This window comes from Acidimicrobiales bacterium (assembly GCA_035533095.1).
Lineage (GTDB): Bacteria > Actinomycetota > Acidimicrobiia > Acidimicrobiales > Palsa-688 > DATLUM01.
On record DATLUM010000106.1, the window covers coordinates 57,672 to 115,342 of the forward strand.

A 57,671-nucleotide genomic window follows, 5' to 3' on the forward strand; every position below is an offset into this window, starting at 1 on the left:
GAGTTGGAGCGGCACGCATGCTCAGCGGCCTCGCCTCCGCGATCGAACCGTCGCAGATCACGGCCGTGGTCAACACGGGCGACGACACGATCATGCACGGTCTGCACGTCAGCCCCGACCTCGACACAGTCACCTACACACTTGCCGGCATGATCAATCCCGAGACCGGCTGGGGGCTCTCCGGCGAGACCTGGTCGGCAATGGAGCAGCTACGCGCCTACAGCGGAAACCGGCTCGGATGGTTCAACCTCGGCGACAAGGACCTGGGCACCCACCTGTACCGGACCACGCGACTGGCGGAGGGCGCGTCGCTGTCGCAGGTCACGGCGGAGGTCGCCCGGAGGTGGGGCGTCCGGGTGAGGCTGCTGCCCATGTCGGACAGCAGGGTCGAAACCCGGGTGCTCGTCAAGGACGAACAGGGCACGACCGAGGACATCGCCTTCCAGGAGTACTTCGTCGCGCGCCGGCACAGCGTCGAAGTGGCCGGGGTGCGATTCGCGGGCGTCGAGGAGGCAACGGCCGCGCCGGGAGTCATCGAGGTGATCGAGCAAGCCGATGAGATCGTCATCTGCCCTTCGAATCCGATCGTCTCTATCGGACCGGTGCTGAGCACCGGGGGGATCGGCGAGGCCGTCGCCTCCCGGCGCGACGACTGCGTGGCCGTGTCGCCGATCATCGCCGGGCGGGCGCTCAAAGGACCCGCGGACAGGATGCTCGCCGAGCTCGGGCACGAGCCGTCGGTCATCGGCGTCGCGCGCATGTGGGCACCGTACGCTTCGACGCTCGTGATCGACGAGGCAGACCGCGCCCTCGCCGACCAGGTCGAGGCGTCGGGTATGCGCCCGGTGGTGGCTCCCACCGTGATGAGCGGTACCGCCGAATCGACAGCCCTCGCGATGATCGTGCTGCAAGCGGCGAGGCGATGACGGGCGCCGGCCCGCTTTCGATAATCCCCGTGAGGGGGATGCCAGAGGTGCGGCCGGGCGATGAGCTGTCGGAGTTGATCGCCGCCGCGGTGGAGCTCGCCGAAGGCGACGTCGTCGTGGTCACGCAGAAGGTCGTGTCCAAGGCGGAGGGTCGCCTCGTCGAGGTGGACCCGGACGACCCGTTGTCGCACAAGGAACTCGTCCGGCGCGAAGCGGTCCGGGTCCTGCGCCAACGCGGCGATCTGCTGGTGACCGAGACGCGTCACGGTTTCGTGTGTGCCAACTCCGGGGTCGATCTGTCGAACGTGGAGCGAGGGTGGGCGGCATTGCTGCCTATCGACGCGGACCGATCGGCACGCAGGATCCGTGACGGGCTGAGAGCACGTACCGGGGTCGGGATCGGCGTCGTCGTCTCCGACACTTTCGGCAGGACCTGGCGCAGGGGACTGACCGACGTCGCGATAGGGACTGCGGGTGTCGCCGCGGTAGTCGATCTGCGGGGGACTGCGGACGCGCTGGGCCGCGAGCTTGCCGTGACCGAGGTCTGCGTCGCCGACGAGCTTGCGGCAGCCGCCGAGCTGGTGATGGGGAAATCATCAGGTGTCCCGGTCGCCGTGGTACGCGGCGTCGATCCGTCGTGGCTGCGGGAGTCCTCGGTGCGCACCGAGATCGTGAGACCCTACGGCGAGGACCTGTTCAGGTAGGACGGGACTGCGGGGATCAGGAGCGTTTCGAGCGGAACCATTCGATGACGGCCGCTGCGCCGTCCTCGAGGGTGGTCCAGGGCTGCCAGCCGAGGTGGATGCGCGCCCGAGCCGGGTCGAGGCACGAGCGATGCAGCTCGCCTGCACGCGGGGGCGCCGTTACCGCCGGCTGGTCGACTCCGGCTTTGTCGGCCATGGTCCGGTAGAGGTCGTAAACGCTTGTCTCTGCCCCGGTCCCGATGTTCAACACGAGCCCGCCGCCGCGTTCGGCCGATCTGGCGAACGCGTCGACGACGTCATCGACGTAGACGAAGTCCCTGGTCTGCGAACCGTCACCGTAGATGGTGCACGGCTGCCCCGACAGGAGGCGGCCGGCGAAGATGGCGACGACGCCCGCTTCCCCGTGAGGGTCTTGGCGCGGTCCGTACACGTTGGCGAGTGCGAGCGAGGTGAACTCCAGGTTGTGCAGTTCGCGATATGCGTTGAGGTAGTCGCTGACGACCTTCTTCGCGACCCCGTACGGCGACAAGGGGGCCTGCGGGTGCGACTCCTTGACGGGTAGGTCCGCTGGGTCGGGGTCGCCGTAGATGGTGCCGCCGCTCGAGGCGAACACCACCTTCTGGGCACCACTGGACCTCGCTCCTTCGAGCACGCGCAGCGATCCCATGACGTTCACGTCCGCGTCGAAGAGCGGATCAGCGACCGACACTCGAACATCCGCCTGAGCCGCCAGATGGAACACCACCTCGGGGCGGCACCTGTTCATCAACTCCGCGAGATCGGGCGACCTGATGTCGAGTTGATGAAAGGACAGGCGTCCCTCCTTGCTGCGCCGGGCATCAGCCAGGTTGGCGAGCGATCCTGTCGAGAGGTTGTCGACGACGTCGACCGAGCTCCCCTCGGCGAGAAGGCGGTCCACCAGCGTCGAGCCGATGAAACCGGCTCCGCCGGTTACCAGCGCCTTCACTCGCCCTCCGGCAACTTCGCGCCCCTGAGAACCCGACCCGCAGCGACGATTTCACCGTCACCGAGCACCGTGAGATCGGCCACGTCAGCACCTTCCTCCACCTCGGCGCCGCGCCCGACTATCGACGACCGCACGTTCGCACCCGGCCCGATGACGACGTCGTCGAAGAGCACGGAGTCGATGACCTTGGCTCCGTCTCCGACCCGGACTCCCTCGCCCAGGACGCTCGACTCAACCGTCGCCCCGGCCGAGACCTCGCAGGACTCGGGGGGCGCCACCACGTATCGGAGATTGGCTGCAAGGTAGGTGGACGGGGTACCGGCGTCGACCCAGTCGGCGTCGGAGGCGAGAGCGAACAGACGGGCTGCCGCGGCGACCGCCGGGAAGATCTCCCTTTCGATCGACACCTTCCGGCCGGTGGGGATGCGGTCGACGACCGAGGGCTCGAGCACGTAGGTTCCGGCGTTGATCAGGTTCGTCGGGGCTTCCCCCGGCGGCTTCTCGATGAACGCGAGCACTCGGCCTTCGTCGTCGGTCGGCACGACACCGAACCTCGATGGGTCTTCGACCGGGGTCAGAGCGATGGTGGCCTCCGCGTCGTGCTCGCGGTGGAAACGGATAAGCGCGCTCACGTCGAGGTCCGTCAAGACGTCGCCGTTGGCGACGACGAACGTGTCTTGCAGCCGTGCGTGGCGGGCGGCGAAGGCAATGGCACCGGCGGTGTCGAGCGGCTCCGGCTCGACGGCGTAATGCAGACGGACGCCGGCGCACCGCCCGTCGGGGTACGCCTCCAGGAAAGCGTCGGGACGATACCCGAGCGAGAGGACCACCTCGTCGATTCCGTGCCTCGCGAGACCTGCGAGCACCCTCTCGATCATCGGGAGCCCGCCTACTGGGAGCATCTGCTTGGGTGTGGTGAAAGTGAGCGGGCGCAAGCGTGTGCCCTCGCCGCCGACGAGGACTATGGCCTTCATTTCTTGGTCGTGGTAGACGTCGCTGGAGCGGTGGTCGTCGGCGGGGTGGCCGGGGATGGGGTGGTCGTCGAAGTGGACGACGACGTCGCCAGATTTCCGAGGCTCGTGCTCACCTGTGCCGGCGGGGGCGGGATCTTCGACGCATCGGACGACGGCACGAAGGCGATGGTCAGGAGCGCCTGATCCTGGAGGGGGATCTCCCGCGGGTCGAGCTTTGGCAGCTGCCCCTTCGCGCCGTTGTACAGCCGGCCGACCGTGTCACCGACGAACGCGAACTCCTTCACGTAGACGTGCCCGGGTTTGCCACTGCACTTGTTGCCGTCCTGGTAGAGAGTGCCGCCGGGCAGCTGCATCTCGGCAGCGTTGAGGGTCATGCCGACCGCAGAGGCGAACTTGCCGAGGGTTGCGTTCTTGCCGGCGGCCGCCTTGACCTTCGGCTGTATCAGGATGATTCCCGGCGTGCTCGTGGTGATCCCTTGGGGGTTCTTGGCATGCTGGATGAAGGGCAGGAACTTCCCGCAGGCGTATACCGCGTAACCCTCGTGCCACGTGGTCCCGACCGTGGGGGCGGTGCTGCCCTGATTGTTGATCTGGGAGAGTCGCCGGTCCCGGCTGGTCACCGTACCCACTATCCCGAGCACGAAGATCAGGACTATTACCCCGAAATATGGCCAGGGAGTCCGTCCCCTGTACGTGCGACCACCACCGGTGCCTGCCGCGCGCGCAACCTTCTTGTTAGACGAGGCCTTCCCCATAGCGTTCGGTCAGGGTAGCGGCCGCGAGCGGTGGGCACCGGTCGCCGGTTCCGCCATCCGGGATGCGCCGGCGGGAGCGAACCGGTGCCAGGCGGCGGCCGCGATCAGCCTGGCCGCCAACCCGACTGCGACCAGTGGCAGGGCTGCACGCTTCGGCCCGGCGGTCGTCCGAGCTGCGAATCGCCACATGGAACGGTGGTGCGCGGCGAGCATCCTGTACGGGTGGCGGTCCGCCGACACCCCCTGCACGTGCACCACCTCGGCGCACGGCTCGTATGCGACCTCCCATCCTGCTCGCCGCGCCCGCCAGCAGAGATCCACGTCCTCCATGTACATGAAATACGACGGGTCGAAACCTCCGAGAAGGTCCCACACGTCGCGCCTGATCAAGAAGCAGGCGCCGGACACCCAGTCGACCCTCGCCGGAAGGTCGTGGTCGGCGTCGAGCAGCCGGTACCTGCGGGTGAACCGGTTGCGGGGCATGACCATCCCGAGCAGCCCGTGCCCGATCGCGTCGACCAGGTTCGGGAAGGTTCGTACCGACGGGTAGACGGAGCCGTCGGGGTTCAGGATCCTCGGTCCGACGATCCCCAGGCGGGAATCGGATTCGAGGGCGGCGACCAAACCGGCGACCGCACCGGGACACACCTCGACGTCGGGGTTGGCTATCAACAGCATGGGCTCGCTCTCGGCGGCGGGCGTCCCGGCTCCGAGGTTCGCTGCCCGGCCGTAACCCAGGTTCGCGCCGGTCTGCACCCAATGCGCGGAGCTGCGAGCAACCACGTCGCGTGAGCCGTCGGTGGAACCGTTGTCCACGACGACCGCCGTCTTTATCCCCTCGATCTCCAGCGTCGACAAGCAACGCTCGAGGTGGTCTGCAGCGTTGTAGTTGACGACAACCGCCGCCACGCTTGCCCCGAGCCGGCCGCTCACCTCGCCGCAGTCGCTCTGAACCACTCGACGGTTCGCGCCAAACCGTCGCGCAGCGGCGTCACCGGCTCCCATCCGAGCTTCGTGCGCGCGATCGTCAGGTCGGGCCGGCGCTGCGTGGGGTCGTCCGCCGGCAGCGGAAGATGCGCCATCTCGGACTTCGAGCCCGCCAGCTCGATGATCAGCGAGGCGATCTCGGCGATCGTCCGTTCGTCGTCGTTGCCGATGTTCACCGGCGTGGACACGTCCGATTCCAGTAGCGCGAGCAGGCCGGTCACTTCATCCTCGACGAAGCACAGGCTGCGTGTCTGGGTCCCGTCCCCGTACACCGTGAGCGGTTCGCCTCGGAGCGCCTGCGTGGCGAAGTTGGACACCACCCGCCCGTCGTCGTGACGCATGCCCGGGCCGTACGTGTTGAAGATCCGCGCAATCCGCACCTCGACGCCGTGGCGCCGCTGGTACGCCATCGTCAGCGCCTCGCCGAACCGCTTTGCCTCGTCGTAGACGGACCGCAGCCCGACCGGGTTGACGTTGCCCCAGTAGCTCTCGGGTTGGGGATGCACCTGCGGGTCGCCGTACACCTCGCTCGTCGACGCCTGTAGGAATCGAGCACCGGTGCGGACACACAGCTCGAGAAGGTTCACCACGCCCCGGCTCCCGGTCTCCAGGATCTCGAGCGACAGGGGCACGAAATCGGCAGGTGACGCCGGGCAGGCCAGGTTGACGACCGCGTCGAGCGGGCCGGCGTCGAACTCCGCCAGCGAGGCGATGTCGGCCTCGACGAACGTGTACCCGGGTTCGTCTTGGAAGTCCTTGACGTTGCCGACGGTCCCGGTCACGAGGTTGTCGACGCAGATCACCTCGTCGCCGCGATCGAGGAGTCGGCTGCACATGCAGCGGCCGATGAAGCCGGCGCCGCCGGCCACGAGTATGCGCACCTACGACCTGCCCATACCGGCGTACTCGCATCCGGCCGAGCGGGCCGACGCCGGATCCAGCATATTTCGGGTGTCGACGATCGAAGGGTGCTCCATCGTCGCCGCGACCTTCTTGAGGTCGAGGCTGCAGAACTCGGGCCACTCCGTCAGCACCACCAGAGCGTGCGCCCCTTCCACCGCCGTGTACGGGTCGTCACACACCTCGAGTTCCAGACCCGCGAGGCAGGAATGGTCGGGGGTCGGGAGCGTCGGGTCGAAGGCCTTCACCTTCGCTCCCCGGGAAACCAACTGTCGCAGAACCGCAATGGCCGGTGACTCCCTGAGATCGTCCGTCGCAGCCTTGAAAGTCAGGCCCCACGCGGCGACCGTCGCGCCTTCGAGCGGGCGGCCGGCGGCGGCGGCAACCTGGTCGGTGACGTGCTCGAACTGACGCTCGTTCGCGGCGATCACCTCCCGTAAGAGGGAGAAGTCGTAACCGTGCTCGTCGGCAATGCGCAGCAGCGCGCTGGTGTCCTTGGGGAAGCAGGAGCCTCCCCACCCTGGGCCCGGCGCGAGGTGATCGGCGCCGATACGCCTGTCGTAGCTCATGCCGCGGATCACGTCCATGGAATCGGCGCCCACGACCTGGCACAGGTTGGCTATCGCGTTGACAAACGACACCTTGGCAGCGAGGAACGCGTTACACGCGTACTTGATCGTCTCCGACGAGGCCGGGTCGGTTATGAGGATCGGAGCGCCCAGCGGCTCGTACAGGGCTGCCAGCTTCTCGCCTGCCGCCCGGTCGTCTGCGCCGATCACGACCCTGTCGGGATGAAGCCAGTCGGAGACCGCCTTGCCCTCGCGCAGGAACTCCGGGTTCGACACGACGGAGGTGTCGGGCCGGTTGAGGGCCGTGACGACGAGGGCCGCCGATCCCACCGGCACCGTCGACTTGGTCACCACGACAGCGCCCGGTGTCAGGTGCGGCGCGATCTGGGACGCGGCCTGCTGCACGTAACTCAGGTCTGCCGCGCCGTCCGCTCCTTGGGGCGTCGGGACGCACAAGAAGACGAAGCCGGCGCCGGCAGCGGCAGCGGAGGGGTCGGACGAGAAGGTCAGCCTGCCCGACGAGATGCCCTCTTCGAGCAGCTTCGGCAGGCCCTCTTCGAGGATCGTCGGTTCGCCGCGGTTCAGCGTCTCCACCTTGGCCTCGTCGACGTCGACGGCGACGACCGAGTTGCCAAGATGGGCCAGGCACACGGCCGTCGTGAGGCCGACGTAGCCGGCGCCGATTACGGCTATCGTCGCCGGCTGGTTCCCTGCGTTGTTTGTCATGGATTGATCCGAATGAACCTTTGTTGGGGGTGGCCTTTGTCAGGGTGCGAGGAGCGCCTTTACGGTGCGCTCCAGAGGTTCGTGGTAGTCCGGAAGGAGGGGAATGCCCCCAAGACGCAGGGCGGAGTTGTCGAGTACCGAGTTGGCGGGCCTGGGTGCGGGTCGCGGCGGATGCAGATCTTTCGTCCTGATCGGTTCGACCCTGGATGAGTCGAGTCCTGCCGCTTCGAGGACCGCCTGCGCGAAGCCGAACCAACTGGTCGGGCCCTGGTTGGTGACGTGGAAGAGCCCTCCGCGCCGGCTGAGCCCGAGCCGGAGAAGCACGCCTGCGAGGTCTTCGGTGAACGTCGGGCAGCCCCGCTGGTCGTCGACGAACTTCATGGCACCGTCACCGGAAGCGAGGCGGAGGATGGTCTTGACCATGTTGGCGCCGTTGACGCCGCACACCCAGGACGTGCGGACGATGGTCGCTCCCGGGAGGCACGCCCGGATCTCCTCTTCGCCGCCGAGCTTCGATCGGCCGTAGACGCCGAGAGGGTTCGGTCGGTCCCACTCGTGATACGGATCGGACGAGGTGCCGTCGAACACGTAGTCGGTGGACACCGCCACGAGGTGCGAACCCGCCTGCCCAGCTGCCTCCGCGACATACCGGCACCCGAGCGCGTTGATCTTCCAGGCCCGGTCGGGATCGGATTCGCACGCGTCCACCGCTGTCCATGCCGCGGCATGGATCACCATGGCAGGTTTGATCGACGTGATCGCCGACATCACCTCGTCGCGATCACCCACGTCCAGCTGTTCGTGGCCCGCAGCGATGACCTCGTGGTGGCGCTCGCGGCTCGTCAAGCGCACCACATCGGTGCCGAGCTGTCCATGCGCACCGGTGACGAGTATCCGCAACTGCCTAGCCTCGTGCCTTGAGCGGTTCCCACCACCACCGGTTGTCGCGGTACCACCCGAACGTGTGCTCCAGCGCGTCGTCGAACTTGCGCGACGGCTCCCATCCGAGGGCACGGACCTTCGACGAATCGATGGCGTAACGGCGGTCGTGGCCGAGGCGGTCCTCGACGTACTGGATCGAGTCGTCGCCGGCGCCGGCGAGCGCGAGAAGGCGTTCGGTCAGCTCCCGGTTGGCCAGCTCGTTTCCACCGCCGATGTTGTAGATCTCGCCGAGCTTCCCCTCGCGCAGGACCAGGTCGATGGCGGAGCAGTTGTCCTCGACGTAGAGCCAGTCCCGCTTGTTGAGGCCGTCGCCGTACAGAGGCACCCGCTTGCGGTCCAGCAGGTTGGTCACGAACAGGGGAATGACCTTCTCGGGGTACTGCCAGGGGCCGAAGTTGTTGGACGAGCGGGTGACCACGACGGGCAGCCCATAGGTCGAGTAGTACGACCGCGCGATGAGGTCAGAACCGGCCTTGGAAGCGCTGTACGGAGACCTCGGGTCGAGAGGGTCCGACTCCGTGCTCTCGCCGCTGTCCACAGAGCCATAGACCTCGTCGGTGGAGACGTGCACGACCCGTTCGATTTCGAGGGTGCGGCACGCGTGCATGACTGCGTTGGTACCCACGCAGTTCGTCACCACGAAGTCCTCTGGTCCGGCGATCGAGCGGTCCACGTGGCTCTCCGCAGCGAAGTGCAGGACCGCGTCATGGCCCCTCGCCGAGTCGGTGAAGGACCTGAGGTCGCAGATGTTGGCGTGGACGAACCGGAATCGCGAGGGGTACGCCGACTCCACGTCCTCCAGGGTCGAGCGGTTGCCTGCGTAGGTAAGAGCGTCGTAGACGGTCACCTCGTCGTCGGTGTGCTCCAGAACCCACCGGACGTAGTTGGAGCCGATGAAACCGGCGCCGCCCGTGACCAGAAGCTTCATCTTACGAGGATAACAGGGGGCTTCGAAGCGACCCCTGGCAGTCGGCTCTTGTGGCTGCGGCGTTGCGGGTCTTCAACCGAGGTCGATGCTGCCGTGGTCACCGACCATGAGACGGGTCGCCCTCGGCCGCCGGTCGCTGCGGGTGACCTCCACCTGTTGGCCCAGCAACGAATCCTCCAGGCGCCCGGCCCGGATGACCCTGCAGTTCTCGAGCACCACCGAATGCTCGATCTCGCTGCCTTCGATCTCGCAATCCCGGCCGATGGCTGTGAAGGGGCCGATGAAGCTGTCGACGATCGTCGTGCCGGCGGCTATGGCGACCGGGCCCCGGACACGGCTCCGAACGATCCGGGCACCCGCCTCGACCACCACCCTGCCGTCGATCTCGGAGTCGTCGTCCACGTCACCCTCCACCCTCCGCTCGACGGTCTCGAGCATGAGGCGGTTGGCTTCGAGCAGCGGAGTGAGCTTGCCGGTGTCGATCCACCACCCTTCGAGGATCTGGGTCCGCACCCTGTAGCCGCTGTCGACCAACCACTGGATTGCGTCGGTGATCTCCAGCTCTCCACGCGCTGACGGCTTGATCGACGCGACCGCCTCGTGCACCCGTCGGTCGAACAGGTAGACACCGACGAGTGCGAGATTCGAGGGCGGATGCTCCGGCTTCTCGAGGAGCCTGACCACGGTGCCGTCGGGGTTCAGCTCCGCGACCCCGAAGCGGTGCGGGTCGGGGACCTCTTTCAGCAGGATCTGCGCGCATGGTGCGTCTCCGGCGTCGTCGAGCGTCGGTGCCATGAAGCGCCGGCGGTCCTCTTCGAAGCGCTCCACGAACTCGCGGAGGCTCTGCTTCAAGAGGTTGTCCCCCAGGTACATGACGAAGTCGTCGTCGCCGAGGAAGTCTCGGGCGATGAGCACCGCATGGGCGAGCCCCAGCGGCGCTTCCTGGGGTATGTAGGTCACCGAGATCCCCCACGCGGAGCCGTTTCCTACCGCGCCCTTGACCTCATCAGCGGTGTCGCCGACCACGATGCCGACCTCTTTGATTCCCGCCTCGGCGATCTCCTCCAAGCCGTAGAAGAGGATCGGCTTGTTCGCCACAGGCACCAGCTGCTTGGCCCTCGTGTGGGTGATGGGCCGCAGGCGCGTCCCCGCACCGCCGGCCAGGATCAACGCCCTCACCCGTGCTCCTGAAGTCGCCCGCGGACGGGATCTGCTTCTGAAGCTCCGCATGGCCGTCCGGGCACGAGGACCCCTCCCCTGGGAGAGATCACATCCGCTGGCGGCTTGTGGAGCACCGCGACGACGTTACCAAGCGTGCTGCGGACCGCCACCGGGGCGCACGTGCACGACGTCGCCGGCGGAAACCGCTACCGGCTCAGAAGCCTCTCCCGCGTCAGGACGTACGACCAGCCTGCCGTCGTCGTCGATCGCCTCGGCGAAGCCGGTGATCGCCTGCCCGTGCTGCTCGACCAGCACATGCCTGCCCACCGTGGCGCACTCGGTCCGGTACCGCTCGGCAACGTCGTCCCAGTGATCCAGCAGAGCGTCGAGGTGGCGCAACCAGGATGGCAGCAGCACCCCACGGCTCACCCTGCGTCCCGCCGCCTCGTCCAGGTACGCGGCGCCCGGGGGGCACGAGTGCACGTTGAGCCCCATGCCGGCAACGAGGGCCCCCGCGGTGGATTCGGCCAGCACCCCGGCGAGCTTGCGCCCCTGCCAGAGGAGGTCGTTGGGCCACTTCAGATCTGCCGCCACCCCTGCGACGTCCGCGCACGCGTCCTTCGCCGCCAGCCCTGCAGCGGCGGTGACCAGGTGCCATCGCTGCATCGGAAGCCCATCGGGTCTGAGGAGCAGCGATACCAGCAGGCCCGCACCGGGCTCAGCCTCCCAGGTGCGGTCGAGGCGTCCACGCCCCGCCGTTTGGAGGTCGGTCGCTATGACGATCCCCTCGTCGCCGCCCGCCTGGGCGAGCTCGGCGACGACGCGGTTGGTCGAGTCGGTCACCTCCAGCAGACGGATATCCCAGAAGCGCGTGGAGGCCGCCAGGTCTTCGCGGACTCGCTCCTCGATCATCACGCTGCCAGAATGCCTCTTCGTGCTGAGCAAGGTCTTGATAGCCAACCGGGGCGAGATCGCTGTCCGGGTAATCCGCACCTGCCAGGAGCTCGGGATAGCCACGGTCGCGGTGTATTCGGACCTCGACCGCGAAGCACTGCACGTCCGGCTCGCCGACGAGGCATACGCCCTGGGCGGCCAGACTGCCGCCGAGAGCTACCTGGACACGCAGAAGATCCTCGATGTGATCAGCCGCTCGGGTGCCGACGGTGTGCACCCGGGCTACGGGTTCTTCTCCGAGAACGCGGACTTCGCCAGGGCGATCACCGACGCAGGGGTCGCCTGGATCGGACCGCCGCCCGAGGCGATCGAGGTGATGGGCGACAAGATCAGCTCCCGTCTCGCGGCGGAGCGAGCGAAGGTGGCCGGGGTGCCCGGAACGACCGAGGTCCTCACATCTCCTGACGAGGTCGTCGCGTTCGGCGAGGCACACGGGTGGCCTGTGGCGATCAAGGCCGCGTACGGCGGTGGTGGTCGCGGGATGCGCGTCGTGCGCGAGGCCCAGGAGGCCGCCGGCGCGCTCGAATCCGCGCAACGAGAGGCGGAGAAGGCCTTCGGCCGGCCGGAGAGCTATCTCGAGCGGTACCTGACCTGGCCCCGGCACGTCGAAGTGCAGGTCTTCGCCGACACCCACGGGAACGCCGTGTACCTCGGCACCCGTGACTGCTCGGCCCAGCGCCGGCACCAGAAGCTGATCGAAGAGGCCCCTGCGCCCGGGATCCCCGAGTCCACGCTGGCTGCGATGGGCGAGGCCGCGGTAAAGGTGGCCAAGGCATGCGGTTACGTCAACGCCGGAACCGTCGAGTTCATCTACGAGGACGGAGACTTCTATTTCCTCGAGATGAACACACGGCTGCAGGTGGAGCATCCCGCGACCGAAGCCGTCGTGAGCATGGACCTCGTGGCGCTCCAGCTGCGAATCGCCGCCGGTGAACCACTCGGATTCACGCAGGACGACGTCAGGATCCATGGTCACGCGATCGAGGTGCGGATCAACGCCGAGGATCCCGCCGGCGGCAGGTTCCTCCCCTCGCCCGGGACGATCACCAAGTTCCGGCGACCCGACGGGTTCGGCGTGCGTACCGACGCCGGTTACGAAGAGGGCGACACGGTGAGCCAGTTCTACGACAACCTCATCGCGAAGGTGATCGCCTGGGGAACCGACCGCGAAGACGCCCGCCGCCGGATCCTCCGCGCCCTGCGCGAGATGGAAGTCGAGGGCCCGGCGACGACGATCCCGGCCGATATCGCGATCCTGGAGCACGAGGACTTCGTCAACATCGAGCACTCCACCAACTGGGTGGAGCAGAAGCTGGACCTGAGCGGGATTGCCGCCAGGCCGGCGGCAGCCCCGGCTGCGGGTGAGGGGCCGGAGGCGAAGGTCCAGCGCGACGTGGACGTGGAGATCGACGGCCGGCGTTACCAGGTGAAGGTCTGGGTGCCGAATGCCGCGCCAGTCGTCGCTGCCGGCGCCTCTGTCACCGGCTCGCGGCCCGCACGGCCCCGGCCCGGCAGCGCGCACGGATCGGGCCAAGGCGTGGGCGGCACCGGTGAGGTCGCCGTGCCCATGCAAGGGACCATCGTCAAGGTGCTGGTGGCGGTGGGCGATAGCGTCGAGGTGGGCCAAGCGGTGACCGTGCTGGAGGCCATGAAGATGGAGAACAACATCACCGCCGAAGCGTCCGGCACCGTGAAGGAGATCCGGGTCAAGCCCGGCGACGCGGTCGGAGCCGGAGACGTGGTAGTCGTAGTCGGGTGAACGACGCCACCGGCCCCGCCGCCGGGCGCGGCGACGAGGCGGTGGTGATCGGGCGGGCAGGGCTGACGATCGAACAGGTCGTGAGGGTGGCGCGCCAGCGTGCGCCCGTCTCCGTTGGCGGCGACGCCCGAGAGTCCTTGGAGCGATCTCACCGGGTCGCGCTCGACCTCGTCGGCGGCGAGCGCGCCGTCTACGGTCTGTCGACGGGCTTCGGGGCGCTGGCCGACCGCTACATCGAGCCCGGCAGGAGGCAGGACCTTCAGACCGGGCTGGTCCGGTCGCACGCCGCGACGGTGGGCGACGAGGTCGAGCCAGAGATCGTGCGGGCGATGATGGTCCTGCGCACCGCGACGCTCGCGAAGGGGTTCTCAGGGGTCCGGCCGCTGCTGGTTGAAGCGATCGTCGGGTTGCTCAACCACAGGATCACACCGGTGGTCAGGGAGCACGGCTCCCTCGGGTGCAGTGGCGACCTCGCCCCCCTCGCGCACGCGGCGCTGGCGCTGATAGGCGAGGGCGATGTCGACGTCGAGGGGGTCGGCCGGATGGGCGCCGGCGAGGCCCTGCGCCTGGCTGGCCTCGAACCATCGGCATTGCAGGCCAAAGAGGGACTGGCGCTGACGAACGGGACCGACGGCATGCTCGGGATCCTCTGCCTCGCGTGCGAGGACCTGCGCATGCTCCTTCGCACCGCCGACGTGGCCGCGGCGATGTCCGTGGAGGCACTGCTGGGGACGGACCAGGCGTTCATGCCGGAACTCGCGGCCCTACGCCCCCACCCCGGCCAGGCCGCCTCCGCCGCCAACATCTTCACGGTCTTGTCGGGGTCGGCGATCGTCGAGTCGCACAAGCAGGGCGACTCGCGCGTGCAGGACGCGTACTCGCTGCGCTGCGCGCCGCAGGTCCTTGGCGCGTGCAGGGACACACTCGACCACGCGGAGCAGGTCTTGAGACGAGAGTTGGCGTCCGCGATAGACAACCCCGTCGTGCTCCCGGACGGGCGGGTTGCATCGTGCGGCAACTTCCACGGCGCACCACTGGCGTACGTGGCGGACTTCCTGGCGGTGGTGGTCGCCGACGCCGCATCGATCTCGGAACGCCGGATCGACCGCCACCTCGACCCGGCAAGGTCGCACGGTCTGCCGCCCTTCCTCGCGGCCGATCCCGGTGTCGATTCGGGACTGATGCTCGCCCAGTACAGCGCGGCTGCTCTCGTTGCCGATTGCCGGCGGCTCGCTGTTCCGGCGAGTACCGACAACGTCCCGACGTCGGCCATGCAGGAAGATCACGTGTCCATGGGGTGGGCCGCTGCGCTGAAGCTCCGCCGGTCGGTGGTCAACCTTGCCCGCGTCACGGGCATCGAGGTGATGACGGCCGCTCGCGCGATCGAGATGCGATCCCCGCTGCGGCCGGCGCCGGCAACCGCCACTGTGGTGCAGGGGCTTCGCCGGCGCGTGCCGGGGTTGGGGCCCGACCGCTACATGGCGCCCGAGATCGACGCCGCTACCGAAGCCGTCCGGTCAGGCGAGGTGCTGGGCTGGGCCGAGGCGGTGACGGGCCCGTTGCGGTAGGCGGCCGGCGGCCGGCGGTTCTTGAGGGACATTCGTTTTTTGCGGGACGTCGCCGTCGCCAGATGACGTCTGTGTCCCGCAAAACGCCGTCGTCCCGCAAAAACCGTCCGGCGTGATGCTGTTGTGCGCTGCGTGATGCGCTGCGTGGTGCGCTGCTGCCCCCCGCCGGCGCCCCGCCGCCCGGGGGGCTCCGAGGGCGGTAGCGTCTGGCGCGATGCCCAGCGCGCGGGTGGTCAGGGCCGCGAGAGGACCGGAGCTGCACTGCCGCTCCTGGCCTCAGGAGGCGGCGTGGCGGATGCTCCACAACAACCTCGACCCCGACGTCGCAGAGCGCCCCGAGGATCTCGTCGTCTACGGCGGCGGGGGCAAGGCTGCGAGGGACTGGGCGAGCTTCGAGGCGATCTCACGGACGCTTCTCGAGCTAGGCGACGACGAGACCCTGCTCGTCCAGTCGGGCCGGCCGGTCGGGGTCTTGCGGACTCACGAATGGGCACCGCGTGTGCTCATCGCCAACTCAAACCTTGTGGGCGAATGGGACAACTGGGACGAGTTCCGGCGCCTCGAGAAGCTCGGCCTCACGATGTACGGGCAGATGACCGCCGGCTCGTGGATCTACATCGGGACGCAGGGAATCCTGCAGGGAACCTACGAAACCTTCGCCGCGGTGGCGGCCAAGCGTTTCGGCGGGTCGCTCGCCGGCACCCTCACGCTGACCGCCGGCGCCGGCGGGATGGGTGGAGCGCAGCCGCTGGCGGTGACAATGAACGGAGGCGTCGTCGTCTGCGCGGACGTCGACCGGACCCGACTTCAGCGCCGGCTCGATACTCGCTACCTCGATGTGGTCGCCTCGGACGTGGACGACGCAATGCTGCAGGCGCGGGAAGCCCAGAAGGAGGGCATGGCTCTGTCGGTCGGCGTCGAGGCCAACGCCGTCGATCTGTTGGAGACGATCGTCCGGCGCGACGAGCCGGTCGACGTCGTCACGGACCAGACACCGGCACACGACCCGCTGATGTACGTCCCTTCGGGCTTCACGCCGGCGGAGGCCGATGACCTGCGACGCTCGGATCCGGACGACTACCTGATGCGAGCCCGCGAGACCATCGCACGCCACGTCACCGCGATGGTCACCTTGATGGACCGCGGCGCCGAGGTGTTCGACTATGGGAACAGCTTGCGTGCAGAGGCACGTCTCGCCGGCGTCGAGCGGGCGTTCGACTACCCCGGTTTCGTGCCGGCGTACATACGGCCGTTGTTCTGCGAGGGCAAAGGCCCGTTCCGCTGGGCCGCGCTTTCGGGCGACCCGGCTGACATCGGGGTGACCGATCAGGCCGTGCTCCAAGAGTTCCCGGACAACGACCCGCTCGCCCGCTGGATACGCCTCGCCTCCGACAAGGTCGCGTACCAGGGCCTGCCCGCTCGCATCTGCTGGCTCGGGCTCGGTGAGCGCGCACGTATGGGTGAGAGGTTCAACGAACTGGTTGCGTCCGGGCGCATCAAGGCCCCGATCGTCATCGGGCGGGACCACCTCGACTGCGGCTCCGTCGCGTCGCCTTACCGGGAGACGGAAGCCATGGCAGACGGTTCCGACGCGATCGCCGATTGGCCGCTGCTGAACGCGATGGTGAACGTCGCTTCGGGCGCGTCCTGGGTGAGCATCCACGACGGCGGCGGCGTGGGTATCGGTCGGTCCGTCCACGCGGGCCAGGTGACGGTCGCCGACGGCACGCCGCTCGCCGCCGAGAAACTTCAGCGCGTGCTCACGAATGATCCGGCCACGGGTGTCATCCGCCACGTCGACGCCGGCTACCCCGAGGCGCGCAAGGTCGCCCGGGCTCGCGGTGTGAACATCCCGCAACGGGGGACGGACCCGTGACGGTCCGCCACGTGGCGACTATCGGTCACCCGGTGCTGCGCGAGTGGGCGGTTCCGGTCGATCCGGCTTCGCTCGATGATCCCGCCACCCAGGCCTTCATCGACGATCTGATCGAGACCATGCGCTACTGCAACGGTGCCGGCCTCGCCGCCCCCCAGGTGTTCGACTCGCGCCGCATCGTGGCGATCGAGGTCAGCTCCAACCCGCGCTATCCCTACAAGCCCGACATCCCTCTCACGGTGCTCGTCAACCCAGAGATCGAACCCTTGAGCGACGAGACATTCGACAACAACGAGGGCTGCCTTTCGGTCCCGAACCTCCGCGGCGTCACCCAGCGGTTCGTGGAGATCGCTGTCAAGGCCCTCGATCGCCACGGCGGACCGTGGGAGAAGGAGGTACGCGGGCTGTCGGCGGTCACGTTCCAGCACGAGGTGGACCACCTAAACGGCAAACTCTTCCTCGATCGAGTGATGGACCCGACGACGCTGACGACGTGGGAACAGTACGAGCGCTTCGGAAAGCAGGAGTTCACGAGCCGGGCGGCCGCGCTCGTGGCGAGGTTCGGTTCCTGAAGGTGCACGGCAACGGAACCTGGTGGGCGGAGCACGCCTGGCTCGGCGGTGAACGCAACGCCGGAGGAGTTCTTATCGGGGTGAAAGACGGGACCTTCTCGTCTGTCACCCCCGGGGTACCGGTCCCGCCGCCCGGTGCAACGACGCTAAGGGGCATCACGATGCCCGGCCTGGTCAACGCGCACTCACACGCATTTCACCGGGCATTGCGCGGACGGACCCACGACGCACGCGGAACGTTCTGGTCATGGCGCGACACGATGTACAGGGCGGCCGAGGCTCTGGACCCGGACCTCTACCTGAGACTGGCGCGTGCGGTGTTCGCCGAGATGGTCCTCGCCGGGTACACGACCGTCGGCGAGTTCCATTACCTGCACCACGACCCGCTCGGTCGCCCGTACTCGGACCCCAACCAGATGGGCTCGGCCCTTCTCGGGGCCGCATCCGAAGCCGGTATCCGCATCACCCTTATCGACGCGTGCTACTTGAGCGGAGGGTTCGGCGAAACCGCCCTCGAGGGGGTGCAGAGGCGGTTCAGCGACACAGACGTTTCGTGCTGGGCTGAGCGCGTCGCCTCGTTGAAGACCGGTGACGGCCAACGCATGGCCGCGGCCGTCCACTCCGTGCGAGCCGTGCCGCCGGGGGCCATCAAGCACCTTGCGGCGTACGCAGCGCAGAGCGGGTGGCCGCTTCACGCGCACGTCTCCGAACAGCGCGCGGAAGTCGACGACTGCATGGCGGCGACCGGTCTCAGCCCGTTCCAGCTGCTGGAAACCGCGGGAGCACTCGACTGTGACTTCACCGCGGTGCACGCCACGCACGCCGGTCCGCACGACGTGGTCGTGCTCGGAGACTCCCGAGCCCACGTCTGCGCCTGCCCGACCACCGAGCGGGATCTCGGCGACGGCATCGGTCCCTTCGCTCGGATGCGGGACGTCGGCGTTCAGCTGTGCCTGGGAAGCGATTCGCACGCTGTCATCGACGGCTTCGAAGAAGCACGGGCCCTGGAGATGGATTCGCGCCTCGTGAGCGAGCAGCGCGTCCTCTTCTCCTCCTCGGAGCTCATCCGCGCCGCGACATCAGCGGGGTTGGAGTCGCTCGGATGGTCCGCGGGAGGGCTCGCGCCGGGCCAGCCTGCTGACTTCGTGTCCATCCGGACGGACACCCCCAGGACCGCCGGCTGCGACCCGGAGCTTGCCGCGTCGACGATCTTCGGCGCGTCCGCGGCCGACGTCGACACGGTGGTCGTGGGCGGCGACACGATCGTCGACGGAGGCGAGCACACACGCATCGAGAACCCGGCGGCCGCGATCGCAGCAGCCGTCGACGAGGTCTGGGCATGGCATCGATAGCCCTGACCGCGATCGCGGAACTCGTCACCTGCGACCCCGCGATCGGCCGCGGCGAGCTCGGGATTGTCGACGACGGCGTCCTCGTGGCGGATGAGGGGACGGTGGTTTACGCCGGGCCGCGACGCGGCGCTCCGTCGGGTGTGGAGATGCAGGTCGAGCTGCACGGACACTGCGTCGTTCCGGGTTTCGTCGACTCGCACACGCACCTCGTCTTCGCGGGCGACCGTGCCGGCGAGTTCACCCGGCGGATGGCGGGCCAGCCTTACCAACCGGGGGGGATCCTGGAGACGGTCGCGGCGACCAGGGCCGCCGGCCGGCCGGCGCTCGAAGCCCACGCCGGCCGGTTGGCGCGCGAGGCGATGAGCTACGGCACGACGACACTCGAGGTCAAGACCGGATACGGGCTGACGCCGCGGCACGAGGCGATCCTCCTCGACGTGGCCAGAGGGGTCACGTCCGAAGCCACCTTCCTCGGAGCGCACATCGTGCCGGCCGAATACGAGCACGACAGGGCGGGATACATCGCGTTGCTCACGGAGGTCATGCTGCCGGCCGCCGAGGGGGTCGCCAGGTGGTGTGACGTCTTCTGCGAAGCCGGCGCCTTCGACGTCGACGAGTCGCGAGCTGTACTGCAGGCCGCACGCGACCGCGGTCTGGGGCTGCGGGTCCACGCCAACCAGCTCTCCGCCGGAGGCGGAGTGGCTCTTGCCTGCGAGATGGGCGCCGCGTCCGCCGACCACTGCACCCATCTCACACCCGGCGACGTCAGCGCGCTCGCGGATTCGGACACTGTCGCAACGATCCTTCCGATAAGCGACTTCTGCACCCGCCAGCCGTACGCGGACGGCAGGCGGCTCATCGACGCAGGCGCGACGGTGGCGTTGGCCAGCAACTGCAACCCGGGCTCGAGTTACTCCGTTTCGGTGCCACTGGCCATGGCGCTCGCGGTGCGCGAGTGCGGGCTGTCCGCCGGTGAGGCCCTGTGGGCCGCTACGGCCGGCGGGGCTCGTGCGCTACGGAGAAGCGACGTCGGCAGGCTGGCGCCCGGCTGCCGCGCCGACGCCCTGGTGATCGCAGCCCCGTCCCACGAGCACCTCGTGTACCGGATGGGTTCGAACCTCGTGTCGGCTGTCCTGAAGGATGGGAAGTGGGCCCGGGGCCATTTATCGTGACCGGTCGGTAGCCCAATAACCTGGACGGCATGCCCCCCGCCGACGAGCGCCGCACCGACTCCGGGATCGAGATAAGGCCGGTCTACTCGACCGCAGACCTCGAGGGCTGGGACCCCGCCAAGCAGCTCGGATCCCCCGGCGCCTACCCCTACACGCGCGGCATCTACCCCACCATGTACCGCGGGCGGCCGTGGACCATCCGGCAGTACTCGGGCTTCGGCACCGCGGAGTCGACCAACGAGCGCTGGCGCCTGTTGCTCGCCGGAGGCGGCACGGGACTCTCGTGCGCGTTCGACCTCCCGACGCAGATGGGCTACGACTCCGATCACCCCCGCGCCGAGGGGGAGGTCGGCAAGGTCGGGGTCGCCATCGACTCGATCGACGACATGCGGATCCTCCTCGGAGGATTGCCCCTGGACAAGGTCACGACGTCGATGACGATCAACGCGACCGCCGCGATCCTCCTTCTCCTCTACCAGCTCGTCGCCGAGGAGCAGGGCGTCTCGGGCGACAAGCTCGGCGGCACCATCCAAAACGACATCCTCAAGGAATACGTCGCCCGCGGCACCTACATCTACCCGCCACGCCAGTCGATGAGGCTGATCACCGACATCTTCGCATACTGCCGCGAGAACCTGCCCAGCTGGAACACCATCTCAATCTCCGGGTACCACATCCGCGAGGCCGGCTCGACTGCGGTCCAGGAGATCGCGTTCACGATCACGAACGGGATCGCGTACGTTCAAGCCGCCATCGACGCGGGCCTACCGGTCGACGAGTTCGCACCCCGGCTGAGCTTCTTCTGGAACGCACACAACAACTTCTTCGAGGAGGTCGCAAAGTTCCGCGCGGCCAGGCGCATGTGGGCGCGGATCATGACCGAGCGTTTCGGCGCCAAGGACGAGAAGAGCAAGCTGCTCCGCTTCCACACCCAGACCGGTGGCTCGACGCTCACCGCGCAGCAGCCGGAGAACAACATCGTTCGCGTCACCGTTCAGAGTCTCGCTGCCGTCCTCGGCGGGACACAGAGCCTGCACGCCAACGGTTACGACGAGGCGCTCGGGCTGCCAACCACCAAGGCCGCGACGATCGCTCTCCGCACCCAGCAGATCGTCGCCAGCGAGTCGGGCGTCGTCGACACGGCGGACCCCCTGGCGGGCTCGTACTTCGTCGAGTCGCTCACCGACGCGATCGAGACCGAAGCGTGGGCGTACCTCGAGAAGATCGACGGCATGGGCGGGTCGGTCCCGGCGATCGAGGCCGGCTACATGCAAGAGGAGATCGAGCAGGCCGCATACCAGTACGCCAAGGCAGTCGACACAGGTGAGAAGGTCATCATCGGTGTCAACAAGTACGTCGACGACCAACCCGAGCCGGCGGAGGTGTTCCCCATCGACCCCGCTCTCGAGGAGCACCAGGTCGAGAGGGTCCGCCGTACCCGAGCCGAGCGCGACCAACCCGCGGTCGACGCCGCCCTGGCCGATGTTGCATCAGCTGCCCGCGGCACGCAGAATCTCCTACCGCCGATGAAGGAGGCGCTGCGCCGGCGGGCGACGTTGGGCGAGGTCAGCGACATCCTTCGCGCCGAGTTCGGCGTGTACCAGCCGAGCCGGTAGGAGCAGCGAGTGCCCGTGCGTTTCGTGATCGTCGGCGGGGGCCCCGGGGGGAACACCGCGGCCACGTACGCGGCACGCCTCGGAGCCGAGGTCACCTTGATCGAGCGCGACGTCATCGGCGGCGCCGCCCATCTTTGGGACTGCATCCCCTCGAAAACGATGATCGCTACGGGGGGCGCGATGAGCTTCAGCCGGCGCGTGGAGGGGATGGGCCTCGAGCACCAGGACCCGCACCTGGATCTGGCGGCGCAGCGCCGGCGGGTGGAAGGGATAGAGGGCCACCTCCGCGATCAGGTGACCACGCTCCTCGAGAGCCAGGGAGTGCGCATTCTGCGTGGAACCGGCCGGGTCAAGGGCCCTCACGAGGTCGTGGCCGAAACGGAGGCCGGTCTCGAGGAGATAGATGCCGACGCCGTGCTGATCTCCACCGGGAGCAGGCCACGAATCCCGTCGTGGGCGGACCCGGACGGCGAGCGGGTTCTCACCACCCGGCAGGCCTATCCCCCGCCGCAGATGCCGGAGCACATAGTCGTGATCGGATCGGGCGTGACGGGCGTCGAGTTCGTGCACATGTTCAGCTCGTTCGGCTCGAAGGTGACCCTCATCGTGAGCCGCCAGCAGGTCCTGCCGAGCAAGGACCCCGAAGTCGCCGCGGCGCTCGAGGACGAGCTGCTCCGCCGCGGCGTGAAGCTGCTGAAGGGCGCACGCGCGGAAGGCATCGACATGCGTCCCGACGGGGTCTCGGTCAGGTGCGACGACGGTCGCGTCGCCGCCGGCAGCCACGCCCTGCTCGCCATCGGGTCGATCCCCAACAGCGACGGCCTCGGTCTGGAGTCAGCCGGCGTCGAGATCGACCGCGGGGGTTACATCTCGGTCAACCACCACTGCCAGTCGAACGTCCCGCACATCTACGCGGCGGGCGACGTCTCGGGAAAGCTTCCGCTCTCGTCGGTGGCTGCGATGCAGGGGCGCAAGATCGCGGAGCACGTGATGGGGATCCACACCCGCGAGCACCGGCACATCGACTACGAGAAGGCCGCCTCGGCGATCTTCACCGAACCGGAGATCGCCGACGTCGGGCTCGCCGAGGCTGAGGCTTTCGCGTCCGGCCGCAAGATCCGGGTCACCAAGGTCCCCTACGCCGCTGCAGCGAAGGCGCTGATCAACGACGACCCGACAGGCTTCGTCAAGATTCTCTCCGACCCGGCAACCGGTGTGGTGCTGGGAGGGTCGATCGTCGGCCGCCATGCCGCTGAGCTGATCTCGGTTATCGCTCTGGCGGTCACAGCCAACCTCAAGGTCAGCGACATCGTCGAGAGCTGCCTGGCACACCCGACCCTGTCAGAGGCTCTCGCCGACGCTGCCGAATGACCTGAAGAGGTTCGTCAGAACCTCTTCAGGTGGCGATGGGGCTGCCTGGGCGGATGTAGCTTTCGAGGCTGGTGATCGGGAAGGAAACGGTCCCCGCAGGGAACGCCACTACCAGCGAGTCGGGCGTGAGGTACCAAACGGAGAAGTCGCCGGCGCTCGGGTTGGAGGCACCGTTCGCCTGCATCTGGGTGACGGCGGTAGAGCTGAGGTACGACTTGTAGCCCCCTTGGAACAGGTCGTCCAGAGTCAGCTGTCGGTTGTCCGCCAGATCGAACGTCGCGGCAGTGAGATGCCCGCCGCACGACCACAGAAACGACACCACTTTCGCGTCGTCCCTCTCGGCGCTGACCGTGCAGGTTCCCGACAGCTTCGACCCGATGGCGGTCAGCTGCGTGTTGACTGACGGCTTGCCGGCGAGTTGTGGCACCGGAAGCCCCGAGACGTGGATGACGCTCACGGCGGGTCCCGCCGCGGCCTGCCGGGCCGTCGTCGGTGAACCACGTTGTGGGCCGCTCAGCCCGGGATTGTCGGAGCTACTCGACCCGCACGAGGCCACTACGGAAGCCGCGGCCATAACCAGCGCGACGGCCGCTCTTTTTCCTACCTCGATTTGGGGGCCTCGATCGGATGCGGCATGCACAGCTCGTCATACTCGGCAATCACGATCTGCTCTTTGGGGATGCTGCACGCCGCGCATTGCGGATCGCGGTTCACCTTGAACGTGCGGAAGGTCTCCTCGAGCGCGTCGTATGCAAGCAGGCGTCCGGCGAGTGGATCGCCGATGCCGAGCAGCAGCTTGACCGCCTCCATCGCCTGGATGCTGCCGATGATCCCGCAAAGGACTCCGAGCACGCCCGCCTCCGAGCACGACGGCGCCAGCTCCGCCGGCGGTGGCTCAGGGACCTGGCAGCGGTAGCACGGTCCTTGATGCGGGAGGTACACGCTGGCCTGGCCCTCGAAGCGGAAGATCGATCCGTGCACCACCGGTATGTCGAGCTTGAGGGATGCGTCATTGACCAGGTATCGGGTCGGGAAGTTGTCGGTCCCGTCGACGATCACGTCGTAGCCCTTGAAGATCTCGAGGACGTTGTCGGCACCGAGGCGCACGTCGTAGGTGACGACGTTGACGTCGGGGTTGAGCGCGGTGAGCGTCTTCTTCGCCGAGTCGACCTTGCGTTCGCCGACGCGGTCACCGTTGTGCAGGATCTGGCGTTGGAGGTTGGACGCGTCCACGACGTCCATGTCGATGATGCCGAGTGTGCCGACTCCGGCCGCCGCGAGGTACAGCGCCGCGGGTGACCCGAGGCCGCCGGCGCCGAGCAGCAGCACCTTCGACTGCAGGAGTTTGTGCTGCCCCGCGACGTCGACTTCGGGCAGCAGGAGGTGGCGCTGATACCGGTTGCGCTGTTCCGCGGTCAGGGCGGCGGGTGTCCTCCATGCGCGTCCCTCGTCCTTCCACTTGTTGAAGCCGCCCGCCATCGACACGACGTCGGTGTAGCCGAGCTGGGTGAGGGTGTCGGCGGCGAACGCAGAGCGGGTGCCGCCGGCGCAGTAGACCACCAGGTGCGCGTCGCGGTCCGCGATGCGCGCCTCCACCTGGCTCTCCAGGTGGCCGCGGGGAATGTGTACCGCGCCGGGGAGCGCGCCTTGCTCGTACTCGTCGGGCTCGCGCACGTCGAGCACCACGGTGCCCGGTCGGGCCACTTCCTCCTCGGCCTGGGTGGTATCGACCTCTTTGATGCGCGCCTTGGTGTCACGCAACAGGTCACGGAACGTCGCCATGGCGTAAATCTTACCTCGCCGGTCAGGTAGTCGGCCTGGGCGCCGCCGGCCGGCAGTCCGGTCTGCGAGTCTCTTGTCCATGGAACTGGGTGAGGTGCTGCGCCGGCGGCGAATGTGCCGCAACTTTCGGGACGAGCCCGTGCCGCCGGAAGTGGTCGACCGGCTGCTCGACCGGGCCCGCCGTGCGCCTTCGGCGGGGAACACGCAGGGCTGGTCGTTTCTGGTCCTCGAGGGGCGCGAGCAGCTGGACGCCTTCTGGGAGGTGGAGTCGGATCCCGAGTGGAGGGACGTCCCCTCCCTGCCGGGTGTGCTGAGGGCGCCGCTGATCGTGGTGCCGCTGTGCAGCGTGCAGCGTTACCTGGACCGCTACTCGGAGCCGGACAAGATCGCGGCTGGCATGATGGAGGAGGGGGCGTGGCCGGCGCCGTTCTGGGTCGTTGATGTGTCGTTCGCTACGATGACCCTCCTGTTGTCGGTCGTCGACGAGGGCCTCGGCGCACTGTTCTTCGGGCTCCGAGGGACGCCCGGCGACTTGCGGTCGGCGTTCGGGATCCCAGAGGGCTGGCAGGCGATCGGCGCGGTGGCGATCGGCTGGCCGGAAGACGACCGCGGCCCCGTCGGGTCGGCGGCGCGGGGACGCAGGCCGGTCGACGAGGTCGTCCACCGCGGGCGCTGGCAAGCAGACCCGGGCCCGGCCAGGCCAAACGACATACCTAGATGATCTGTGGCAGGACCTCGCTGATCGAAGCGTGGAGGAGCGCGTCGGCGTCCGCGTCGTAGGGGGTCGGTTGCGCGTTGACGATGATCAGCGCGGCGCCCGCGTTCTTGGCGAGGGGGACCAGACCGGCGGCCGGGTAGACGCCGAGGCTCGACCCGACCGCCAGTAACACGTCGCAGGCGAGGGCAGCGGCCTCTGCCTTAGCCATGACCTCGGGGTCCAGGGCCTGGCCGAAGCTGATCGTCGCGGACTTGAGGACTCCGCCGCAGCGCACGCAGAACGGGTCGAGGTCGCCGGCTCGAACCCGCTCGAGGGCTGCCTCCATCGCGCCCTCCTCACCGCAGTCCCAGCACCTGACCCGGCGCATGGTGCCGTGCAACTCGATCACCTTCCCCGGGCTGTTGCCGGCCTGCTGGTGCAGCTCGTCGATGTTCTGGGTCGCGATGGCGACCAGGCGTCCCTGCCGTTCGAGTTCGGCGAGCGCCTTGTGGCCGGGGTTCGGCTGCGCCGTCCATGCCGGCGAGTTGAGGCGGTTCTGCCACGCCTCGCGGCGGACCTCGGAGTCGCGCAGGTAGTGGGACAGGGTTGCCGTGCGCTCGGCTTTGGGGTCCTTGGTCCAGGTCCCCTGAGGACCCCGGTAGTCCGGGATTCCCGAGTCGGTGGAGATGCCGGCCCCCGTGAGGACCGTCACGCGCTCGGCACCTCGCAGGATCTGGCGCGCCTGGCCGACGGCTTGCTGGATGTCGTCGGGTGGAGCCATCCGTTCCAGTTTTCCAAATCCTCTTGATGAGTTTCATACACTGTTGTATCATGAAAGTCACTCAGATTGATCTAGAAGGAGGGAGATCGGCGGTGGTACAGCAGATGGTCACTTTCCAGTCGGAGGTTCTAGGCATCCGGCCGTGGCCCGACGATGTGGTCGAGAAGGTCGGCTTCGACCCGCGGAGCCCTTACGTCGAGCGGTTCTGGCTGTCGATCATCGGTCCGAGCGCTACGTGGCTGATGCGCCGCATCGCCGCTGGGTTCGACGCCGCCCCTGAGGGCTTCGACCTTCCACTTGGAGAAACCGCCCGCGCGCTCGGGCTCGGGGACAAGGGCGGCCGGCACTCGCCGCTGCTGCGCACGGTCAACCGTCTGATCCTGTTCGAGCTGGCGCACGCGAGCGGCCCCGACGAGCTGACGGTCCGGCGAAAGCTGGCACCGCTGAGCCGACGGCACACCCACCGCCTCCCGCCGGCGCTGCAGGAAGCCCACGAGCGCTGGCAGGCCGAACAGTTGGAGGAGCCGCCCGGCGAGGCTTTGCGCAGGAGAGGACGCCAGCTCGCCCTCAGCCTGCTCGAGCTCGGCGAGGACTCCGAGGCTGCAGAGCGCCAGCTGCTTCGCTGGCGTTACCACCCGTCGCTCGCCCGGGACGCCGTCGCGTGGGCATGCGAGCGGCACAAGGTCGCTCTCGCGGCAGCGGGAGGACCCGCCTAGAGGTCGCAGGATTTACCTGCGATGGCGCGAACCTCTTCTAGGCCGGCGTGCCCGTACCCTTGGCGCATGAGCGCGCGCACTCCCCGGTTACCGCCGGGCGGCCCAGTAAGGCTCGAGAGGCGAGGGCGGACCTGGGTTTACGACACGGGGCCACCCGACGGAGCCGGCGCGCCCCCCGTCGTTCTCCTCCACGGTTGGACCTCGTCGGCCGCTCTCAACTGGTACCGGTGCTTCGAGCCCCTCGCGTCACGCCACCGGGTCGTCGCGCTCGACCACAGGGGGCACGCAAGGGGGATCCGCAGCCGCCGTCCGTTCCGGCTCGAGGATTGCGCAGACGACGCGGCGGCGTTGATCCGAGAGCTGGGGCTCGGACCATCGATCATCGCCGGATACTCGATGGGCGGCCCGGTGGCACAGCTGCTCTGGAAGCGCCATCGGGACCTGGTGGAAGGGCTGGTGCTGTGCGCCACGGCGGCTCGTTTTCCGGTGCGAAAAGAGCTGGGGAGGGTGATCGGCCCGTTCAGCTTCGCGATGTCGTTGGCGCTGTCGGGCGTGCCGTACCAGCTGCGCAGGCAGGGCGTATCGATGTTGTTGCGCAGCAGGGTGCCGGCCGCGGGGACCGCTCCGTGGGCGTTCGAGGAGTGGGAGCGCCACGACCCGGCGGCGGTGATCCAGGCGGGCCTGGCTCTGGGCCGCTTCGACTCGCGTGAGTGGATCGGGGGCATCGACGTCCCGACGGCGGTGATCGTCACGACCATGGACACGGCGGTCTCCCCGCGCCGGCAGGCGGCTCTCGCGGCTGCGATCCCCGGCGCGGTGGCGATCGAGGTCGCTGGCGCGCACCGCGCGTGCGTCGAGGATCACCGCCTGTTCGTGCCCGCGCTGGTGGAAGCCTGCGGGATCGCCGGTGCCGGGCGAGACGTGCCGCAGGCCCGCCCGCAGGCCGGCAGCCGGACGGTCTAGCCCCCGCTCATTCCGGCTTCCACCTCCCGGGCGGCTGCGAGCACCTCGCGGGCGTAACGCTTCCCGGGACTGCGTGTCGTTCGCTCGATGGGTCCCGATACCGACACCGCGGCGACGGCTTGACCGGCTACTAGGACGCCGGCGCTCACCGACGCCACCCCTTTCTCCCGCTCCTCGACGCTCTGCGCCCAGCCGGTACGCATCGCAGCGGGATCGCCGCGCAACACCTTCGCAGCGGATCCCCGGTCCATCGGGAGCGTCGCTCCCACTGGCACGATGGTGCGCAGGCTGTGCGGCGACTCGAGTGAGAGCACGCAGACCCTCGAGTCTCCGGCGCGCACGAACAACTGGGCGCTCTCCCCCGTCACATCCCTCAGGCGGGCGAGGGCCGGGGCGGCCACCTCCGAGATCGTGCGCCGGCCGCTGATGCCCGCGCTGCCTGCAAGCCTGGCGAGGCGCGAACCGAGTACGAACCTGCCTGCCGCGTCGCGCTCGACGAGGCTGTGGACCTCGAGAGCCTGCGCGAGGCGGTGCGCCGTCGCTCGGGGGAGGTCAGTGTGGTCCACGAGGTCGGGCAGCGCGAGAGGTCCGGTCTCGAGTGCGGCGAGGATCCGAACCGCCTTGTCGAGGACGCCGACGCCGCTTACACTCTCTCCCATAACTTGAACACTATCTCACATCCTGAGATAGCCGCTCCGGATGGACGATCAGACTCGACGAGGGTGGGATGACGCCGTGACCAACCCGCAGACACTGGCAGACAAGGTTTGGGAGCGCCACGTTGTCCGGCGCGCCGAAGGCGAGCCCGACCTTCTGTACATCGACCTCCACCTCGTCCACGAGGTGACGTCCCCGCAGGCGTTCGACGGGCTGCGGATAGCCGGCCGTGCGGTGCGGCGGCCGGATCTCACGGTCGCAACGATGGATCACAACGTCCCCACCACGGCACTCGACCGGCCCATCGAGGACCCGATCTCGGCGCGCCAGATGGAGGTACTCGCGGCCAACTGTGAAGAGTTCGGGATCCGGCTCTACTCGATGGGCGACGCGCGCCAGGGGATCGTGCACATCATCGGGCCCGAGCTCGGGCTGACCCAGCCGGGCATGACGATCGTCTGCGGGGACAGCCACACCTCCACCCACGGCGCGTTCGGCGCGCTCGCGTTCGGAATAGGCACCAGCGAGGTAGAGCACGTGCTTGCCACGCAGACGCTCCCACAGAGGCGCCCGAAGACCATGGCCGTGACGGTCGACGGTGAGCTTCCGGCCGGTGTGACGGCCAAGGATCTGGTGCTCGCCATCATCGGCAAGATCGGCACAAGCGGCGGCATGGGGCACGTCATCGAGTACAGGGGCTCGGCCATCAGGTCGCTCTCGATGGAAGGCCGCATGACGGTCTGCAACATGTCGATCGAGGGCGGGGCCCGGGCAGGGTTGGTCGCTCCTGACGACAAGACCTTCGAGTACCTCCAAGGTCGTCCCTTCGCACCGTCGGGCACAGCATGGGAGCGGGCGTTGGACGACTGGAGGTCGCTCGTAACCGACGACGGGGCGGTGTTCGACAAGGACGTGACGCTGGAGGCGGCGGCGTTGACCCCGTTCGTGTCCTGGGGGACCAACCCCGCCCAGGTCGTGCCGATCGGCGGTGTCGTGCCGTCGCCGGACGAGCTCGGCTCGCCTTCGGAGCGCGACGCCGCTTCGCGGGCGCTCGAGTACATGGGCTTGACCGCCGGGTCGAAGGTTCGGGACATCCCAGTCGACACGGTGTTCATCGGCTCGTGCACCAACGGCCGTATCGAGGACCTGCGCGCCGCGGCCTCGGTGCTGGAGGGACGGAAGGTCGCTCCGTCTGTGCGGGCCCTGGTGGTACCCGGGTCCGGCCAGGTGAAGGCGCAAGCCGAATCGGAGGGACTCGACAAGGTGTTCACGGGCGCGGGCTTCGAGTGGCGCAACCCAGGTTGCTCGATGTGCTTGGCGATGAACCCGGACAAGCTTCAGCCCGGCGAGCGCTCGGCTTCGACGTCCAATCGCAACTTCGAAGGGCGTCAGGGCCGTGGGGGGCGGACACACCTCGTCTCGCCGGCGGTGGCCGCGGCAACCGCCGTAGCCGGCCGCTTCGCCACGCCGGCGGACCTCGGCTAGGGCTGGTCGGGTCGTCACCGATCAAGGTTTACGGGACAGGAGGACTTGAGATGGAAGCTGTGCGCGTGGTGACAGGAACAGCGGTCCCGCTGGACCGCTCGGACGTGGACACCGATCAGATAATCCCCAGCGACTGGTTGAAGAGGGTGGAGCGCACCGGCTTCGGGCAGGGGCTGTTCTCGGAATGGCGCGACGACCGCAACTTCGTGCTCAACAAGCCGGAGCACGCCGGCGCCACGATCCTCGTGGCCGGCCCGAACTTCGGCACTGGATCCTCTCGAGAGCACGCAGTGTGGGCGCTGATGGATTACGGGTTCCGCGCGGTGGTGTCGCCTCGTTTTGGTGACATCTTCAAGAACAACTGCACCAAGGCGGGCTTGGTACCGGTGCAGGTGGACGCGACCTTCGGCGAGGCGCTGTTGCGCGCCGTGGTTGCGGATCCTTCTCTGGAGATCACGGTCGACGTCGAGCGCCTGGTCGTGTCGGCGCCGGCGGCCGGCCTGGAGGCGGAGTTCCCGCTCGACGCGTTCACCCAGCACCGCCTCGTCGAGGGTCTCGACGACATCGGGCTCACCTTGCGCCACGAAGGCGACATCACGGTGCACGAGGGTCGCAGGCCGGATTGGATGCCCTCGGTAGGGTAGTTTCCTTGCGTGGTGAGGCTCTTGCGCATGATCCTGCGGCTGTTGTTCCGGGCCCTGGCGGTCGCCGCGGTCGTCTGGGCCGGGCGCGAGTTGATGCGGCGGTGGGTGGACGGGCCTGATCAACCCGCGGTCGCCGGCAACTGGGAGAGATGGGAGCCGACGCGGGCGGGCACGGGCTCCGGCGGAGTGGACGGTGAAGCCGAGGACGATGGCACGCGCACGAACGCGGGAACCGTCACACCCGAGGCACCAACGCCGAAGAAGGCCTCCTCGGCGACGGCTCCGGCGCGGCGCGCTACCGCGCCGTCCGGCGGTGCCTGGGTCGCGCCGAACGGTTCCGGCGAGACCCCGGCCACCCATCCTGTGAAGGCGAAGCTTTCGAGCCACCTCTACCGGGTCCCGGGCATGCCCATGTACGACCGCATGGTTCCCGACCGCTGCTACGCCAGCCCGGAAGCGGCAGAGACCGACGGGTTCTCCCGGGCGAAGCGCTGAGGAACCTCTTCAGACCCCGGCGAGAGCCACAGCCCCGAGGATCCCGGGCGTCGAACGCAATGCACCCACCACCGCGGCCGGCACTTCCTCCTCGAAGGAAAGGGCCATCATCGCAGTACCGCCCTCGGCACTGCGTCCGAGCTTGAGGTCGACGATGTTGAGCCCGGCGCCGGCGATGATCGACGCGACGGCGGCGACCATGCCGACGCGATCATCGTTGTGCACGAGCAGCATCCAGGGCGACAGCGGAAGCTCCAGGTCGTGGTCGTCGATCATGACGACGCGGGGCTCCCCGACGGTGAACATGGTGCCGGCTACTGAGTGCTTGCCTCCTCGAAGAGTGATGAGGTTCGCGTAGGCGCCACCACCGCTGTGCCCGGACGTGGCGCGCACGGCCAACCCGCGTTCATCCGCCAGCCGGGGAGCATTGACAAACGACACAGGCTCGTCGGAGCTGATCGAGAAGATTCCCTTCTGCACGGCGAGGGCAAGGATCCGGGTGTCCTCGTCTGCAAGTCCGCCGGCGAACTCGATGTCGAGAACCGCGGGAAGCTCGGTGACGATGCCGCCGAACATGCGCCCGAGTCTTTCTGCCAGCGGCATCCAGGGCTTGACCGCTTCGGGCACCTCGTTCGCCGCGATGTTCACGGCAAACGGCACGAAGTCGCCGGCGAGCGCGAGCTGTACCTGTTCCGCGATCGTCATCCCGGCCTTGTCCTGCGCTTCCCGGGTCGACGCGCCGAGGTGAGGCGTGACTACGACAGATTCGAGTTCGAACAACGGCGAGGAGGTGACGGGCTCGTGCTCGAACACGTCGAGGGCCGCGCCGGCGATCGTGCCTTCTGTGACGGCGGTGGCGAGGGCCTTCTCGTCGACGATCCCCCCGCGTGCGGTGTTGACGATTCGAAGCCCGGGCTTGGCGCGCGCGAGCACGTCGACTCCGATCAGGCCAGTCGTTTCCGGCGTCTTCGGCAGGTGGATGGTCAAGAAGTCGGCGACCGACACGACGTCCGCCAGAGACATCATCTCGACACCCATGTGCTTCGCGCGCTCGGGACTGACATAGGGGTCGTACGCGACCAACCTCATCCCGAACGCGGCGGCGCGTTGCGCGACCAGAGCGCCGACCCTCCCGAGCCCTACGACACCGAGGACCTTGCCGTGCAACTCCACGCCCTCCCAGCGCGACCGCTCCCAACGACCGGCCGCCAGCGCGGCATGCGCCTGCGGCACATTGCGGGCCTGCGCGAGAAGCAAGGCCATCGTGTGCTCCGCGGCCGAAAGAACGTTGGACTGCGGAGCGTTGACCACGAGCACACCTTGCTTGGTGGCCGCGTCGACGTCGACGTTGTCCAGGCCGATCCCGGCCCGGCCGACCACCACCAGGTCACGGCCGGCGGCCAGGACCTCGGCGGTGACCTTGGTGGCGGAGCGGATGATCAGCGCCGCGGCTCCCGGCACGGCCGCCAACAGCTCGGACGCCGACAAGCCGACGGACACGTCGACCTCGTGGCCGGCAGCGCGCAGCAACTCGAGGCCAGGCTCGGCGATCTCCTCGGTCACGAGAACTCTCGCCATGCTCAGGCACCTACCAGCTTGGCGATCCGGGTGATGCCTTCCTCCAGGGCCGCGTCGGAGAGGGCGTACGAGAACCGGGCGTAGCCCGGAGCTCCGAAGGCCTCTCCAGGCACGAACGCGACCTTCGCCTCGTCCAGCACGAGCGCTGCGAGATCCAGGGTCGTCGACGCGGTGCGCCCGGCGATGGGGCGGCCCAGAAGCCCTGTCATGTCGGGGAAGGCGTAGAACGCCCCCTCCGGCTCGGAGCATTCGACACCCGGGATGTCGCGCAGCATCGACACGATCGTCCGCCGGCGCCGGTCGTACACGGCCCTCATCTCCGAGACGGCGGACAGGTCGCCCGACACGGCTGCGAGCGCCGCTCGCTGCGCGACGTTGCACACGTTGGAGGTGGCGTGCGACTGCAGGTTCGCAGCCGCTGCCACAACGTCGGGGGGTCCGATCAGCCAGCCGACGCGCCAACCGGTCATGGCGTACGTCTTCGCCACGCCGTTGATGACCACGCAGGTGTCCGCGAGCTCGGGCACCACTACCGGCATGGAGCTGAACCGGGCATCGCCGTACACCAGGTGCTCGTAGATCTCGTCGGTGACGACCCATACCCCGTGCTCCAACGCCCAACGACCGATCGCCTCGACCTCCTCGCGCGGGTACACAGCTCCGGTCGGGTTCGACGGCGAGACGAAGAGCAGCACCTTGGTGCGGTCCGTCCGTGCAGCTTCGAGCTGATCGACCGAAACCCTGAAGCCCGATTCGCCCGTCGTCGGTATCTCCACCGCCTTCCCGCCGGCCAGGCCGATCACCTCGGGGTACGTGGTCCAGTAGGGGGCCAGCAGGAGAACTTCGTCGCCGGGGTCGAGGAGCGTGGCGAACGCCTCCTCCACCGCCTGCTTGCCGCCATTGGTCACGAGCACCTGCGAACCCGATACCCGCAAACCGGAGTCTCTCGACGTCTTCGATGCGATCGCATCCTTGAGCTCGGGGAGCCCGGCTGCCGGGGTGTACTTGTGGTTGCGAGGGTCGCGGCACGCCGCCACCGCGGCTTCGACAATGTGCTCCGGCGTGGGGAAGTCCGGCTCGCCGGCGCCGAAGCCGATCACGTCCTCCCCGGCGGCCTTGAGGGCCTTGGCCTTGGCGTCGATTGCGAGGGTCGCGGATTCGGCGACTGCTGATATGCGCTGTGAGATGCGGGCCATCGCCTGCAATAGTTTCACAGTGACCACCCCCACTCCGCCGAATTCGGGCACGACCGACGTCCGCATACCCGCCGACCTGCTGCCCTCCGACGGGCGATTCGGGTCCGGCCCGTCCAAAGTCCGGCGGGAGGCCGTCGAAGCGCTGCGGGCGGCCGGTACCAGCCTGCTCGGGACCAGCCACCGGCAAGCCGCAGTGCGGTCCCTGGTGGGACGTGTACGGAAGGGGCTCGCCGACTTGTGGGAGCTGCCAGAGGACTACGAGGTGGTCCTGGGCAACGGCGGAACCACGACGTTCTGGGACGTGGCCACGTTCGGGCTGATCGAGAACCACAGCCAGCATCTGACCTTCGGGGAGTTCTCCTCGAAGTTCGCCCAGGCGGTGGCAGCAGCGCCGCACCTGGGCGACCCCCAGATCATCTCCAGCCCTCCGGGGACGCACCCGGAGGCCGAAGGCGCCGCCGGGGTGGATTTCTACGCTCTCACCCACAACGAGACGTCCACCGGTGTGATGATGACCCTGCGCCGCCCAGAGGGTGTCGACCTAGGCGCTCTTGTGGCGGTCGACGCAACTTCGGGGGCCGGCGGGCTCCGCTTCGACCCGCGCGAGACCGACGTCTACTACTTCGCCCCGCAGAAGGGTTTCGCGTCCGACGGGGGCCTGTGGGTTGCCGTCCTTTCACCCGCTGCGATCGAGCGGTCGAAGCGCATACAAGAATCAGGGCGCTGGGCGCCGGCGTCGCTGGACATCAACATCGCGATCGAACAGAGCCGTCTCGACCAGACCTACAACACGCCGGCGGTGGCGACGCTCGTCATGTTCGCCCACCAGCTCGAGTGGATCCTGGCCGGCGGCGGAATGGATTTCTCCGCGGGCCGTTCGGAGCGGTCGGCACGCACGCTGTACGGCTGGGCTGAGCAGACCGGATACACGACACCATTCGTCGCCAAGCCCGACGAGCGCAGCAATGTCGTGGCCACGATCGACTTCGACGAGAGCATCGACGCGGCGGCGGTGGCAAGGATCCTGAGGGCGAACGGCATCCTCGACACCGAGCCCTACAGGAAGCTGGGGCGGAACCAGCTACGGATAGCCATGTTTCCCGCCATCGATCCCGAAGACATCGAGGCGCTCACCCGCTGCATGGAGTACGTGGTGGAGCGCCTCTGAGGGTCCTGACCCTTGTTGTACTGGAAAAGACGGATCGGTTGCGTGGGCAGGGCCGCTCTCGGTGGTTATCCTCGTCTGATCGCCGGTCGAGGAATCGCTGCCGCCCTGGCGTCGCTAGCAGCCGCAGTGGCGGTGTTGCTCGGGGCCTCCCCAGCGGGTGCTACGTCATCCGCGCCTTCGACGGCCGCGCCCGGGCCCCCGCCCGCGAAGGCGGAGCTGCTCGCCGACCTCGACACCGGTCGCGTGCTGGTCGCCCAGAACGCCCACACCCCCCTCCCGCCGGCAAGCCTCACCAAGCTCCTCACCGCGGTAGTCGCGGCGGACTGGGTCCCCTCCGGCACTCAGGTCCCTGTGAGCGCGCGCGCCGAGAACGTCTCGCCCGACAAGCTCGGCATGAAGGCGGGCCAGGTCTGGCCCCTCGACATCACCATGCACGCGCTGTTGATCTCGTCCTCCAACGACGCCGCCTACGCCCTGGCCGAGCTCGTCTCGGGCTCGATCGAGAAGTTCGCCGGCACGATGGAGGACGCAGGTCGGCAGATGGGCATGCAGGATCATCCCGTACTCCGTGATCCCGCCGGCCTCGACGGAAGCGAGGGTGCAGGCGGCGGGAACCTGTTGAGCGCGTGGGACATCGCCATCGCCGCGCGGGACCTGATGGCGAACCCGTACCTGGCGGGCATCGTGGCGGAGAAGTCATTTCGCTTCACGGGCCCCGATGGGATCGTGTACGAGATCGCAAGCCACAACCGGGCCTTCCTCAACAGCTACCCGGGCGCGGTCGGCGTCAAGACCGGCTACACGGACCCAGCTGGTGTGTGCGTCGCCGCCGAGGCGGTGCGCGGCGGTCGGCACATGCTCGCCGTCGTCATGAACGGCGAGTTCCCCGACAAGACCGCCGAGATGCTCCTCGACCAGGGCTTCGCGACGGCACCGGGATCCGAGCCGGCGCAGGGTCCCATGTTGCCGCCGGTGCTGGAGCCGCACCCGCCGGCGCCCGTGGCCAAGCACGACCCCGCCCGCGGCGGTTCGCGTACGCAGCCGACGCCCGGCACCGCCGCCAGCGGCACCGACCAGCTCGCCTCGATCGGTGCGACCAAGAAGTCGCAACCGCTGATGCCGCCCGTCCTAGCGGCTGCCAGCATCGCGACACTCATCGCGTGCGCCTGGACGCTCGCATCGCGTGGCCGGCGGCGGCAGCGTTCGATGGGAGTGCACTACCGCCGCAAGCAGTGAACGCTTCTGCCGGCTATCCGCCGCTTACGTCTTGCGGACGCTGAGACCCGGCGCTGATGAACGGCATCATCGCCCGCAATTCCGCACCGACCTTCTCGATCGGGTGGGCACGGCCCTCCTCCTGGAGTTGGCGGTAGCGGGGGCGCCCGGCCTTGTTCTCCGCGATCCATTCCTCGGCGAAACGACCGGTCTGGATCTCCTCCAGGATCTTCTTCATCTCGTCACGTACGGCCGAGTTGATCACCCGAGGGCCTCGCGTGAGATCGCCGTACTCCGCTGTGTCCGAGATCGAGTAGCGCATGCCGGCGATCCCGTGCTCGTACATGAGGTCGACGATGAGCTTCACCTCGTGCAGGCATTCGAAATAAGCGGACTCGGGCTGGTAGCCGGCGTCGACAAGAGTCTCGAAACCGGCCTGGATCAGAGAGGTGAGGCCGCCGCAGAGCACGACCTGTTCGCCGAACAGGTCGGTCTCGGTCTCCTCGGCGAACGTGGTCTCGAGCACGCCGGCGCGCGTAGCGCCGATCGCGTCCGCGTAGGAAAGAGCGAGATCCCGGGCTTTTCCCGTGGCGTCCTGCGCCACGGCGATCAGCGCCGGCACCCCGCCCCCGCCTTCGTAGGTGCGCCGCACCAGGTGGCCGGGACCCTTCGGGGCGACCATCGCGACATCGACGCGTTCGGGCGCGCTGATGAGTCCGAAGCGCACGTTGAAGCCGTGCGCGAAGAGGATGGCGTCACCGGCTTTGAGGTTGGGTTCGATGTCGGCTTTGTAGATCGCCTGCATCTCGGTGTCCGGCGCGAGCATCATGATCACGTCGGCCTCGCGTGCGGCCTCGGCGATCGAGACGACCCGGAGCCCGGCGGCCTCGGCCTTCGCCTTGGACGACGAGCCCTCTCGCAAGGCCACCCGGACGTCGATACCCGAGTCGCGCAGGTTCAACGCGTGGGCGTGGCCCTGTGAGCCGTAACCGATGATCGCCACCTTGCGGCCGGCGATGATGCCGGAGTCGGCGTCCTTCTCGTAGTAGACCGTCGCTGCCATTTGTCTAGCTTGCCTTTCCGGTGAGACGCAGGCGAGGGGGCGCCTGGCGGTCGAGCTTGGGCAGCGCCACACGGCCGGTGCGCTGCAGTTCTGTGATCCCGTAGGGTCGCATGAGTTCCTCGAAGTCGTCGAGTCTGTCAGGCTCGCCGGCGAGCATCACGGTGAGGGCGTCCGGCCCGACGTCGACGATCCTGCCCTCGAACACGCCGACGAGCTCGATGACCGAGCTGCGCTGGTCGGACCCCGCCGCGAGCGTGGCCATGAGCAGTTCACGCTCGACCGCTTCCGAGGGGTGGAGCTCCGTGATCTTCACGACGTTGACGAGCTTGAACAGCTGCTTGGTGATCTGCTCGACGGAGGTCTCCTCCACGTCGATGACGATGTTGATGCGGCTGAAGCGTTCGTCGTCCGAGGGGGCGACGGCGAGCGAGATGATGTTGAAGCCACGGCGTGCGAACAGCCCGCTGACACGGGCGAGCACGCCGGACCTGTTCTCGACGAGCACAGAGAGGGTCTGGTGGGTGGGGCTGACTGCCATTACTGGACCACTCTTTCTCCGCCTGGCTTCTGGGACGGGTGCACGACGAGGTCGTCGTTGGAGAACCCTGCGGGCACCATGGGGAAGACCTTCTCCCTGGAGTCGGTGCGGAAGTCGATGACGACCGGGCGGTCGTCGATCGAGTTCGCCTTCTCGATCACAGGCTGGACCTCCTCCGGCGACTCGACGCGGAATGCGGCGCAGCCCATCGCCTCGGCCCACTTGACGTAGTCCGGCAGGTCCGGCGAGAGGTACACCTCGCTGTAGCGCTCCTCGTAGAACATCTCCTGCCACTGGCGGACCATCCCCAGATACGCGTTGTTGAGGATGGCCACCTTGACGGGGATCCTCTCGCTCGCGGCGGTGACGAGCTCCTGCGCGGTCATCTGGAAGCATCCGTCGCCGTCGACCGCCCACACGGTGCGGTCCGGGCGGCCGACCTTCGCGCCGATTGCGGCCGGGACGGAGAAGCCCATGGTCCCCAGCCCGCCCGAGTTGACCCACGTGTAGGGCTCGGTGAACCGCCAGTACTGGCTGGCCCACATCTGGTGCTGGCCGACACCGGAGACGAGGATCGTGCCTTCCGGAGCGCAGTCGCGTAGTTGCTCCATGACGTACTGCGGCTTCAGGGCGTCCCCGGGCACGTGGGGGTCGTAGTACAACGGGAAACGTTCCTGCCAACCCGAGATCCGGCTGCGCCATTCCTCGCGGTCGGCCTGGTCCCGACCCTCCAGGGCCCGCACGATTTCGGTTATGACCTGCCTGCAGTCCCCCACGATCGGAACATCGGGCCTGCGGATCTTGCCGAGCTCCGCCGGGTCGATGTCGACGTGCACGACCTTGGCTTCGGGGGCGAAAGACGTCACCTTGCCGGTCACCCGGTCGTCGAAGCGCGTGCCGAGAGCTATCAGCAGGTCCGACTTCTGCATCGCGGTGACGGCCGTGTAGTTGCCGTGCATACCGGGCATGCCGAGGCACAGCGGATGGTCGTCGGGGAACGCACCGCGGGCCATGAGCGTCGTGACCACGGGGATGCCGGTCCGCTCGGCCAGCTCGCGCAACGCACCGGCCGCTCGGGACCTCAGGATCCCCCCGCCGGCGTAGATGACGGGCCGCCGGGACTCGCTGATCAGGCGGGCGGCCTCCTTGATCATCTTCGGGTGACCCTTCAGCGTGGGTTTGTATCCCGGCAGGGAAGCCGCGAGGTCCTCGTCGCTGGGCCAGTGCCAGGTGATGTCCGCCTGGAGGACGTCTTTGGGGACGTCGAGCAGAACGGGGCCGGGTCGGCCGGTGGTGGCCAGGTGGAACGCCTGGCGCACCATGAGCGGGATCTCGTCGGGGTCCATGATCAGCTCGTTGTGCTTGGTGACCGAGCGGGTGATCCCGACGGTGTCGCACTCCTGAAAGCCGTCCGTCCCGATGACCGGCCGGCTCACCTGCCCGGTGATGGCGACCATCGGGACCGAGTCCATGTAGGCGTCGCAGAGCGGGGTGACCAGGTTGGTCGCAGCCGGGCCGCTGGTCACCATGGCCACGCCGGGGCGGCCCGTGACGTGGGCGTAACCCTCGGCCATGTGACCGGCCCCCTGCTCGTGACGGACCAGGATGTGGCGGATCGGCGAGTCCAGGATCGGGTCGTAGGCAGGGAGGATGCAGCCGCCAGGCAGCCCGAATACGACCTCGACCTGTTCCATCTCGAGGCTCTTGATCAGGGCTTGTGCTCCGGTCATCTTCATGGGGTTTCTCCGTGTATCGGGCTCTTGGCGGCGGGTTGCGTTCGGTTCCGGAAAATGAAACGACCTCCCGTCTGGGAGGTCGTCAACGCACACGCAGGTTTGCGTGTGCGTCAGGTGATGAGTACGAGAACGAGCTTGTTGCTCACGCCGCCAAGTGTCGCACAGCCGACCGGAGGGTGCAATCCGGAGCCTCGACGCCGGCGAAGGTACGGTGTGGCCCGTGCCCCGCCGAGCCTCCCAGCCAGTCGGGGCGGCGACTGGCGCCGCCCGATCGATCCTCCCACTGGCTTTGACCGCGAACGCGATCCGTCCCGTTTCGCGGACCGGGCCGATCGGGGCTTGGGCGTTCTGGCCCGGTTGGCACGTGTCCGAACTTCCTCTGGCCACTCTCGCCGTGCAACTCGCCGGGACGGGCCGATTCGTGCGGCGCCGAGGCTGGCGGACACCCGCGGGGAGTACGCGGCTCCTCGCTCAAGCCGCTTCCGCCGCGGGGCTGATCGCGCTGCAGCAGAGCGCGGCCGACTCCGGCCGCGTCCTCGAAGAGGCCCTCGACCACGGCCTCGGCACCGGCTACCGCAAGCACGCCGAAGAGGCCGGGATCGCCCCGCCCGAGCATCCCGCCGTCGGCGCATGGGGCGTCATGCCCACCTACATCGCCAGACGATCACGGCTTCGCGCCTCCGGGATCAATTACGGGCCAGCCGGCAAGCGGAACCTCCTCGACATCTGGGCCCGCGAGGACCTGCCCGCCGACGGCAAAGCGCCGGTGCTGATCCAGGTCCCAGGCGGGGCGTGGGTGAGCGGGGAGACGCGCTGGCAGGCGTACCCCCTGATGGACCGGCTCATCGAAGCCGGCTGGGTGTGCGTTCCGATCAACTACCGCCTGAGCCCGCGGGCGACCTGGCCGGATCACATCATCGACGTCAAGCGCGCCATCGGCTGGATCAAGGCCAACATCGGGCGGTACGGCGGTGATCCGGATTTCGTCGCCATCACTGGGGGTTCCGCAGGCGGCCACCTCTCCTCACTGGCGGCGATGTCCGCGAACGCCCCCGAGTTCCAGCCCGATTTCGAGGAGGCCGACACCTCGGTCCAGGCCGCCGTGCCGTTCTACGGGGTCTACGACCTCGCCGATTGGGACGACAAGGGCGGACCGCCGCGGACCATCCGGTTCGTGGAGAGGGTGCTGTTGAAGTCGCGGCTCGCCAGTGATCCCGAGCGATGGCGGCTCGCCTCGCCGATCGGCTGGGTCAGCGAGGCGGCTCCCCCGACGATGCTGATACACGGCACCAACGACTCCCTCGTGCCCGTCGAAAGCGCGCGCCGGATGGCACGGGCCCTCCGGGAGAGATCACGCCAACCCGTCGTCTACGCAGAGCTTCCGCACGCCCAGCACGCCTTCGACATCTACGCCTCGCTGCGCACCCGGCACACGGTCCGGGCCGTGGAGCGATTCCTGGCCTACGTTCGGGCGACGGCTCAAGCCCCGCCGGCCGCCACCAGCAGCTCGTCGAAGGACACCCTGAGCGCGTCGGCGTAGTACGCCGGGGTCGGCATGATGTCGCGGTCGGTCGTGAACGAGAACGTCACGAGATCGCAGTAACTCATGATCACGTGTATCAGCGCGGCACCTGTGACGACCGGCCCGAGGCCGTACATGCTGAGCAGCTTGGCGCCGGCGCAGTAGAGAGGGATCGGCGGGCCGGGGATGTTGCTGATCTGCGTGTTGAGCAATCCGGTCGTCCCCGTCCTCGAGCCGATCTCGGCGTTGGCGCGCAGAGCCAGGCCGAACAGCGCGCCCGGGAGGACGCTCGACATCTGCTGGAGGCTGTGCGCGCCGAGTGCCTGCTGGCTTCCCTTGGCAGCGCGCGTCGACTCGGCGACGGCAGCGAGGCGTTGCAGCGGATCCGCGATGTCGGTGTGCATGTCGCAGAAGAACTGCGCCACGCGGTTCCCTTCGTGGCCCGCTTCGTCCTCGGTGCGCAACGACATGGGCACGACGGCTGCGAGCGACGCCTCGGGAAGCTCTCCCAGCTTGTCGAGATAGATCCTCAGCGCGCCGGCGCAGACCGCGATGACCGCGTCGTTGACCGTCGCGCCCGGGACGGCCGACTTGATCGCCTTCAGGTCGGTCAACGAGAAGGTCGCCGCGTCGAAGGCCCTGTGCGGAGAGACCTTGGCGTTGAACCGGGTGGTCGGCACGGTGAGGGAGGGCAACTGGATCTCGCGGTTGCGGATCCTCGAAGGAATGCGGACAGCTGCCGGGAGCGCCTTGGCGATGCCCCTGGCGAGCCGCAGCGGCTTCTGCGCGTTGGAAGCCACGGCGCGCCCGAGCAGCTCCCACGGGCTCGGCATGCGTTCGGGCTGCCAGGTGTCCGGAACGCCGGGAGGCTCGTCTTCAGGATTGAGTTGGAGCAACGCGCTGAGCAGCTCGATCCCACCGACCCCGTCGATGGCCGTGTGATGCACCCGAATGAGGATCGCGACAGACCCGGGCGGCACTCCGGGCACGGCGTTGACCCCCTCGATCAGCCACGCCTCCCACGGCGGCCTGGCCAGGTCGAGCGGGCGGGAGTGCACGCGTCCCACGAGGGTGCACAGCTGCTGCCAGTCGCCGGGAGCAGGCAGCGACGTATGCCGGAGGTGGTATTCGAGGTCGAAGGCGGAGTCCTCCACCCACCACGGGTCGTCGAGGTCGAACGGCACCCGTACCAGGCGCCGGCGGAACGACTTCCCGAGGTGAACCCTTCCCGCGTAGTACTCCAGGAGCCGCTCGAAGGACAACGTGCCGCCCGGCGCGGTGGAGGGGTCGAATATGCCGAGGGACCCGATGTGGTTCGGGCTCCCGGGCGTCTCCGTGTAGAGCATGAAGGCGTCACCCGGTGCGAGCTGCTTCATCTGCGCTCCTTCCCGTGGAACCTGTTCCCCAGTGTCCCAGCGTTCGAGGATCAGCCTAGCCCTCGCTTCGGTTACGGCTCCGTTACGGCTCCCGTCTCGGCGCCTCTCACCAGCCGGGCGTACTTGGCCAGCACGCCGGTGCTGTACCGGGGCTTCGGGGGCGACCAGGCGGACTTTCGCCGCTCCAGTTCGGCTGGGTCGACCTCGAAGTCGATGGACCGGGTGTTCACATCGACGATGATCCGGTCCCCGTCGGCCACGAAGGCGATGGGGCCGGCGTCGACCGCCTCGGGGGCGATGTGGCCCACGCAGAAGCCGTGGGTTCCGCCGCTGAACCGTCCGTCGGTGATGAGTGCGCAGTCCCCGCCCCGGCCGGCGCCCTTCATGGCACCTGTGACGGCGAGCATCTCCCGCATACCCGGGCCGCCTTTGGGGCCCTCGTAGCGGATCACGAGCACGGTGCCCGGCTGGATCGAGCCGGCCAGGATGGCCTCCATGGCCTTGTCCTCACCGTCGAACACACGGGCGGTGCCGTCGAAGCGGTCCTGGTCGATACCGGCGATCTTGACGACGGCGCCCTCGGGTGCCAGCGAGCCTTTCAGGATCGCGGTCCCGCCTTCGGCGTGGATCGCGTCGCTGATCGGGTGCACGACCTTGCCGTCAGGTTTGGGCGGGTCGAGCGCCATCAGGTTCTCGGCCACCGTCCGTCCGGTCACCGTCAGGCAGTCTCCGTGGAGCAAGCCGGCATCGAGCAGTTCCTTCATGACGACAGGTACGCCGCCCACCTTGTCGATGTCGACCATGTGGTAGCGGCCGTGCGGCTTGGTGTCCGCGATATGGGGAACCTTCCTCCCGACGCGGTCGAAGTCCTCGATCGTCAGAGGAACCCGGGCCTCGTGCGCGATCGCTAGAAGGTGCAGCACCGCGTTGGTCGAACCACCGAGCGCCATGGTCACGGCTATGGCGTTCTCGAAGGCCTCCTTGGTCATGATGTCGCGTGGCATGATCCCGGCCTCGAGAAGCCGGATGACGGCCTTCCCGGAGTCGCGGGCGAAGTCGTCCCTGATCGGATCGATGGCCGCCGGCGACGCGGAACCGGGAAGGGCCATCCCCAATGCCTCGGAGATCGAGGCCATGGTGTTGGCGGTGAACATGCCGGCGCAGCTGCCGATCGTCGGGCAGGCGCTTCGTTCGATGAGCGACAACTCCGCGTCGGTCAACGACCCTGCCGCCCTGGCGCCCACCGCCTCGAAGACACTCGTGATGTCGAGTGCTTCGCCCGCGGGGCCCGTGCCGGGCAGGATGCTCCCGCCGTAGAGGAAGACCGACGGCAGGTTGATCCGGGCGGCCGCCATGAGCATGCCGGGGAGCGACTTGTCGCAGCCGGCGAAGGTCACCATCGCGTCGAATCGCTCAGCGTGCATCATCGTCTCGATGGAGTCGGCGATCACCTCGCGGCTGACCAGCGACGCCCTCATTCCTTCGTGCCCCATCGATATCCCGTCGGAGACCGCGATGGTCACGAACTCGATCGGGAAACCGCCTGCCTCGCGGACACCCTCCTTGGCCTGCTTGGCCAAGCGGTCGAGGGGGAGGTTGCAGGGGGTTACCTCGTTCCACGAGGAGGCGACGCCCACCTGCGGCTTCGACCAGTCGTCGTCTGTCATACCGACCGCTCGCAGCATCGCTCTCGCAGGTGCACGCTCGAACCCGTCGGTCACTTCACGGCTCCGGGGCTTCATGTCGCTGGCCACACCTACACGATAGGCGGCAACCGTATCGGTAGAGTCGGGCGGATGCGCTCCCGAGCCCGTTCAGCGATCGCGTTGGCGGTCGCGGCCGGCGCCGGGGGGATTCTCTCCTCGTGCGACGTGGGCCCGAGCCATACCCTCAACCCGAAGAGCGTCCAGAGCCAGATCGCGAAGCAGCTGAGCTCGCGCTACCCCGTGAGCGGCGTCCTGGTGGTATGCCCCGGGAAGATCCCCGACCAGGTCGGATTCAAGTTCTCCTGCACCGTTTCGTTCAACGGGGGGACCGTGCGCCTGGACGGTGAAGTCACCTCGTCGAAGGGTTCGTACAACATCCGGCCGGAGGAGGCGATCATCTCCACGGCCCAGGCAGCCACGACTCTCGAGAGCGACATCAGCGCGCAAGTTCATGCGACGACGAAAGTTGACTGCGGTCCCGTATCGGTCAAAGTCGTGCCGGTAGGAGGCCAGTTCTCCTGCCAGGCGACGATCACCGGACAAGGGACGCGCCGGGTCACGGTCACCGTCGAAGATCTCGATGGCCACTTCCGCTACAGCGTGGCGCCCCCTTCATCCTCGTCGTGATCGGAGCAGAGCGGAGGCTTCCTTCATGTCCGCGTTGCCGCCGCTGCGTGAGCGGATGTGCCCGGCGAAGAAGCCCATCAACTTGTCCTCTCCGCCGGCGAAGCGGGCCCACTCGTCGGGGTACTCGGCGACCACCTGGTCGACGATCTCGCTGAGGGCACCGGCGGCGAGTGCTTCGAATCCGAGGCGTGAGGCGACCTCCCGCGGATCACCCCCGGATTCCAGCAGCTCCTTGAGGACGGTCCGCGACTGGGCCGGGGTCAGAGAGCCTTCCGTTTCCATCGCGACGAGCGATGCAAACGACTCTTCGCTGAGGTGTTCGAGCGACTCGAGCTGGGAGGCGACCTCGTTGGCCAGACGGCGGACCGCGACGGTCTCGGCACCGTCCGGGCCGCCCGCGCTCCGGACGGCCTCGACGTAGCGGTCGAGGTCGAGCCTGACGACCGTCACGACCGAGTCGTCGCCGGCCGGGATTCCCGAGGCGGCGGCCACGGCGTCCCGCCGGGCGGCGGGGAGAACCGGCAGCGACGAGGAGACCTCGGAGATCCACGCCTGCGAGGGGTTGACGGGTACGAGGTCCGGCTCGGGGAAGTAGCGGTAGTCGTAGGCCTCTTCCTTCGACCGCATCGACCCGGTACGGCCGGCGCCCTCGTCCCAATGCCGGGTCTCCTGCACGATGCTGCCGCCCTCGGTCAGGACCTCGATCTGGCGCTGTGCTTCGTACTCGATCGCGCGTCCGAGTGATCGGAGCGAGTTCATGTTCTTGACCTCGCAGCGGGTCCCGTATTCGCTGCTGCCGGCGTGGCGGACCGACACGTTGGCGTCCACGCGAAGGGACCCTTCTTCCATCTTCCCGTCCGAGGCGCCCGTCGCCACGAGGATGGCCCTCAGCTCGTCTACGTAGGCGCGCGCTTCGTCGGCGCTCCTGATGTCGGGCGCGCTGACGATCTCGACCAGCGGCACCCCCGCCCGGTTGTAGTCGACGAGGGAGTGAGCCGCGTCGTGGATCCGGCCGCCTCCGCCCATGTGAGTGGTCTTGCCGGTGTCCTCCTCCATGTGCGCGCGCTCGATGCCGATGCGCCGGCCACTCGGGAGCTCCAGCCAGCCGTCCGCATTGATCGGGATGTCGTACTGGCTGATCTGGTAGTCCTTCGGCATGTCCGGATAGAAGTAGTTCTTCCGGTGGAACAACGAGGGCTGGACGCGGCAATTGAGCGCCGTGCCGATTCGCATGGCGAACTCGACGGCCGCACGGTTGATGACCGGAAGTGAACCCGGAAGGCCAAGGCACACCGGGCACACATTGGTGTTGGGCTCGTCGCCGAAGCTGTTGGGGCAGGCGCAGAAGAGCTTTGTTCGGGTGCGCAACTCGGCGTGCACCTCGAGACCCACGACGACCTCCCAGCCGGCCCGCCGGCCTGAGGCATTCCCGGCCCGCCGGCCTGAGGCATTCTCGGCCCGCCGGCCTGAGGCATCCGCAGCGGTCATCGTGCCACCTCCGACCGGATGAGCTGCGGCACGGGCAGATCGGGAGCCGCAGCCTCGAGGACCGCGGCGACCTGGAACATGACAACCTCTCCCAGTGCGGGGGCGAGGATCTGCACGCCGGCGGGCAGCCCATCGGCCCCGGTACCGAAGGGCACGCTGATAGCCGGATGGCCGGCGAGGTTCGAAGGGATGGTGCACACGTCGTTGAGGTACATGGTCAAGGGGTCCTGGGTCTTGGCGCCGAGTGGGAATGCGGTGCCGGGCGCCGTGGGCCCTAGCAGCACGTCGAAATCCCTGTACGCGGTTTCGAAGTCGCGGATGATGAGGGTGCGCACCTGCTGCGCCTTGCCGTAGTACGCGTCGTAGTAGCCGGCAGAGAGGGCATAGGTGCCGAGCATGATCCGTCGTTTTACTTCCGCGCCAAAACCCGCCGAGCGCGTGCGAAGGTACATATCGGTGATGTCCTTCGAGCCGCTCGCGCGCAGGCCGTACCTGACACCGTCGTAGCGGGCGAGGTTCGACGAGGCTTCTGCCGGTGCGATGAGGTAGTAGGCGGAGAGCCCGTACACCGCGGCGGGGACGCTCACCTCGTCGACCTTGGCGCCAGCTGCCGACAAGGCGTCGGCTGCTTCGCGCGTGCGCTCGACGACATCCGCCGAGATCCCTTCAGCGTCGGTCAGCTCGGTGACGATCCCTACGCGCAGTCCCTCCACGCCGGCACCGAGCCGCTCGGACGCCCGAGGCGGCGGCTCCCGGAACGAAGTCGAATCGGCGGGGTCCGGCCCGGCGATGACGTCGAGCAGAAGGGCGGCGTCGGCGACGGAGCGCGCGAACGGCCCGATCTGGTCAAGCGAGCTCGCGAACGCCACGAGCCCGTAGCGCGAGACCAGGCCGTAGGTGGGCTTCGCCCCTACGACGCCGCACAGCGCCGCCGGCTGGCGGATCGAGCCGCCGGTATCCGATCCCAGCCCGAGGGCGGCGAAGCCCGCGGCCACCGCCGCCGCGCTACCACCCGAAGATCCGCCCGGCACCCGGTCCAGGTCATGCGGGTTGCGGGTGGGGCCGAACGCGGAGTTCTCGGTCGACGATCCCATGGCGAACTCGTCGAGGTTGGTCTTGCCGACGATCACCGCGCCGGCCGCCTGCAAGCGCGATACGACAGTGGCGTCGTAGGGGGGAATCCATCCCTCGAGGATCCGCGACGAGCAGGTGGTCGGTACGCCTCTCGTGCAGAGATTGTCCTTGAGCGCGACCGGGACTCCGGCGAGCGGACCGGGATCACGGCCCGACGTCACCGCCGCGTCAACGGCGTCGGCCGCCGCGCGGGCGCGATCGGCCGTAACCGTGTTGAAGGCGTGCACCTGCCCCTCGTGCCTCTCTATCCGCCCGAGATGCTCCTCGAGGACGGCTCTGGCCGAGACGGTGCCGTCTTTTACCCCTGCTGCGACCTCGACGGCGAACGCGAGGCTCACGGGGTGACCCCGAGGATCCGCGGGACCCGGAACCTTTCGTCCTCCACCGCCGGAGCCTGTGCGAGCACTTCAGCGCGGTCGAGGCACGGACCGGCCTCGTCCTCCCTGAACACGTTCTCGAGGGGCAGCGGGTGCGCCGTGGGGGGCACTCCCGCTGTGTCGAGAGCTTCGACGTCCCGGGCGTGTTCCAGCACCGCGCCGAGTTGTGCCGTGAAGCGGTCCAGTTCCTCTTGGGTCAACGACAGCCGGGCCAGGCGCGCCACGTGCGCGACTTCATCGGACGAGATCCGGGTGGGCATGGGACTCATGCTAGGGCCGCCCCTTCGGCGGGCGTCCCACCATTGAAGAGGTTCGCGCTAGCTTCTGCGCACGATTCAGGCGCAGACGGGGTCAAGCAGAGATCGAGGTGGCCGGTGGCTCAGTACCAGTTCCTCAGCGACGAATGGCTGGCGGAGGCTCGCAACATCCGAGCCGAGTACCACGACAGGACACCGCAGATTCCGGTGTCGGTCCGCATGAACCAGATCATCCAGGACGTGCCATTCGGCGACGGGGTGATACACGCCCACGTTGACACCTCATCCGGTGACCTCGAGATGGAGACAGGCCACCTGGACTCACCGGACCTGACCATCACGCTCAGCTACGACACCGCCAAGGCGATCCTCGTCGACGGCGACGCGCAGGCGGCGATGCAGGCGTTCCTCGGCGGGCGGATCAAGGTAGACGGCGACATCACGAAGATGCTCACTTTGCAGACGGCGAGTGTCGGCGGGGCCGCGGACCCCGCGACCGTCGAGATGGCCAAGCGGCTCCAGGAGATCACTCTGTGAACAGGGCTGGCTGAACAGGGCCGGCTGACGACCGCGGATCAGGCGAGGCGTCCAGACAGGAGCGGCAGAGAACCCAGGGGGGCGGCGGCACCGGCAACGGCTGGGGATCGCTGCCTCAGCACGCCGCCCCCCTTGGTCCTCTGCCTGACGAGCCCAATATACCGAGCCTCCGGACCCGGCACGACCGGGCGGCACAAAAGTTGCTTGAAGTGCGGATTTGGGAGGGACTATCCGGTGAAGATCTGGACGTTCGCCCCGCGGTGAGCCATAGTCCCGGCGGACGGCGAGGTCGAGCTGACCGGCTTGTTCGGGTTCCCCGTCACGCCGGTCACGTTGAAGCCGTCCTGAGCGAGGATCTGCGACGCCGCCGCGACGGATTGGCCACTGACATTGGGGACGGCAACGAGATCGGGGCCCTTGGAGATGAGCACGGTCACCTGGCTCCCGACCGTCGCCTGCGTGCCGGCCGCCGGGTTCGTACCTATCACCTGCCCCTTGGCGACGGTGTCGCTGAACTGGTCGCTCTCGACGGCCGAGAGCCCGACTGACTGCAGCGCCGCCTGCGCGGACGCAAACGACTGGCCCGCCTGGCTCCCCGCCAGTGCCGGGACCGCGACCGTCGGCTTGCCGGAGGACACGACCAGGTTCACCGACTGCCCGGGGAGCAGGGTGCCCGAATTCGGGCTGCTAGAGATGACGGAGCCCGCGCTGACGGTCATGCTCGTCTGGTGGGTGACGGTCCCCGTCTTCAGGCCGAGGGTCTGCAGGACCGCTTCGGCTGCGTCGAGGGGCGTGCCCGCCAGGTTGGTCGGGACCTTCACCGGTTGCGGGCCGAGAGACAGCAGCACCGCGATGGTGCTGCCCTCGGAGACCGTGCCGCGCGACGGGCGCTGGGCCAGGATCGTGCCGGCGGCCTGGCCCGAGTACGAGCGCTGGTAGACGGACAGATGGAGGTGCAACCTCTCCAGCGCCACCTTGGCTTGCGCCTCGGTGTCACCGACGAGGCGTGGGACGGGGTGCGTCGGCGTCAGCACGCCGGTTGCGACGATCGCACCTGCTGTCCCGCCCCCGATGAGCACGAGCGCCGCGAGGATCATTACTGCGATGCGAAGGCGCCGGCGGCCGGCGCGCCGCGGTGGTTCGGGCTGGCCGGGCAGCGGGGCGGGCACAGCCGGTCTGGTCGCCGCTGGGATGGGCGGCGGCGGGACGGGGATGGCCTGGGTCCAGGCCTCGCCAGCGCGAGCCTCCTCCGCCTCGATGGATGCCACGTCGAACAGGCGGGTGCGCCCCGGGTATTCGGTCGGGTTGGGGTCGCTCTCGACGAATCCGCTGAGCGAGGACGGGGCTGCCAGCGGGAGGGGAGCCGGAGGGGGCAGCTTCGCGGCGACGGCATCGAGGGCCCCGACGAACGCTGCGGCGTCGAGCCTCGCTTCCCGGTCGGAAGTCCCGGCTTGCGCGAGCACCGGGCCGAGTGCTCCGAGACTGTCGGGAACCTCGACGTCTCGCTCCACGCGCGCCATGAGCGTGCCGAGGGTGGTGTCGGCGGCGAAGGGAACGGTGCCGGTCGTCGCTTCGATGAGGACGAGGGACAGCGAGTACACGTCCGCCCTGCTGTCGAGGGACTGGCCGCGAACCTGTTCGGGGGCTGCGTATCGAGCGGTGCCCACCACGGCCCCGGCCGGCTCGGTCCAGGTCGCCTCCGCGAGCGCTCGGGCCAGCCCGAAGTCGGCGACGCTCAGCCGCCCCTCGTCGTCGAAGATCAGGTTCGCGGGCTTGATGTCGCGGTGGACCAGCCCGCGGCGGTGCGCGTAGTCGAGTGCCCTGGCTGCGTCGGCACCGACGGCCGCCGCCTGCGCCGGCGAGAGGAGGTTGCCCCTGTCGAGGAGCGAGCGCAGGCTCCCACCCTCCAGCAGCTCCATGACCAGGTAGGGCGAGCCGCCGTCTTCGCCCCAGTCGTATACGCGAAGGATATTGGGATGGCGCAGTGCGGCGACCACCTGGGCCTCCGCCCTGAAGCGGCGCAGGAAGCCCTCGTCGCCGGCGAGTGCGGGGTGGAGCACCTTGATGGCGACACGCCGGCGGAGGCTGACGTCCTCCGCCACGTAGACGTGGGCCGACGCCCCCGTGCCGAGGGGGCGAGTCAGGCGGTAACGGTCACCGAGGACGCGCCCCACCGAGTCGGCGATGCGCGACGTCGCCACGACTCCCGAGGGTACCGCTCGCGCCTTTCGCTGACGCGGACCCCGCCCGGGGTCACCCGGGGATGTCCCCCGTCTCGAGCAGCCTGGCGAACCCGGCCTCGTCTATAACCGGTATGCCCAGTTTTGTCGCCTTGGCGAGCTTTGCAGCGCCTGGCTCGGCCCCCACCACGACCGCCGTCGTCTTCTTCGATACGCTCCCCGGGCTCTTGCCGCCCCGTGCCTTGATGGCCTCCTCCGCCCCCTCCCGCGACCAGCCCTCCAGCGTGCCGGTCACCACGATCGACAGGCCGGCCAGCACCTGGGGCAGGTCCGGCGCGCCGGGACCCTCGAAGTTGACCCCGGCCGCCCGCAGGCGCTCGACGACCACGCGGTTGGACTCCATGGCGAAGAAGCGCTGCACGCTGGCGCCGATGATCGGGCCGATCCCCTCCACGGCGGACAGCTCGTCCGCCGTCGCGGCCATGATCCGGTCGATGTGGTGCATCTGGCGGGCGAGGATCTGGCTGCCGGTCGACCCGAGATGGCGGATGGACAGACCGACGAGCAGGTTGGCGAGCGGGCGCTGCTTCGACGCGTCTATGGCGGCGCGGAGGTTCGCCGTGGATGTCTCGCCCCATCCCTCGAAACCTGAGATGCGATCGAATTCGAGGGTGTAAATGTCGGCTACGTCGTGCAGCAGCCCTTCGCGGCAGAAGTGTGCGACGGTGCGCTCCCCCAGGTGCTCGATGTCCATGGCGCCGCGCGACGCGAAGTGCGCGATGCGCTGAACCTGCTGGCCGGGGCAGTCGGCATTGACGCAGAACGTGTCGCTTTCACCCTCGAGGCGGACGAGGCTGGCACCGCAGACCGGACAGTCCTCAGGGAATCGCCACGGTGCGAGATTCTTGGGGCGCAGCGGAAGCACCGGGCCTCGCACCTCGGGGATCACATCCCCGGCCCTTCGGACGACGACGGTGTCTCCGGGACGGACGTCCTTGATGCGGACCTGGTCTTCGTTGTGGAGAGTGGCCATCGACACGTTGGCACCCCCGACAACGACCGGCTCGAGGACCGCGAACGGAGTTGCCTTACCAGTCCGGCCGATCGACACCATGATGTCCTTGAGGACGGTGGTCTTCTCCTCGGGCGGGAACTTGTACGCGATCGCCCAGCGGGGCGCTCTCGCCGTGGCCCCGAGTTCTCTGCGTTGCGCAAGGCCGTTGACCTTGACGACGGTCCCGTCGATCTCGTAGTCCAGGGTGTGGCGCTTGTCGAGCCAGGCGCGGCAGTACCTGTCCACCTCGTCGAGGCTGTGCTCGAGCTCGATGTGCGGGTTGACGGGGAAGCCGGCGCCCTTCATCCAGTCGAGCGTGTGGACGTGCTCGGTGAACCGGGGGCCGCCCTCGACGAAGCCAAGCTGGTAGGCCCAGAAGCGCAGGTCGCGTGACTCTGTGATCGCTGGATCCTTCTGCCGTAGGCTCCCGGCGGCCGCGTTGCGCGGGTTGATGAAGGTGCGGGCGCTGGCCGCGGCCTGCCGCTCGTTGAGATCGTCGAAGGCGGAGATCGGCATGTAGATCTCCCCCCGGACCTCCACCACCGAGGGGGCCCCCTTGCCGAGCTCGTGCGGGATCTGGCCGATCGTCGACACGTTGGCGGTCACATCCTCACCGATCTCGCCGTCGCCGCGGGTCGCCGCACGCACGAGCTTCCCGCCCTCGTAGAGCAGGCTTATCGCCAGCCCGTCGATCTTCAGCTCGCACGTGTAGTCGACGTTGCCGGATATGAAGCGGTCCATCCGCTTGCCCCATGCGAGGAGCTCCTCGTAGCTCGTGGTCTTGTCGAGCGACATCATCGGCGTACGGTGCCGGACCTCGGCGAACAGCGGCGAGGCCAGTCCGCCGACCGCCGCCAGCGGCGAGTCGGGGCTCTCGAGCTCCGGGTGCTCCGCCTCGATGCGCGACAACTCTGCGACGAGCTCGTCGAACTCGGCGTCAGTGATCTCCGGGTCGTCTTCGACGAAGTACCTGCGGTTGTGGTAGTCGATCAGCGCCCGGAGTTCCTCGGCGCGCGCTGCTGGATCGCGTCGGTCCACGCCCTGACGATACCCACGGGCTGCGACGTCGCCGGAGGCTGTCAGGCCGCGGGGCCTCCTCCGACCACCGAGTCGCCGCGGTAGAGGACGACGCTTTGGCCGGGGGCCACTCGCCGCACCGGTTCGGCCACGACGACTCGGCTCGCGGGGTCCCACGAGGCGGCGACCGGCCTGCCGTGGGCACTCATCTGCACTTCCAGCGTGTCACCTACCGCCGGGGCTGCATCGACCCATGACATCGCGCCCACTGCGATTTCCTGCACGAGGAGGTCGCCGAGCGCCCCGACGGTGACCGTCGCGGTGGCCTGATCGCGCTCGACGATGTAGGCGCGCTCGCCGCCGGCGCTTCGGATCGACCCGAGCCCCCGCCTCTGCCCGACGGTGAGCAGCTCGAATCCGGGCAAAGACCCGAGCACCGCGCCGTTGAGGTCACTCACCTTCGCTTCACGCAAGGGGATCCTCGCCCCGAGGAAGGCCTCCCGTCCCGAAGCGCGGGAAATGAAGCACACGTCCTGGCTGTCGGCCTTGGCGGCCGTCCGTAGACGCAGCCGTGCCGCGACCTGACGCACGTCGCGCTTGGTCAGGTGACCGACGGGAAGCATCGTGCGTCCGAGCTGTGGCTGGCCGAGCATGTGGAGCACGTACGACTGGTCCTTCGCCGGGTCGGCACCGCGCTTCAGTTCCCAGTGTCGGTCACCGGCCAGCTCGACTCTCGCGTGGTGGCCCGTCGCGACCGCGTCGAACCCGAGCTGCACCGCCCGCTCCAGAAAACGATCGAACTTCAGATGCCGGTTGCACTCCACGCACGGGTTCGGCGTGCGGCCGCCGGCGTGATCGGCGACGTAGGGGTCGACCACGTGGCGTTCGAATTCATCGGAGAAGTTGAAGACGTGGTGCGTGATACCGAGCTGCTGGCACACGCGACGGGCGTCGTCCACGTCGGCCACGGAGCAGCAGCCGGTGTCCGACTCGCCTCCCCACAGCTTCATGGTCGCTCCGGTGACGTCGTGTCCCTGCTGCTGGAGCAACGCGGCAGCCACGGACGAGTCGACTCCTCCCGACATCGCTACGAGCACGCGCACGGTTCAGCCGCCTGACAGCCTGGCGACCGCTTCCGGTATCGCCCGCGCCGCGAAGTCGATCTCGTCGAATGTCGTGCTCGGCCCGAGGGTGAGACGAAGCGTCGACATGGCGTCCTCCTTGGTCGCGCCCATGGCGAGGAGAACCGGGCTGGGCTCCAGCGCGCCGCTGGCGCATGCCGACCCCGCGGATGCACAGACCCCCGCTTCGTCGAGGAGCACCAGCAGCGCCTCGCTTTCGATTCCGGGCAGCACGAGGTGCAGATGGCCGGGCGTGCGGTTCGAGCCGCTCCCGGTCTCCACGAACGCGGGGAGGGAAGCTCGAAGGCGGCCCGACAGCTCGTCCCTCATCGCGCTCACCCGCCGGCAGGACTCTGCGCGCGACGCGACGGACGCGCGCGCGGCGGCGGCGAGGCCGACGGCTCCCGCGACGTTCTGCGTGCCGCTCCTCAGCTCGCGTTCCTGGCCGCCGCCGTACAGCACAGGACGCAGTCTCGGGTGCCCGCGTACGCCAAGGACGCCTATCCCCTGAGGGCCGCCCCATTTGTGGCCGCTGACCGAGACCATGTCGGCGGCCGACGCAGCTTCGGCGAGATCCGTCCACTGTGCGGCCTGGACGGCGTCGGTGTGAAGCAGCGCGTTGGGCGCGCGCCGGCGCACGAGGTTGGCGACACGCGAGAGGGGTTGGATGACGCCGGTCTCCTGGTTCGCCGCCTGCACCGACACCAGCGACACATCCGGATCGAGTAGCCCGCGCAGGCTGTCGAGGTCGACGACGCCGTCCGGACCGACGGGCGCCACTCGAAGGTCCTCTCCGCTCGCTACAGCCGCCTCTATGACGGCGGGGTGCTCGACGGCGCTGACCACGACCGCGCCGGGCCGGGCGGCGAGCGACCCGAGCACGGCGAGGTTGTCGGATTCCGTGCCCCCGGAAGTGAACAAGACGCCCCCGGGTGGCATGCCCAGGATGTCCGCAAGCGTGTCGCGTGCGTCGTCGAGCGCGGCGCGCGCCGCCCGGGCAGCGCGGGGAGCGCCCGAGGGGTTGCCGAAGCGGCCCTCGAGCCACGGGCGCATGGCCTGCGCGGCTTCGCAACGCATCGGCCCTCCGGCGGCGTGATCCAGGTACGCCGGCACGCATTGATGCTACTTGGCCAGTCTTCTGCGGCGATTCAGACAGTCTTCTGCGGCGATTTCAGGCTTCTGCGCCGGTCGGTGATCAACATTCAATCAAGCGCAGCACTACGGTCAGGAGTAGTGGTCCTTCCCAGCTACCCTGCTAATCGATGAGCGAGCTCAGGCTCGACCCTATGACGGGCCGTTGGGTGGTGATTGCCGGCGAAAGGTATCAGCGACCTTCCGACTTCCTGCCGCGCCGCCTCCCTGTCGAGGACGAGCCGATCCGCCCCTGCCCGTTCTGCCCCGGACGCGACGACGACGTCGTTGCGAGCTACGGCCCCCCGGGGAGCTGGGTGGTGCGGGTGGTTCCGAACCGCTACCCCGCGTTCAGCGGCTCGGAGCCCATGGTCGTGTCGCACCTTGGGCCCGTGTTCACGCAGGCGCCGGCAAGCGGGTTGCACGAGGTACTGGTGCTCAGCCCCGAGCACAACTCGAGCTGGGCCGACCTATCCGAAACCCACGCAGGGTTCGTGATGGAGGCGCTGCGAGACCGGATGGCGGCGCACGCTGCGACCCCCGGCCTGCGATACAGCCAGGCCGTGGTGAACTGCGGCCGCGAAGCCGGTGCGTCCATCGAGCACCCGCACGGGCAGCTGCTGTCGATGCCCTTCATCCCAGGTGAGGCGGCCAATGAGCTCGCAGGTTTCGCCCGCTTCCGGGGCAACTGCCTCATGTGCGCGACGATCGACGCCGAGGAGGAAGCGGCGCACCGGATCATCTTCGCCGACGACCGGGTCGCGACGATCAGCCCGTTCTGGGGTGGAACCCCCTACGAGCTGCTCATCCTCCCCCGCCGCCACAACGGCAACCTGCACGAATCCGATTCCCGTGACCTGGCGGCGATGGGCAGCGCGGTGCAGCGTGCGCTAGCCGCCCTGCGCGGCCGCCTGGGCGACATCGCCTACAACGTGATGTTCCACTCGGCACCGTTCCGGCTGACGGGCGATTTCCACTGGCACGTGCACGTGATGCCGAAGATCTCCACCCGCGGCGGGTTCGAGATGGGTTCCGGCGTGCTCATCAACGTGGTGCCTCCCGAGCGCGCCGCGGAGGAGTTGCGCGCCGAGGTCGCCGCCGCCGCCTGAGCGGCCGCCTCAGGTTGCTGCGCCGGCGGCGGTCGTCGAGGTCGTGGAGGCTGTCGACGGGGGCGTGGTCGTCGTGGACGCGGGCGGCGCGCCCGGAGCGGCCTGCACCGTCGCCGGAGTCCACTGGCTCCAGTCGGTGGACCAGTCCATCACGCCGTGGTCGCCGGACGCCGGCGGGCGTGGGCTGCCCACCACCTGGACGATGTCGCCGATCTGGCTGAAGTCGTAGAAGGCGAGAGAGTTGGTCGGGCTCAGGTTGATGCACCCGTGCGAGACGTTGACAGACCCCTGCGAACCGACCGACCAGGGGGCGTCGTGCACGTACTCGCCGCTGTCGGAGATGTGCACGTCGTTGTACACGTACTCGTCGTATCCGCCAGGTGAGTTGACGGGAATGCCCACCGTAGAGGACACCATGTGCACGACGTGCTCCTTGTCCATCACGATGTGTGTGCCGCCCATGGTGGGCCACACCGAGCTGCCGCCACTGAGGGGATAGGTGGAGATCACGGTGCCGTTGAGATACACGGTCATGTGCTCGGTCGCGAGATTTGCGACCGAGACATGGGAGTCGCCGATGACGAAGCTGGCGGTCACCTGACCTGTTCCCCATCGGCCGTCGCCGGCGTCCCATCCGTCGAGGTTGCTGGTGACGGTGACCTTCTCGCCGGTGGGCCAATAGGACTGCGGGCGGAAGTGCAGCTCGTAGGGGCTGAACCAGTGCCAGCCACCGGGGACCGGGTCCGATTCGGTGATCGTGAAATGCGACAGCACCGACTGCTGGGCCGCGGCGGTCGAGATCGGGTGGTTGAACTTAACGATGACCGGCTCGCCGACACCCACCGTCGCGCCGCCGTACGGGAAGAGCGTGTTGCTCACCGTTTGCACCGGCTTCATGGTGGTAAAAGAGGCGATCTGCTGCGCTTCGACGCCGTCTGGTCCCGTCACCGTCGCCGTCACGGAGTAGGCGGTTCCCGGTTCGAGGCCACTCGAGGAGGTCCACTTGAAGTGGTCGGGTGCCAGCACGCCTGAGACCGGGCTCTTGCCGCCGGATACCTGGACTGATGCCAGGGCCCCGTAGGTGCTGACCACCGTCACCGGAGTCGACGGGAGCACCGCGGACGAGCCCGAGGCCGGCGTGATCGAAAGCGCCGAGACGAGCTTGGCGATCTCCGCCTGCCTGGCTGCTTGTGCAGCGCGGGCCTGCGCTGCCTCGAGGCGGGCCTTGGCAGCGCGAACCTCAGCGGGCGAGGGACCGCTCGTAACGGCCGCTACCGCGACGCCGCCGGCGCCGAGCACGACGACCGCAGATGCTGCAATTGCCCACCAGCGGGTCCACCAGACCCCCCTGGAATGTTGACCATGAGAACCTACCCGCACACCGTAAGGATACGGGGAGGAACGTCAGAACACACGTCGTCCTGCCAGACCACCCGAGCTGACGAGACTAGAGAGGTTCGCAGGACTGCCTGAGCCAATGGCGCGAACCTCTTTAGCCATCAGTCGACGGCGCCGAGAGCCACAGCACCGACAGAGGCGGCA

General features: G+C 68.4%; 52 protein-coding genes (2 of these 52 cut by a window edge). 22 read left to right on the forward strand and 30 right to left on the reverse strand.

The genetic code is table 11. From position 1 onward, the window contains the following. Together cofD and cofE are read left to right on the forward strand one after the other, a co-directional pair. Positions 1-926, forward strand: the 3' portion of a protein-coding gene (cofD, locus tag VNF71_13475; protein ID HVA75563.1) for a 2-phospho-L-lactate transferase. 22 nt of this gene lie to the left of the window's left edge; only the last 926 of its 948 coding nucleotides appear in the window; its start codon lies beyond the left edge, outside the window; it ends in the stop codon at positions 924-926. Then, a complete protein-coding gene (cofE, locus tag VNF71_13480; protein HVA75564.1) occupies positions 923-1,630 on the forward strand; it encodes a coenzyme F420-0:L-glutamate ligase in 708 nt (235 codons plus the stop codon). The genes cofD and cofE overlap by 4 nt, the downstream gene beginning before the upstream one ends. A 16-nt stretch (positions 1,631-1,646) precedes the next feature. Here cofE and VNF71_13485 read toward each other — a convergent pair whose 3' ends face one another. From VNF71_13485 to VNF71_13530, 10 genes are all read right to left on the reverse strand, one after another. After that, the gene (locus VNF71_13485) at positions 1,647-2,597 is read right to left on the reverse strand and encodes an NAD-dependent epimerase/dehydratase family protein (protein HVA75565.1); all 951 of its coding nucleotides are present in this window, start codon (positions 2,595-2,597) and stop codon (positions 1,647-1,649) included. After that, positions 2,594-3,571, reverse strand: a complete 978-nt coding sequence (locus VNF71_13490) for an NDP-sugar synthase (GenBank protein HVA75566.1) — start codon at positions 3,569-3,571, stop codon at positions 2,594-2,596. Before VNF71_13490 ends, VNF71_13485 begins: the two co-directional genes overlap by 4 nt. Further along, entirely contained in the window at positions 3,568-4,326 is a 759-nt protein-coding gene (locus VNF71_13495) for a hypothetical protein (GenBank protein ID HVA75567.1), read from the reverse strand. Before VNF71_13495 ends, VNF71_13490 begins: the two co-directional genes overlap by 4 nt. 9 nt (positions 4,327-4,335) lie before the next feature. Beyond that, positions 4,336-5,283: a glycosyltransferase family 2 protein gene (locus tag VNF71_13500; protein HVA75568.1), complete on the reverse strand. Its 948-nt coding sequence runs from the start codon at positions 5,281-5,283 to the stop codon at positions 4,336-4,338. After that, the gene (locus tag VNF71_13505; GenBank protein HVA75569.1) at positions 5,256-6,194 is read right to left on the reverse strand and encodes a UDP-glucuronic acid decarboxylase family protein; all 939 of its coding nucleotides are present in this window, start codon (positions 6,192-6,194) and stop codon (positions 5,256-5,258) included. Before VNF71_13505 ends, VNF71_13500 begins: the two co-directional genes overlap by 28 nt. Beyond that, complete coding sequence (locus VNF71_13510) at positions 6,195-7,508, reverse strand: UDP-glucose/GDP-mannose dehydrogenase family protein (GenBank protein HVA75570.1); 1,314 nt, start codon at positions 7,506-7,508, stop codon at positions 6,195-6,197. Positions 7,509-7,547: 39 nt separating this feature from the next. Further along, positions 7,548-8,408 carry a dTDP-4-dehydrorhamnose reductase gene (gene rfbD, locus VNF71_13515; protein ID HVA75571.1) on the reverse strand — a complete coding sequence of 287 codons (861 nt, stop codon included), beginning with the start codon at positions 8,406-8,408 and terminating at the stop codon, positions 7,548-7,550. Positions 8,409-8,412: 4 nt separating this feature from the next. Further along, entirely contained in the window at positions 8,413-9,378 is a 966-nt protein-coding gene (rfbB, locus tag VNF71_13520; protein ID HVA75572.1) for a dTDP-glucose 4,6-dehydratase, read from the reverse strand. A gap of 72 nt (positions 9,379-9,450) precedes the next feature. Continuing rightward, positions 9,451-10,557: a glucose-1-phosphate thymidylyltransferase gene (locus tag VNF71_13525; GenBank protein ID HVA75573.1), complete on the reverse strand. Its 1,107-nt coding sequence runs from the start codon at positions 10,555-10,557 to the stop codon at positions 9,451-9,453. 126 nt (positions 10,558-10,683) lie between these two features. Next, positions 10,684-11,451: a biotin--[acetyl-CoA-carboxylase] ligase gene (locus VNF71_13530; GenBank protein HVA75574.1), complete on the reverse strand. Its 768-nt coding sequence runs from the start codon at positions 11,449-11,451 to the stop codon at positions 10,684-10,686. Between the two features lie 22 nt (positions 11,452-11,473). Here VNF71_13530 and VNF71_13535 point away from each other — a divergent pair, with 22 nt between their 5' ends. The 8 genes from VNF71_13535 (at position 11,474) to VNF71_13570 (ending at position 22,779) form a co-directional block, all read left to right on the forward strand. Then, positions 11,474-13,252 (forward strand): biotin carboxylase N-terminal domain-containing protein, encoded by a 1,779-nt coding sequence (locus VNF71_13535; GenBank protein ID HVA75575.1) that lies wholly within the window; start codon positions 11,474-11,476, stop codon positions 13,250-13,252. Beyond that, positions 13,249-14,820: a histidine ammonia-lyase gene (gene hutH, locus VNF71_13540; GenBank protein HVA75576.1), complete on the forward strand. Its 1,572-nt coding sequence runs from the start codon at positions 13,249-13,251 to the stop codon at positions 14,818-14,820. Before VNF71_13535 ends, hutH begins: the two co-directional genes overlap by 4 nt. Before the next feature lie 214 nt (positions 14,821-15,034). Beyond that, positions 15,035-16,696 (forward strand): urocanate hydratase, encoded by a 1,662-nt coding sequence (gene hutU / locus VNF71_13545; protein ID HVA75577.1) that lies wholly within the window; start codon positions 15,035-15,037, stop codon positions 16,694-16,696. After that, a complete protein-coding gene (def, locus tag VNF71_13550; protein ID HVA75578.1) occupies positions 16,693-17,268 on the forward strand; it encodes a peptide deformylase in 576 nt (191 codons plus the stop codon). Before hutU ends, def begins: the two co-directional genes overlap by 4 nt. 2 nt (positions 17,269-17,270) lie before the next feature. Next, positions 17,271-18,620 carry a formimidoylglutamate deiminase gene (locus tag VNF71_13555; GenBank protein HVA75579.1) on the forward strand — a complete coding sequence of 450 codons (1,350 nt, stop codon included), beginning with the start codon at positions 17,271-17,273 and terminating at the stop codon, positions 18,618-18,620. Continuing rightward, the gene (gene hutI / locus VNF71_13560) at positions 18,608-19,792 is read left to right on the forward strand and encodes an imidazolonepropionase (protein ID HVA75580.1); all 1,185 of its coding nucleotides are present in this window, start codon (positions 18,608-18,610) and stop codon (positions 19,790-19,792) included. Before VNF71_13555 ends, hutI begins: the two co-directional genes overlap by 13 nt. A gap of 29 nt (positions 19,793-19,821) precedes the next feature. Further along, on the forward strand, positions 19,822-21,408 hold the full coding sequence (locus VNF71_13565) for a methylmalonyl-CoA mutase family protein (GenBank protein HVA75581.1): 1,587 nt from the start codon (positions 19,822-19,824) through the stop codon (positions 21,406-21,408). Between the two features lie 9 nt (positions 21,409-21,417). Next, positions 21,418-22,779, forward strand: a complete 1,362-nt coding sequence (locus VNF71_13570; GenBank protein HVA75582.1) for an FAD-dependent oxidoreductase — start codon at positions 21,418-21,420, stop codon at positions 22,777-22,779. A gap of 25 nt (positions 22,780-22,804) precedes the next feature. On the opposite strand, the gene VNF71_13575 is transcribed toward VNF71_13570, so the two are convergent. Both VNF71_13575 and moeB read right to left on the reverse strand, forming a co-directional pair. Beyond that, a complete protein-coding gene (locus VNF71_13575; protein HVA75583.1) occupies positions 22,805-23,236 on the reverse strand; it encodes a hypothetical protein in 432 nt (143 codons plus the stop codon). A 143-nt stretch (positions 23,237-23,379) separates the two neighbouring features. Beyond that, positions 23,380-24,561 carry a molybdopterin-synthase adenylyltransferase MoeB gene (moeB, locus tag VNF71_13580; GenBank protein ID HVA75584.1) on the reverse strand — a complete coding sequence of 394 codons (1,182 nt, stop codon included), beginning with the start codon at positions 24,559-24,561 and terminating at the stop codon, positions 23,380-23,382. Between the two features lie 79 nt (positions 24,562-24,640). Here moeB and VNF71_13585 point away from each other — a divergent pair, with 79 nt between their 5' ends. After that, on the forward strand, positions 24,641-25,282 hold the full coding sequence (locus tag VNF71_13585; protein ID HVA75585.1) for a nitroreductase family protein: 642 nt from the start codon (positions 24,641-24,643) through the stop codon (positions 25,280-25,282). Here VNF71_13585 and VNF71_13590 read toward each other — a convergent pair. Beyond that, positions 25,275-26,039, reverse strand: a complete 765-nt coding sequence (locus VNF71_13590) for a Sir2 family NAD-dependent protein deacetylase (GenBank protein HVA75586.1) — start codon at positions 26,037-26,039, stop codon at positions 25,275-25,277. The genes VNF71_13585 and VNF71_13590 overlap by 8 nt on opposite strands. Positions 26,040-26,089: 50 nt before the next feature. Between VNF71_13590 and VNF71_13595 the strand changes: the two genes are divergently transcribed. Together VNF71_13595 and VNF71_13600 are read left to right on the forward strand one after the other, a co-directional pair. After that, a complete protein-coding gene (locus VNF71_13595; GenBank protein HVA75587.1) occupies positions 26,090-26,755 on the forward strand; it encodes a hypothetical protein in 666 nt (221 codons plus the stop codon). Between the two features lie 66 nt (positions 26,756-26,821). After that, positions 26,822-27,718 (forward strand): alpha/beta hydrolase, encoded by an 897-nt coding sequence (locus VNF71_13600; GenBank protein ID HVA75588.1) that lies wholly within the window; start codon positions 26,822-26,824, stop codon positions 27,716-27,718. On the opposite strand, the gene VNF71_13605 is transcribed toward VNF71_13600, so the two are convergent. After that, positions 27,715-28,377, reverse strand: coding sequence for a helix-turn-helix domain-containing protein (locus VNF71_13605; protein HVA75589.1), 663 nt, complete (start codon positions 28,375-28,377; stop codon positions 27,715-27,717). The two genes, VNF71_13600 and VNF71_13605, sit on opposite strands and share 4 nt — an antisense overlap. 40 nt (positions 28,378-28,417) lie before the next feature. On the opposite strand from VNF71_13605, the gene leuC reads away from it, so the two are divergent. Genes leuC through VNF71_13620 form a run of 3 tightly spaced genes read left to right on the forward strand, consistent with a single transcriptional unit; the run spans position 28,418 to position 30,999 of the window. Next, entirely contained in the window at positions 28,418-29,860 is a 1,443-nt protein-coding gene (leuC, locus tag VNF71_13610; GenBank protein ID HVA75590.1) for a 3-isopropylmalate dehydratase large subunit, read from the forward strand. Positions 29,861-29,910: 50 nt separating this feature from the next. Continuing rightward, positions 29,911-30,504, forward strand: a complete 594-nt coding sequence (leuD, locus tag VNF71_13615) for a 3-isopropylmalate dehydratase small subunit (protein ID HVA75591.1) — start codon at positions 29,911-29,913, stop codon at positions 30,502-30,504. A 12-nt stretch (positions 30,505-30,516) separates the two neighbouring features. Then, positions 30,517-30,999, forward strand: a complete 483-nt coding sequence (locus VNF71_13620) for a hypothetical protein (GenBank protein HVA75592.1) — start codon at positions 30,517-30,519, stop codon at positions 30,997-30,999. 9 nt (positions 31,000-31,008) lie between these two features. Here VNF71_13620 and serA read toward each other — a convergent pair whose 3' ends face one another. Both serA and VNF71_13630 read right to left on the reverse strand, forming a co-directional pair. Beyond that, positions 31,009-32,577, reverse strand: a complete 1,569-nt coding sequence (gene serA / locus VNF71_13625) for a phosphoglycerate dehydrogenase (protein ID HVA75593.1) — start codon at positions 32,575-32,577, stop codon at positions 31,009-31,011. Between the two features lie 2 nt (positions 32,578-32,579). Beyond that, a complete protein-coding gene (locus VNF71_13630) occupies positions 32,580-33,773 on the reverse strand; it encodes a pyridoxal phosphate-dependent aminotransferase (protein ID HVA75594.1) in 1,194 nt (397 codons plus the stop codon). A 19-nt stretch (positions 33,774-33,792) separates the two neighbouring features. Here VNF71_13630 and serC point away from each other — a divergent pair, with 19 nt between their 5' ends. After that, complete coding sequence (serC, locus tag VNF71_13635; protein ID HVA75595.1) at positions 33,793-34,941, forward strand: phosphoserine transaminase; 1,149 nt, start codon at positions 33,793-33,795, stop codon at positions 34,939-34,941. Positions 34,942-35,067: 126 nt separating this feature from the next. Continuing rightward, positions 35,068-36,177 (forward strand): serine hydrolase, encoded by a 1,110-nt coding sequence (locus VNF71_13640; GenBank protein ID HVA75596.1) that lies wholly within the window; start codon positions 35,068-35,070, stop codon positions 36,175-36,177. A gap of 13 nt (positions 36,178-36,190) precedes the next feature. Here VNF71_13640 and ilvC read toward each other — a convergent pair whose 3' ends face one another. Genes ilvC through VNF71_13655 form a run of 3 tightly spaced genes read right to left on the reverse strand, consistent with a single transcriptional unit; the run spans position 36,191 to position 39,586 of the window. Further along, entirely contained in the window at positions 36,191-37,219 is a 1,029-nt protein-coding gene (gene ilvC, locus VNF71_13645) for a ketol-acid reductoisomerase (protein ID HVA75597.1), read from the reverse strand. Positions 37,220-37,223: 4 nt separating this feature from the next. Next, positions 37,224-37,757, reverse strand: a complete 534-nt coding sequence (gene ilvN, locus VNF71_13650; GenBank protein HVA75598.1) for an acetolactate synthase small subunit — start codon at positions 37,755-37,757, stop codon at positions 37,224-37,226. Further along, positions 37,757-39,586 carry an acetolactate synthase large subunit gene (locus tag VNF71_13655; protein HVA75599.1) on the reverse strand — a complete coding sequence of 610 codons (1,830 nt, stop codon included), beginning with the start codon at positions 39,584-39,586 and terminating at the stop codon, positions 37,757-37,759. Before VNF71_13655 ends, ilvN begins: the two co-directional genes overlap by 1 nt. 127 nt (positions 39,587-39,713) lie before the next feature. Between VNF71_13655 and VNF71_13660 the strand changes: the two genes are divergently transcribed. After that, positions 39,714-41,033, forward strand: coding sequence for an alpha/beta hydrolase (locus tag VNF71_13660; protein HVA75600.1), 1,320 nt, complete (start codon positions 39,714-39,716; stop codon positions 41,031-41,033). Here VNF71_13660 and VNF71_13665 read toward each other — a convergent pair. Together VNF71_13665 and ilvD are read right to left on the reverse strand one after the other, a co-directional pair. Further along, positions 40,973-42,391: a wax ester/triacylglycerol synthase family O-acyltransferase gene (locus VNF71_13665; GenBank protein HVA75601.1), complete on the reverse strand. Its 1,419-nt coding sequence runs from the start codon at positions 42,389-42,391 to the stop codon at positions 40,973-40,975. The genes VNF71_13660 and VNF71_13665 overlap by 61 nt on opposite strands. A gap of 71 nt (positions 42,392-42,462) precedes the next feature. Next, the gene (gene ilvD, locus VNF71_13670) at positions 42,463-44,145 is read right to left on the reverse strand and encodes a dihydroxy-acid dehydratase (protein HVA75602.1); all 1,683 of its coding nucleotides are present in this window, start codon (positions 44,143-44,145) and stop codon (positions 42,463-42,465) included. A 42-nt stretch (positions 44,146-44,187) separates the two neighbouring features. Between ilvD and VNF71_13675 the strand changes: the two genes are divergently transcribed. Next, entirely contained in the window at positions 44,188-44,724 is a 537-nt protein-coding gene (locus tag VNF71_13675) for a DUF4333 domain-containing protein (GenBank protein HVA75603.1), read from the forward strand. On the opposite strand, the gene gatB is transcribed toward VNF71_13675, so the two are convergent. The 3 genes from gatB to gatC are packed head-to-tail and all read right to left on the reverse strand — an operon-like array spanning position 44,710 to position 47,983. After that, complete coding sequence (gene gatB, locus VNF71_13680; protein HVA75604.1) at positions 44,710-46,212, reverse strand: Asp-tRNA(Asn)/Glu-tRNA(Gln) amidotransferase subunit GatB; 1,503 nt, start codon at positions 46,210-46,212, stop codon at positions 44,710-44,712. The genes VNF71_13675 and gatB overlap by 15 nt on opposite strands. After that, complete coding sequence (gatA, locus tag VNF71_13685) at positions 46,209-47,684, reverse strand: Asp-tRNA(Asn)/Glu-tRNA(Gln) amidotransferase subunit GatA (GenBank protein HVA75605.1); 1,476 nt, start codon at positions 47,682-47,684, stop codon at positions 46,209-46,211. The genes gatB and gatA overlap by 4 nt, the downstream gene beginning before the upstream one ends. Continuing rightward, positions 47,681-47,983 (reverse strand): Asp-tRNA(Asn)/Glu-tRNA(Gln) amidotransferase subunit GatC, encoded by a 303-nt coding sequence (gatC, locus tag VNF71_13690; protein HVA75606.1) that lies wholly within the window; start codon positions 47,981-47,983, stop codon positions 47,681-47,683. Before gatC ends, gatA begins: the two co-directional genes overlap by 4 nt. Before the next feature lie 114 nt (positions 47,984-48,097). Between gatC and VNF71_13695 the strand changes: the two genes are divergently transcribed. Continuing rightward, positions 48,098-48,517 carry an SCP2 sterol-binding domain-containing protein gene (locus VNF71_13695; GenBank protein HVA75607.1) on the forward strand — a complete coding sequence of 140 codons (420 nt, stop codon included), beginning with the start codon at positions 48,098-48,100 and terminating at the stop codon, positions 48,515-48,517. Between the two features lie 227 nt (positions 48,518-48,744). Here VNF71_13695 and VNF71_13700 read toward each other — a convergent pair whose 3' ends face one another. From VNF71_13700 to VNF71_13715, 4 genes are read right to left on the reverse strand one after another with little or no spacing between them, the layout of a single operon-like run. Continuing rightward, on the reverse strand, positions 48,745-50,718 hold the full coding sequence (locus VNF71_13700) for a PASTA domain-containing protein (protein ID HVA75608.1): 1,974 nt from the start codon (positions 50,716-50,718) through the stop codon (positions 48,745-48,747). A gap of 52 nt (positions 50,719-50,770) precedes the next feature. Next, a complete protein-coding gene (ligA, locus tag VNF71_13705; GenBank protein HVA75609.1) occupies positions 50,771-52,789 on the reverse strand; it encodes an NAD-dependent DNA ligase LigA in 2,019 nt (672 codons plus the stop codon). A gap of 41 nt (positions 52,790-52,830) precedes the next feature. Continuing rightward, a complete protein-coding gene (gene mnmA, locus VNF71_13710; protein HVA75610.1) occupies positions 52,831-53,871 on the reverse strand; it encodes a tRNA 2-thiouridine(34) synthase MnmA in 1,041 nt (346 codons plus the stop codon). A 3-nt stretch (positions 53,872-53,874) separates the two neighbouring features. After that, positions 53,875-55,002, reverse strand: coding sequence for a cysteine desulfurase family protein (locus tag VNF71_13715; protein HVA75611.1), 1,128 nt, complete (start codon positions 55,000-55,002; stop codon positions 53,875-53,877). A gap of 149 nt (positions 55,003-55,151) precedes the next feature. Between VNF71_13715 and VNF71_13720 the strand changes: the two genes are divergently transcribed. Then, complete coding sequence (locus tag VNF71_13720) at positions 55,152-56,129, forward strand: DUF4921 family protein (GenBank protein ID HVA75612.1); 978 nt, start codon at positions 55,152-55,154, stop codon at positions 56,127-56,129. A gap of 9 nt (positions 56,130-56,138) precedes the next feature. Here the strand turns inward: VNF71_13720 and VNF71_13725 are convergent, their stop codons facing one another. Both VNF71_13725 and glgB read right to left on the reverse strand, forming a co-directional pair. Further along, positions 56,139-57,428: an Ig-like domain-containing protein gene (locus VNF71_13725; protein HVA75613.1), complete on the reverse strand. Its 1,290-nt coding sequence runs from the start codon at positions 57,426-57,428 to the stop codon at positions 56,139-56,141. A gap of 193 nt (positions 57,429-57,621) precedes the next feature. Further along, positions 57,622-57,671: the 3' end of a 1,4-alpha-glucan branching protein GlgB gene (gene glgB / locus VNF71_13730; protein ID HVA75614.1), read on the reverse strand. The gene runs 2,155 nt beyond the window's last position; the window shows 50 of its 2,205 coding nt (coding positions 2,156-2,205); its start codon lies beyond the right edge, outside the window; its stop codon occupies positions 57,622-57,624.

Coding starts and splice junctions, on each gene's coding strand:
- VNF71_13510 (HVA75570.1), bottom strand. CDS start 7,508: ATGACAAACAACGCAGGGAACCAGCCGGCGACGATAGCCGTAATCGGC.
- VNF71_13720 (HVA75612.1), top strand. CDS start 55,152: ATGAGCGAGCTCAGGCTCGACCCTATGACGGGCCGTTGGGTGGTGATT.
- rfbB (HVA75572.1), bottom strand. CDS start 9,378: ATGAAGCTTCTGGTCACGGGCGGCGCCGGTTTCATCGGCTCCAACTAC.
- VNF71_13585 (HVA75585.1), top strand. CDS start 24,641: ATGGAACTGGGTGAGGTGCTGCGCCGGCGGCGAATGTGCCGCAACTTT.
- VNF71_13495 (HVA75567.1), bottom strand. CDS start 4,326: ATGGGGAAGGCCTCGTCTAACAAGAAGGTTGCGCGCGCGGCAGGCACC.
- cofE (HVA75564.1), top strand. CDS start 923: ATGACGGGCGCCGGCCCGCTTTCGATAATCCCCGTGAGGGGGATGCCA.
- hutU (HVA75577.1), top strand. CDS start 15,035: ATGCCCAGCGCGCGGGTGGTCAGGGCCGCGAGAGGACCGGAGCTGCAC.
- VNF71_13605 (HVA75589.1), bottom strand. CDS start 28,377: ATGGGAGAGAGTGTAAGCGGCGTCGGCGTCCTCGACAAGGCGGTTCGG.
- VNF71_13595 (HVA75587.1), top strand. CDS start 26,090: ATGAAAGTCACTCAGATTGATCTAGAAGGAGGGAGATCGGCGGTGGTA.
- gatB (HVA75604.1), bottom strand. CDS start 46,212: ATGACCGCTGCGGATGCCTCAGGCCGGCGGGCCGAGAATGCCTCAGGC.
- VNF71_13675 (HVA75603.1), top strand. CDS start 44,188: ATGCGCTCCCGAGCCCGTTCAGCGATCGCGTTGGCGGTCGCGGCCGGC.
- VNF71_13530 (HVA75574.1), bottom strand. CDS start 11,451: ATGATCGAGGAGCGAGTCCGCGAAGACCTGGCGGCCTCCACGCGCTTC.
- VNF71_13665 (HVA75601.1), bottom strand. CDS start 42,391: ATGAAGCAGCTCGCACCGGGTGACGCCTTCATGCTCTACACGGAGACG.
- serA (HVA75593.1), bottom strand. CDS start 32,577: ATGGCGAGAGTTCTCGTGACCGAGGAGATCGCCGAGCCTGGCCTCGAG.
- VNF71_13600 (HVA75588.1), top strand. CDS start 26,822: ATGAGCGCGCGCACTCCCCGGTTACCGCCGGGCGGCCCAGTAAGGCTC.
- moeB (HVA75584.1), bottom strand. CDS start 24,561: ATGGCGACGTTCCGTGACCTGTTGCGTGACACCAAGGCGCGCATCAAA.
- leuD (HVA75591.1), top strand. CDS start 29,911: ATGGAAGCTGTGCGCGTGGTGACAGGAACAGCGGTCCCGCTGGACCGC.
- VNF71_13630 (HVA75594.1), bottom strand. CDS start 33,773: ATGGCCCGCATCTCACAGCGCATATCAGCAGTCGCCGAATCCGCGACC.
- leuC (HVA75590.1), top strand. CDS start 28,418: ATGGACGATCAGACTCGACGAGGGTGGGATGACGCCGTGACCAACCCG.
- VNF71_13565 (HVA75581.1), top strand. CDS start 19,822: ATGCCCCCCGCCGACGAGCGCCGCACCGACTCCGGGATCGAGATAAGG.
- ilvN (HVA75598.1), bottom strand. CDS start 37,757: ATGGCAGTCAGCCCCACCCACCAGACCCTCTCTGTGCTCGTCGAGAAC.
- VNF71_13590 (HVA75586.1), bottom strand. CDS start 26,039: ATGGCTCCACCCGACGACATCCAGCAAGCCGTCGGCCAGGCGCGCCAG.
- hutI (HVA75580.1), top strand. CDS start 18,608: ATGGCATCGATAGCCCTGACCGCGATCGCGGAACTCGTCACCTGCGAC.
- VNF71_13490 (HVA75566.1), bottom strand. CDS start 3,571: ATGAAGGCCATAGTCCTCGTCGGCGGCGAGGGCACACGCTTGCGCCCG.
- gatC (HVA75606.1), bottom strand. CDS start 47,983: ATGCCCACCCGGATCTCGTCCGATGAAGTCGCGCACGTGGCGCGCCTG.
- ilvC (HVA75597.1), bottom strand. CDS start 37,219: ATGGCAGCGACGGTCTACTACGAGAAGGACGCCGACTCCGGCATCATC.